Here is a 54,841-nt window from a genome sequence, read left to right on the forward strand (position 1 = left end):
ACGGATTTGGGCCTGCTGCGGTGTTAAAAATCGCTTGCTTAGCCCACTAAGCGGCGCGCTTTTCGCCTTGCATCAGGCCCAAATCCGACGAAACGCGATCCGGAAATAAAATGTCAACAGAGCCTAAAGGATGTCAGGCAAATAAAATATTTCAATCCAGATAAAAACTTAAAACTGTAAAACAATAAATACTTTTATGTTCTACATCGCAGGACGTTGTCCTGTTATTCAATCAACGCCAAGGTGGGGTGGTCTTGAAAGGCTTCTGTAATAAGCATTAACGATGATTCGTAAAGGTAAATGATGGGCCTTGTATTCATGACAATAGAATTTTAAGATCGACCGGTTGATTGCGGTAAAACCCCTTCGCCACGCATTGACGGCGCCCAGATAAAGACTCAATCGAATAAAGAGAATCGACGATGAATCAACCAGATATCAACCTCAAGGCGTTTCTTAAATTGATCCGGTTTGCCGAGCACAAGCGCGAAGATGGTGGCGTTTATACGGTGATGTATGGCGGCGGAACCTTTACCGACACCTCGAAACACCCGAACAAGCTCGTCACCAAATGGGGCAAGAGCTCAACCGCAGCCGGGGCGTATCAGATTCTGCACAGCAGCTGGAAGGAAGCGAAAGACCTCGGCATCCTCACCGATATGTCACCCGATTCGCAGGACAAGTACGCCGTCTGGAAAATCAAGCAGCGGGGGGCGCTGGATTATGTGCTGGCGGGCGATCTGGATCACGCCATTCCCAAACTGCGCAATGAATGGACCTCTTTGCCCGGCGCCAAGCAGTCGCATATGAAAATGACGGAAGCCAAAGCCAAGTTTAACGAGTACGTTGCGGAATTCAGCAAGCCATGAAATCAGACGCTGCCATCCTTACCCTGGCCCTTGCCCTGAGTGCCACATCCGCTGTTGCAGAGGGCGGGGTGTTCATGTCCAAGCAGGAAAGCCTCTACTGTGCCAAGGCCGAGATGGTGGTCGAGAGTGACTGTCAGCTGACGACGGACACCAGCCGCCAATGCAAACGCCAGACCTTGACGCTGCATCCGGAGGCCAGCCGCGAGGCGCTGCCGTTGCCGCACGATGGCCGTCTGGTCAAAAAGAAGATGCTCGGGAATACCGCTGTGCTGGATGGATTTGTCACCGGCTGGTCCTGCCTCAAGGCCAAAGATGGCAAGCAGTACTTCTTGCTGGCCTATACCTGCAGCTTTGGCGAAGAGCGCGGTGCCTGCGCGGGGGAGTCCAAGGAGTGGACCCGGCTGTTCGCACCGGATGGTCGCCCGCTGAGTGCGGGACTCAAGCGTCAGGACAAGCGCTACGATGCGCTCTACCGCAAACTGGGGCTGACTGCCGTGATGGAAGCGGGCGTAACGCTACAGGGCCTCAACTTCTGATGTCGTTTGCCACCGCTGCTGCTTGCGCTACCGGGTAGGCGAAGTCAGTCGTCCGCCTGGTACTTCTTCAGCAGGGCTGGCAGCTGCTTATCGCGTTGAATACCCAGCTGCGTCCAGAAATTTTCCACCAGTTCGGCCTTGCTACGGGCAAAAGCCAGATTGAACACCACGAAGTAATGCTTGGTGGAAAGTGGCGTGGACAGGCGCTCGGCCTGGGCAAATTTCCCAAGGGCCAGAACCGGGTCGCCGTCAATGTCCTGCGTGGCAAAGGCGCCGATGCGGCCGTGAACCAATTTGTTGAAGTTTGCGACCGGCCCCGGCGCCTCCTCAACGCCATAGCCCTTGGCGGCCAGATCCTTGGCAATCGACCAGCCCAGATTGGCGCCGATATTTCCGCTCAAACCTGTGATCTGTTTGCCGTCCCAGTCCACCGGGCTGTCTTTACGCCGGTAGAGATAGTAAGACAGGGTGGCAATGCGCCGGCTGCTGTCGACCGCACTCTGCTTCATCGGGTAGGCCAGCTCTTTTGCCCGTTCCGGGTCGTAGGAGTACATGAACCCTGCTTCATATTTGCCGGCGGCGGTTTCGGCCAGCACCCGCTTGGTGGGTACCCGGTTGAAGACTGCTTTGCAGCCGATGGCCTGGCTGGCAAGATCGGCCAGCTCCACGGCAATGCCAGGCCGTTCGCTACGAACCTGCGAGCCGTTGCCCGCCAGATAGGGCAGGACTTCCCCATCGCCCAGCGCAAAGCGAAGTTCGCAGGCAGAGGCAGTTGCCTGCAGACCACACAGGGCAAGGGCGAGGAATCGGATGCGCATGAGGAATCCCTTTTGCATCAAGGGTGTTCTTTCATATTAGACGTCAGCCACAACGCTGCCAGCCCCGGCAGCGGCCTGTTGAAGCCTGGCGCGACCGGAAACAAAACGTCAACAGAGCCTAGTCATTTGCCTGATAGCGCTTCAGCAGGTTGCCGAACTGTTTTTCGCGTATCAGGCCAAGCTGGGTCCAGAAGTTTTCCACCAAGTCTGGTTTACTGCGCGCAAAGGGCTGGTTGAACACCACAAAATAGTGCTTGGTGTTAAGGGGCTGTGGGAGTCGTTCGATCTGCGGAAATTTACCGGCGGCCAGCAGATAATCACCGTCGATATCCTGTGTGGCATAGGCGCCGATCCGGCCCATTGCCAGTTTGCTGAAGTTTTGCTGTGACCCCAAGGCCTCTTCAATGCCATGGCCTTTGGCGGCCAGATCCTTGGAAATCGACCAGCCAAGATTGACCCCGATATTGCCGACGACCCCCGAAATCTGTTTGCCATCCCAGTCCACCGGGCTGTCTTTGCGGCGATACAGGTAGTAAGACAATGTGGCAATGCGCCGATTGCCATCTGCGGCGCCTTGTTTCATCGGGTAGGCCAGTTCGCGCGCCCGGTCAGGGTCATAGGAATACATAAAGCTACCGTCGAACCGGCCGGAAATCGTTTCGGCCAAGACGCGCTTGCTTGGCAGGCGGGTAAAAACGGCTTTGCAGTCAATGGCCTGGCTGGCCTGCTCGACCAGCTCCAAGGCGATTCCGGGTTTGTCACCGCGCACCTGCGGCCCCGCACCCGCCCGATAGGGCATCGCTTCATCATCTCCCAGAGCAAAGCGGATTTCACAAGCGAAGGTTTGTCCTGCCAGCATCCCATAGACCAGGACGACTCTGATCGCGCCGTTCATGAACCACTCCCTCAGCCAATGAAATGCCCAGGCTTGATTCACTATAGACGGCTAAATCCGGATTACGGGTGGCGCAGACAGGCATACCGGAAGCGGGCGCTCTTGGGTAGACTGGCCGTTTCCCCTCGCCAAGATCCCCGAAGATGACCCATACCGTATCGACGCTTCCGTTTCATATGGCTGATTTGTATCAGGGGCTGGTCAAGTGTCATGGCTTGTTGCACTGTGACGGCGAAGCGCTGCATATCGAGCTGCAATTGCGGGACGCGCTGACAGGTTGGTTGCGCGGCAAGATTCGTCAATATGAGATTCCGCTGCAGCAGCTTGCGGGTGTCGAATACGATGTCCGGTTTTTTGGTTTGCTGGCCACTTGCAATGTCCAGGTATTCAGCATGTCCCTGCTTATCGGCTTTCCGCACGCGAAAAGTGGCCGCTGCCGGCTGGGTATTGCCAGAAAAGACCGGCAGAAGGCCAAAGCCTTTGTCGAGTACATCAAGACCTTGCGGGCTTGATCGACCCTGCTTTTTGGGGGACGCCAGAAAATGTTCTCGGGACACAAAACCCGTAGCGCCTAGAGCAAGGCATCCAGTGCTTCCGTCAGGGGTTCCAGCACGTCGGTGTCACCCCAGTACTCATTGTGAGCCAGCGGGTTCCAGCTTTTCAGGATCAGGCCGGTAATGCCGTCGCCCGCGTTGATGCGATGATCTGTGACGACGGATTGGTAAGAGTCCGATAGCTCGGCCAGTGGCCAGCCCAGTACGTCGTCCTTGTCGTAAAAGTTGTGCCATTTGAATTGCGGGTTGGGGCGGATGGCCACAATGTCCTGCGGGTCATGCGCGGCAACGAACAGCGGGATATTGCAGCCGGTCGTAAACAGGGTGTTCAGCGATCGGCCCTGCAGGAAGGCCAGTTCGTCGGCACTGAGGGCATCCCCGCCACCAATGGCATGGGCAAACCGCTGGATGTCCTGCCAGATACCCACCTTCACCGCCGTGCCGGCGGCGGCCTTCTGGGCATCCCAGAAATAGCACGACATCACCTGTCCTCCCAGTGACTGCGCCAGTATAACGACCGGACCGTCGCCATCCATGGCGGCCCTGGCCTTCCACAGCGCCTGGGCAATCAGCTGCTGGGTCTGGCTGTAGACGCTATCTGGAGACTCCTTGCCGTTCTCAAGGCCGGCAGCATCGGCAAATCCGAACAGCAGGAATTTGCGCAGATCTTCCCATTTCAGATGACGGTTGGCGGCCTTCCAATACCGGTCTTCATTCGGCTGCATCAGGCCCTGATAGTAGACCTTGCCGATATGCAGGCTGGCAAACTTGTCGCCCAGGCGCTCTTCGAGTTCGATCAGCAGGTGATCATCGAAGTTGCGCAGCGTGCGGCCCATACCGTGGATGCTGATCAAAGCGGCTTTTTTTGGCATTTTCAGAGCCCCTGTTGCGGGAGGTGCGCTATACGGTACGGGTTCGCATGGCTTGCTGCCGGGCTACCGCATCGACGATTTGCCGGGCTTCCAGATCATCCAGCGTGCCGGCGTTTTCAAAGTGGGTAATGAATACATGGCCCAGCGCGTACGTCAGGCCCGAGGCGACCACCGCTGAAGGCACAAAGCTCGTGAAATAGCTGGCCAGCGATACGGCCGTCAAGGCACTGCCGGCGGCCCAGCCGGTCGAGATGCCGGCAATCGAAGCTGCCAGCAGGGCACGGGCACGATGTTCGCTGAAGTCCACCGAATACAGCTCCGATAAACGCTTGACCAGTTTCAGCTGAATCGCAAAGCCAGCCACAGTGTCGAGTAACGGAATTGGAATCGCCATGGTGGCACCGGCGAGCAGGGCATGCTCCCGCACGATGTCTTCCGCGCAGCGGCGCAGTGCGAGCTCACGCTCGCTGGCGATGCGGTAGGCGGCTTCGGCGGCCAGCACCGGGCTGGGGCCGTCTGCACTCAACAACTCCCCTTCCTTGACTTCGGTCTGTCCAGCGCGCTGGCTGTGCTGGCGGGTCGAGGCACTGTCCTCTGCGCTGCTTGCCGGGCTGTCACCATCAAGCAGCACGTCTTCGGTGTCGTCATTCTGATAAAGGCGACGACGCGGGGGTTTTTTCTGGGAATCGCTCATGAGGGGTCTCCGGGGGAATCCTGTGGGGCGGTGAAGCCTTCAGCAGAATCCAGTTGCAATAACTCGCGCACATAGGCATCGACATCGCTTGCCGCCACGCTCTGGCGCGAGTCGGCAAATACCGAGACGCCTGCGGCCAGCGCCTGGGCGTACTGGCTGCTGGTCCGCAATACGCTGGCGAGCAGGCTGATCGACGACATCTGTTGCAGGCTGGCCAGGGCCGACAGATGCAGTCGTTCCCGGCGGTCGAAGCGGTTGAAGACGACACGGGCGGTGGCGGCAGGCATGTTGAAGGCTTCGGCAATCGCCTGCATTTCGCCCAGCGTCAGGCGCATGCCCTTGAGCGAGTACGCGTCGGCCCCGACCGGAATCACCACCTGGCTGGCGGCACAGAAGCTCGAAATCACCGCTGCGCCGAGCGCGGGCGGGCAGTCGATGAAAACCAGCTCATAACCCAGCGCAGCCAGCTGCGTCGTCACCTGGCGTACTGCGGTGCGCTGTTGCTTGGGGTGCGATAACGCGACATCCAGCAAGCTGTTGTCGAGCGAAGAGGGCAATAGTGCCAAGCCATCGTCCAGCGTGATCAGCGCTGTATCGAGCTGCTCGGGCGATTGCCAGATATCGACGAACACGGCCTGCTCGTCGGCAATATCGCCTTGCAAGGCCAGGGTGGATGACGCCTGGGGGTCCAGATCAAGCACGCAGCAACGGTAGCCGAACTGTGCGGCGCGGGTGGCGGCATTGACGGTGAGCGTGGTTTTGCCCACGCCCCCTTTCAGGTTCATGTGGGCGACCACGGCGGGGGCGGCTGGCCAGCCGAGATGGGGCCGTAAGCGGCGCAGGCAGGCCGGGGTGAGGCCGATCCGGCCACCACCCAGGTTTACCCGTTCATCCTCCTGCGTCTGCGCCTTCAGGGCTGCCAGATCCTGCCCGGTGAGGGCGGCCAGATCCCGCAGCAAGAGCGGTGGCACGGCAAACCGCCGCCCGGCCTGGGGCTGTGCTGTCAGATCGGCATCGGCTGCCGCGTTCACAGCTTTTCCTGCCCCAGATCGTCGAGGAAGGCATCCAGCGCGGCAATGTCCATCCCCTCGAAATCCACATCACTGGGACTCAGTTGCGGACTGTCGCAGTCCCGGCAGTGGGCGATCAGCGCGTGCAGATTGCGTTCCAGCTGCTGACGCAAACGCACGAACAGACCATCTGGATAGCGGCCGCTGTCGCCGACCAGCCGGAGTTGCAGCTGCCCCGCCTTGACTTCGGCGGTCAGGTCGAGCGCATGCGGCAGCCGGGTATCCGGGCTGATCTCATCGCCGGTTGATTCAGGCGCCAGAGGCATCGGCGAGCGGTCATCAAACCGGCCCAGATAATTGAAGCTGGTCTGCGCCAGTGCGCCCTGATCGAGCACGGCATCGTGGCGCAGATAGCGCAGTACGCCGTAGCCAAGGCCACGATCCGGCACAGCCCGCAAGGCTTCCTTGGTCTCGCGGATGCGCATCGACCAGCCTTCGCCGTTGAAGTGGACGGTCAGCGGATACATTGCCGTAAACCAGCCGACGCTACGGGAGAGGTCGATGTCGTCGTACAGCGCCTCCCGGCCGTGGCCCTCCAGGGTGATCCGGCAGATCGGCGAGCCCTGCACCTCGGCTAGCGTATGCAGCCAGGCGGCCAGCAGCAGCTCGTCACCCTGGGTCTGATAGGCATGGTGACAGTCACCGAGCAGAGCCTCGGTCGCGGCGACATCCAGCGAGAAGGCCAGCTGCAGCCGTGCTGACACCGGCGCTGGCTTGGCTGGCTCGCGCAGGTCGGGCAGACGACCTGCCTGCCAGGACTGGCGCTGCTGCCAGTAAGCCTGCTGGGCCAGGAAGCGGCTGTCGCCACTCAGGCGGCGGGCCCAGGCGGCCGGAGAATGGCTGCGTGCCGGCAGGGGCTGGCCTTGCAGCAGGGCCGCCAGATCGCTGAGCAGGATGCGCCAGGACACGCCATCAATCGCCCAGTGATGCGCGGTCAGGAACAGCCGGCAGCTGGCATCGTCCAGCCGGTACAGCACGGCCTGGAACAGCGGTGCCGTGGCCGGTTGCAGGCTGCGCTGACGCCGCTGGATATCGTCTGCCATCGTGGCAAGGTTGCCATCGACAACGGCGAGCGCAGCGGGCTGTCCGGGGGGCTCGAAGCGCGACCAGAATCCGCTGTCGGCATGGCCAAACCGCAGCCGCAGGGCATCATGGTGATCGACCAGGGTATCGAGCGCCGCCTGCAGGGTGGCGACGGCCTGCCCGGCCGGGCATTGCAGCAGTACCGACTGATTGAAGTGGTTGGCATGGCAAAAGCCCTGCGCCACAAACCAGTGTTGAACCGGCAGCAGCGGCGCATCGCCGGTTTCAGCCGTGAGGGCTTGCGACTCACGCTGGCTGGCCTGCAACAGCGGTGCCAGCGCGGCAATCGTCGGCGTCTGCATCAGCTGGGTAACCTTCAGCTGATAGCCCAGCTCGCGCAGTTTGACGCTGATCTGGATGGCCTGAATCGAATCGCCCCCCAGGGAGTAGTAGTTGTCATCCACCCCGAAATCCTGCCGGCCGAGTACGGCACTCCAGCATTGCCACAGCGCTTGCTCCTGCGGGGTGTTGGCGGCCTGCTGGTGGGCAAGGGCAGTCGGCGCCGGACGCGACGGGGCGGGCAGCGCGGCGCGGTCCACCTTGCCGTTGCGGTTGAGGGGCAGGCGATCGAGCACCACGCAGTGCGCGGGTCGCATATAGGCCGGCAGGCGTTCAGCCAGCCAGCTGTGCAGGCGTTGTTCATCCACCGTCAGCCCGCCTGCAACGGTGTAGTAAGCCAGCAGTTCGGTATTGCCCAGCGCTGTCTGGCGCGGCATGACGTGAACGTGTTCGATGCCGGCAAAGGCCAGCAGGCATTGCTCCACTTCGCCCAGCTCCACCCGATAACCCCTTACCTTGACCTGACCATCGAGCCGGCCCAGGAACAGAATGGCCCCGTCGTTGCGTCGCACGCAGAGGTCACCGGTGCGATACAGCCGTTCTGGCGGCAGTAGCGGATCGAGCTGCAGGCTGACAAAGCGCTCGATGGTGGCATCCGGCAGGCCCAGGTAACCCAGTGCCAGCCCTGGACCACCAAGGTACAGTTCTCCCGGCACGCCAGCTGGCTGGGGCTGGCCGTGCTTATCCAGCACATGCGCGGTGGTGTGGCCAATCGGCAGGCCGATGGGCAGGCGAGGGTGCCGGCCGCTCAAATCAGCCGGGTGGATAAGGTGGAAGGTTGAAAAGGTTGTGGCTTCGGTCGGGCCGTAGACATGGACCAACGCATCGTTGCGCTGCATGGCGGCCAGCGCTTTTTCCACCTGTGGCAGATTGGCTTCCTGCCCACCGAAATACACCTTGCGCAGACGTGCCAGCGACGGCATGTCGGCCTGCACCCACTGGTTGAACAGGGCGGTGGTGATAAAGGTGAGTGTGACGCCATGTCGCTCGACAAAGGCGCCCAGCGCCAGCGGGTCGAGCGCCGTATCGCGGTCGGGCAGGCACAGGGCCAGGCCGTGGCAGAGCGCGGCATACAGATCGAAGGTGGCGCCATCGAAGGCATAGTTCGACAGCTGAAGGATGCGATCGCCACTGCGCGGTGCGAAATAGCGGCAGTCGTTCACCAGGCGCAGCACTCCCTGCTGGCTGGCGACCACGCCTTTGGGCCGGCCGGTCGAGCCCGAGGTGTACATCAGGTAGATCGGATCATCAGCCCGTCGTGGCTGGCTCGCAACACTGCCCACCGCGTGGCGGAATTCGCCAAGCCGCAACTGCGGGATCACCAGGCCGTGCTGGCAGGGGCGGGGCTGGTCATGCAGCAGCAGCACCGCTTCGCTGTCTTCCAGCAGGAAGTGACAGCGTTCGGCCGGCGCGTCGGCTTCGATCGGCAGGTAGACGGCCCCCAGCTTCTGGATGGCCAGCACGGCCACGACCCACTGCGGCCCACGCTCGAACTGCAAGGCGATGGTGCGCCCGATCGGCGAGACCCCGGCAAGCTCCAGCAGGATCTGCTGGGCCCAGCCCTGGGCCGCCAGATCGACCTCCCGATAGCTGAGCTGCAGGCGATCGCTGATCAGTGCCGGGGCCGCAGGCGTGCGGGCCACCCAATGTTCGAACTGCGCCAGCACGGTGCCTTCCGGCAGCGGAGGTGATACGGGGTTCAGCTCGTGCAGCAACCAGTGGCGTTCGCGCTGACCCAGCCAGTCCAGCGTAGCCAGCGGGCGCTCGGGTGTGGCGGCGGCGGCTTCGAGCAGCTGGAACAGACGCTGGCCAAGCTGATGTGCCGTGGCCTCGCTGAACAGGTCGCTGTCGTATTCCAGATCGAGATGGCCGGGGTTGAGCGCGGCATCCTGCCCGATGTTCAACATCCAGCACAGGTCGCAGCGCGAGCCGAGGCGCGGCAACTCTGCCGCCTCGGTCACCAGCCCTGGCAACGGGGTGGCGCCGGCCAGGGGTTCGACGGACAGCATCACATCAAACAGCGGCGAACGTGCCGTGTCGCGCTCAAGTGCCAGCTCGCTGACCAGACGGTCAAACGGATAAGCCTGATGCAGCAGGCCGTCACGCACGGTCTGTTTGGTTTGCAGCAGCCAGTCGGAGAATGGCTGGCTGGGGTCAAGCTGGCCCCGCAAGGGCAGGGTGTTGACGAAACAGCCAACCAGCGATTCGGCGGCCGGATGGATGCGACCGGCAACCGGGGCGCCGATGATCAGATCCTGCTGCCCGGACAGTCGCCACAGTAGCGCCTGCAACACGGCCAGCGCAGCCGTGAATTCGCTGCATTGCGCCTGCTGGGCCAGCTGCTGCAGGGCACGGCGGCTGGCGACCGGCAGCGGCAGGCGCAGGGTCGCGCCACGCAATCCCTGTACAGCGGGTCTGGGATAGTCGGTGTGCAGATTCAGTGTCGGCAGGGGGCCGGCCAGCTGCTGGTGCCAGTAGTCGCGGTCCTGGTCGAAGTCACCGCTGTCGAGTGCCTGCCGCCACCAGTGGGCGACTTCGCGGTAGCGGGCTGTCGGGGCTGGCCAGTCGGGGGCCTGCTGCTGCAGCCGTGCCGTGTAGGCACTGGCCAGATCGCGACTGAGCAGGGGCATCGACCAGCCATCGGCGGCGATATGGTGTACGACGGTCAACAGCAGTCCGCGCTGTGGACCGGTGTGGCACCACATCACCCGCAGCGGCCATTGCTCGGCGAGCCGGAAGGGTCGGTCGCGGAAGGCAATCAACCGCTCACGTCGCTCGGTGTCGTCCAGCAGCTCACCGGAAATGGCGACGAATTCGACATCGGCAACCGGGTCAACCTGCTGTTGTGGCTGGCCATCGACCAGCACGATGCGGCTGCGCAAGACATCATGCCGCTCGACCAGATCCCGCAGGGCGGCGCGCAGGGCCACGAGATCCAGCTCGCCCCAGATCGCGGTCAAACCGCTGATATGGTAGGCGGCGCTGCTCTGGCCAATGCCGTCGAGCACCCAGAGCCGTTGCTGCATCGGCGCCAGGGGCGCCCGATCTTCGTCGCTCAGGCTGGGGAGTGGCGTGGCCGGGAGTTCTGCTTGTCCGGCCAGTCGGGCAGCCAGGGCGGCCGGGGTCGAAGCCGTGTACAGATCGCGCAGGCTGACTGGCCGTTGCAGACTGCGGCTGGCCCGCAGAACCAGCCGGCTGGCGGCCAGGCTGCGCCCGCCCAGATCGAAGAAGTCGGCATGCCGGCTGACCGTGGGCAGGTCGAGAATCTCGGCCCAGAGCTGGGCCAGTGCCGTTTCGACCGGACCTTGCGGCGGACTGTTGTCCTGCGCGGTCATCAGCCGGCGCGGCTCGGGCAGGGCTGTAATGTCGAGTTTGCCGTTGCTGTTGAGGGGGAACTGTGCCAGTCGGCAGAACAGGCGCGGCACCATATAGTCAGGTAGTTGGCGAGCCAGAGCCTGCATCATTTGCCGGCTGGCTGCGTCGTCGTCGGTGGGGGCCTGGTCGTTGGCCAGCCAGTAGCAGGCGAGCGCCAGATCTTCGCCCAGCTTGCGGGTGATGACGCGGGCGTCGGCGACACCGGGCTGACGACGCAAGGCAGTTTCGATCTCGCCGGTTTCGATCCGATAACCCCGCACCTTGACCTGACCATCGACCCGACCCAGGAAATGCAAGGCGCCGTTGGCCTGCCGGATTACCCGGTCGCCGGTGCGATAACGGCGCACGCCGCTGCCACTCTGGCTGAATGCCGCTTCGGTCAGGCCGCTTTGGCCCAGATAACCCAGACCCACGGCGGCGCCTTCGATCATGAGTTCCCCCGGCACGCCCAGTGGCACCGGGCTGAGATCGGGGGCCACCACCATCAGGCGACAGTTGGCGGTGCTACGGCCGAGCGGCAAAGGTGCTGCGGTGTCGAAGTCGCTGACCTCATGGAAAGCGGCGCAGACAGCGGTTTCGCTCGGGCCATAAGCATTGATGTAACGGATGCCGCGCTGGCGGACGGCCACCACGTCCGGCCACTTCGGGGCCTCGCCGCCAGTGATGATCATGCGCAGTGGTGCCAGCGGCAGGTCGATAACGGTATTCAGAAAGCCCGGTGTGACGGCAGCGATGCTGACACCGTGACGTTGCAGCACGGCCGAGAAGCCGGGTGCCGTGGCGGTTTCGTCGCGCTTGGCCAGAACCAGTGTGGCGCCGCTGAGCAAGGCCAGAAACACTTCAAACAGCGATACATCGAAGGCGGGTGAGACAAATTGCAGGATCCGGTCTTGTGGCGTGACGTCCAGCGCGTTGATCTGGTCGTCGATCATGTTGATGAATGCCCGGTGCGGCACCAGCACGCCCTTGGGTTTACCGGTCGAGCCGGAGGTGTAGATCAGATACGCTGCGGCTTCCGGGTCGAGATGCGGGTATGGGGCGGTGTCGCAGCCTCCATCCACGATGCGGGCGTTGACGCCCGTTACGGTTGCCGGCAGGCCAGCCTCGCGCAGGCGGGCAAGCAGTGCCGGGCTGCTCAGCAGCAGGGGCGCTGCCGCATCGGCGATCAGCTCCAGCAGGCGCTGATCCGGCTGGCGTGGGTCTAATGGCAGGTAGATGGCGCCGGCTTTCAGTGTGGCCAGCAAGGCAATCGGCCATTCCAGCGAACGTTCGAGCAGTACGGCAATCACCTGTCCGGGTTGTACGCCGTGCTCGGCAATCAGATCCTGCGCCAGCTGGTTGCTGGCACGATCGAGCGTGGCGTAATTCAGGCAGGCGTCATCGCTGCGCAGGGCGGGCGCATCGGGGGTGCGGGCGGCCTGGGCGCTGAACAGGCCGGGCAGGCTGCCTGCCGGGATGTCGCGCAACGGGCCACGACCCATCCAGGTGAGAGTCTGCTCCTCTTCAACCGTCAGCATCGGCAGGTCGGCAATCGTGCCTTTGTGATACTGCATGAGCCCGACCAGCAGGTTGACCAGATGTCGGCCCAGACCTTCGACAAACTCACGCGGGTACAGGCTCTGCCGGTAGTCAAAGTGCAGTTGCCAGCCGGCTTCGCCCACCGCCAGCCGCAAGGTCAGGTCATAACGGGCTTGGCTACTTGGCAGCGGGTGTGGGTGAACCTTGATGTCATCGAGCACAAAATCATCGGCTGCTGGCTCCATGGCCAGCATGACTTCAAACAGTGGATTGCGCAGCGGGTCGCGCACATTGCCGTATTCTGCGGCGAGTTTTTCAAACGGGTAGTCCTGATGCGCGTGCATCTCGGTCACGGCGCGCCGGCTGCGTTCCAGCAGATCGGTAATGCTCAGATTCGCAGGCAGTTTGAGCGCCAGCGGCAGGGTGTTGACGAAGAAGCCGACCACCTGCGCCAGCTGTGGGTGGCTGCGACCCTCGATCGGCGTGCCGAAAATCACGGTGTCGCTGCCGCCATAGCGCTGCAGCAACACCGCCAGCGCGGCAGCCACCCCCATGAAGGGGCTGATCTCGCGGCTGGCCAGCCACTGTTGCAGCACCTTGGCGCGGCTTGCTGGCAACTCAAGCGTGACGCTGCCAGCGGCCAATGGGGCATCATCGTTGAGTGGACGGGTGGGCAGCATGGCGCGTTGATCAAGATCGACCAGGCGGCTACGCCAGTAATCACGATGCGCAGCGAGCGCACCGGCACCGGCTGTCTGCCGGGACAGCCAGTGGGCGACGTCCCGCATCTGCAGGGCCGTGGGGGGCAGGTCGGGGGTGTGGCCCTGTCGGGCGGCGCGATAGGCAATTGCCAGCTCACGATTAAGCATGGCCATCGACCAGCCATCGCAGATCAGATGGTGCATATTCACCAGCAGGTGGTGGCAGTCGGCGCGCTGGCGCAACAGTGTCACCCGCCAGAGCGGGCCGTGCTCCAGATGGAAAGGCTGGTGGTTCAGACGTTCGATTTCCTGCGCCAGACTGTCTGCCAGCGTCTGGTCGTCATGACTCGGGTCGAAAGCGATTTCCTGCCAGGCCACTGGCATTTGCGGCAAGACACGCTGTCGGGCTTCGCCGTGGTGAATCTCAAAGACGGTGCGCAGCGACTCATGCCGGTCAGCCAATAGCTGGAAGGCGGCGCGTAACGCGGCGATGTCCAGTTCGCCGTGCAATTCCAGCCATTCCGGGTTGTGATAGAGCGCTTCGTTGCCATCCAGCTGCGACAGTACCCATAGTCGGTTCTGGGCGTCGGTGAGCGGGTAATCAGCTTGCTGCGGGGCCGGTTCGATGGGGGGCGCGCTGGTTGCTTCCTGATTTTGCAGGCGCTGGGCGAGTGCCCGAATGGTGCCGTTCTCGAAGAAATCTCGCAGCGTCAGGGCGGCGCCGAACTGGCGGTTGATGCGGCCAAGCAGGCCAATCGCCCGCAAGGAATTGCCGCCAATGTGCAGAAAGGGGCTTTCGACGCTGACGCGATCCAGCGCCAGTGCCTCGGCCCATAGTGTCGCCAGCGCGGTTTCGATGTCACCTTGCGCGGCCACAAAACCCTTGTCGCCCAGTTGCAATGCCTCGGGCCGGGGCAGGGCGCGCCGGTCGATCTTGCCGTTGAGGTTGCGCGGGAAGTCATCAAGGCAGACCACATGGCCCGGCAGCATGCCGGCTGGCAACTGCTGTGCCAGATGAGCACGCATGGCATCGCTGTGCCGGGCTGCGGCCTCGCCGGGTGGCACGTTGCCGGCCAGAGTGAAGTAGACCACCAGACTGTTGCTGCCATCAGCTAGCCGGAAGGCATGCGCGACGGCTTCGCCAATACCGGGCCAGTTGCGCATTACCCCTTCGATTTCGGGCAGATCAATGCGCACGCCGTCGATTTTCACCTGACGATCGGCCCGGCCGACAAATTCGATGCTGCGATCACTCCGATAGCGCCCCAGGTCGCCGGTCTTGTAGATGCGGTCGCTCCCGTTCTCATCAAGCGGGTTGACGATGAAGGCGGCATCGGTGGCGGCCGGGTCGTGGTAGTAGCCATTGCTGGCAAACGGTGTGCGGATATGAATTTCACCGGTCTCGCCGATATCGCACAGACGGCCGTTGGACAGAATCAGAATGGCGGTGTTGTTGATAGGTTGCCCCAGCGGCACGATGGCGCCGGCGGCGTATTCCTCGCCATCCACCCGGTGGAAGATCTTGGCCAGCGTGGTTTCGGACGGGCCGTAGAGGTTGATCAGCCAGCCTTGCGCCCCTGCGGCTTCGCGCCAGTGTGTGACGTCGGCGCCGTAAAGGGGTTCGCCTGCCAGTGCGATGACTTGCAACTGTGAAGGGGGACGCTGCAGATCGCGCACACTGCGGGTGATCAGCCGGAACAGGCTGGGCACGCAATGCAGCAGCGTGACCTGGCGAGCGTCCAGCCACTCCACCAGCGTATGGCTATCGGCCCGGTCGGCGGGCTCGGGCACAACCAAGGTGCCACCTGCCAGCAGGACTGCGAAGGTCTCGCGCAGGCTGACATCAAAGGTGGGCGCGGCCAGCCAGCTGGCACGGGTATGAGCGTTGAGGCCCAGCTCTGCCACTTCCCAATGCACGAAATGCGAGATGCCCTTGTTGCGGCCGGCAATCAGCTTCGGCACGCCGGTACTGCCCGAGGTCTGGATCAGATAACCCGTGTCGTCATCCCCCGCACGCAAGGGCGGGCTTTGGTCGGCGGTTGAGGCGGGCTGTTGCAGCAGGGCGGCGAGATCGACGGCCAGCAGTGTCACGCCGCCGGCACATTGCTCAGCCATCTGGCGCGCGGCCGATTCATCTTGCGGCCGATATAGCAACAGGCTTGGCGAGACCACCCCGAACAATTGGGCCTGTCGCAATGGCGGGGTCGCCAGATCAAGCGGCAGAAATATGGCCGCCGACTTCACACTGGCCAGCATGGCGACTAGGTACTCAATGCTGGCGGGCATGGCCAGACCAACGATCTGCTGGGTCTGCAGGCCTGCGCCTTGCAGTTGTGCGGCCAACCGGTTGGCCATCAGCCCCAGCTGCCGGTAACTGTAGCGCCGCTGACCTTGTTCAACGGCTGGCCTGTCCTCCCCCGCAGCCAGAAAGTGCTCGACAACGGCATGCAGATTTTTCTTGTTCAAAGGCATTGTCACAGAGAGCTCCCGCGTGTGTTGTTTTGATCCGGGGGCCGACAGGCTGTCAGGGGCTGTGGACGTTTCGCTTGCAGAGTGGAAACAAAACGTCAACAGCGCCTGGTGCCGGCGGCTATCCCCGGCTTAGTCATAGCTCATCAATTCATTTGGTCAAACCCGCAAGCCGCTTGAATCGAGCGACTTCAGGCTTTGGTATGAACGACAGGGGTGGCGTGTTGGACAGATTGTGGGAATTTGTCGGGAGGGATGTTGGCGAGCAATGGCTTTGAGTGGTGGATGTTATTGATGGATTTTTCCGATACACCGAGCTTTGAAACAATACTTAGCGCCTGACGTTCCAGCCGATGTTGGTAAAGAGCTGACACCGATTGCATTGAAGATCAAGAACTTGGTGCGGCTGTTGATATGGGGTGAATGGGTCGCCGCAGCCGGGGCAGTGGCGCTTCATTTCAGAGGCATGGCTGCGGCCGCTCGCGCGATAGAGGTAGTAGTAAAACGGTTTGCCCGTGAGTGTCGTCATTGTTTGGCACAGCGCACGGCCTTGCTTTGATAATGCGCTGTCCGGCCGGGAGAGTTCGCGGGTGACAGTGCGTTCCAGAATGCTGCAGTTCATTTGCAGGGCATCACAGGACTGGTAGTCAGACTGCCATGTTACAAGCTCGTAATATTCGCCACTGGGCAGTAGCGGCAGCGTATAGAGCGGGACCGCGCCCCAGCAATCCAGACATCGCACTGGAGGTTCAAGCGATAAATAGGTGGTGAAGAGTACATAGGCTGAAGGCTGAGTACAGGCACATACCGGTAGCCCATCTAGATCCGGCCCAAGAATCTGCCAGGTAGTGGAAATGCCGAATTGAGCCAGCTGCCCAAGCGCCTTGCGCACATATGACCCATTGTGCTGATTAGCAAGCGCTTGGGTGGTCTTGCAGTAAGCGCGTATTTGGCAGCGCTGGGCAGTCTCTACGGTTGAGTCGAACAGAATGGGCCATTCTTTACCGCAAATCTGGCCATTCATGCGTAGCGCGGCCAGATAACCATTTATCAGGTCAGACCATTGGTCCCGTTCGATTGAATTGGCGGTGAGGCATTCAATTTGCACAACCAGCATCGGTCTGACTCTTCAGAAGGAATGGTTTGATCGGCTCAGCCCCCCAACTACCCACCCTGCGTCCGCTGGATTGGTGGTTGGAAGGGCCTATCAGCTGCGCTTACCGTTTGCAGGCCGCGTTGGGTGTCGGGGTGACGACCTGGCTGAAGTGCCAGGTGTAGTCACCGCCAAGGGCGTTGGTCCCGTTCTTGCCAGCATGCTGGCCGATGATGAAGGTGTCCGCCTTGGCAATCCCGCCATTGGCATAGGCGGAGATATCGGTGGTGGCGTTGCCATAGGCACGGATGATCTTCAGGCCGACGGTGTCACGCAGGTAGCGCACGTAATCTGTCTTGAATTGCTCGGTATTCGGTGGAATCGGGCCTCCGCCATACGGATTGCTGTGATAGTGCCATGACAACAAGCCCATTTTTGGGAACCACTCGCGGGCATCGCGGGTGACCCAGTAAGGCCGAGCGGTCAGGTAGATGATCTGATACCCCTTCTGCTGATAGGCACGGACAACCTCGGGCGCATAGTAATAGGGGGTGGCCGTCTTCAGGCCGGCATAGTCGGCGTAGGCTTCGAAGTCGTTGATGGTCAAGGTGCCATCAATGTCAAACAAGACAGCTTCGCGCCCTTTTTCAACCACGCTCAGCCAGCCTTCGGCCACGGTGCCGTCACCTTCCACCACCATCCTGACCCGGTAGTCGCCAACGGGTCGGGTGCCGATGTCCAGATAGATCTTGCCGTCACGATCGGTTAACCGATTGCCTGCATACTCCCAGCCAGCCATGCCGGTACCGTAGACGTAGACATGAATCCGCTCATCTTCCAGATCTTTATGCAAAACCGGGTCGTAATCGAACTTGCCAACGAGAGTGATGGGCTGGCCGCTGGCTACCATCACGTCATGCATCATGTGCGTCGGCTTGTAGAGGCCGGCCAGCAGCCTGCTGCCAAAGTGGCGGAAGCCCTGACGGGGCGCCTGCGGGGCTGCGGGCGGGTTCTCCGGGGTCTGGTAATCCGGGCAGGCGGCCATCGCCGAAGCTGTCATGGTGGTAATAGCCAAACCCATAGCTAGACAAAGTGCACGTTGCATCAGTCAAATCTCCCTTGTTATGAAAGTTAGCTGCCAAGAGGCAGGCAGCATGCAAAAGATAGATGACAATGTCGTTAAAGCAAGCAAATGCTTGCTTTGGGCCTGCGAGACGGACTTGACGCACGGTTGCGGTATTCGGTAAAGGTCACTGATCTGGTCTTGGATAACGCGCAAATGAACGACGATGAATTGTTGTTACATCTTCAGACACTGGAAGTCTTGCTGCATCAGCCTGAAAAGCGAACGGATGCAGCAATGGTTTCCAGACTGATTCACGAGGATTTTTTCGAAATTGGTCGCTCGGGTACGCCCTATAACAAGGCTCAGATCATTCAGTTGCTGGAGTCTGAACGCACGGAAGGGTCAGCCCGGATCTGGTCGCAGGACTATCGACTGCACCTGCGGGAAGGTAACGCTGCGCTGCTTGTATACAAATCGGCCCACCTCGATGCCGACCAGGGATTGATGCGCCACGCACTGAGAAGCTCGCTTTGGCAATGCACTGATGCTGGCTGGCAGATGATATTTCATCAGGGCACACCGACAGCGCCGTTTGCGGCTGCGGCAGTGAACGCGTCGCAGGGCAAGGGATCATGATCTGCCGATTCTGGCTGGTGCTGGCGCTGACCGGGGCTGCGCTCCCTGCCTTGGGTGATGATTGCTTGACACGAATCTGGAAAGGCAAGGTGGGGGATATTCCGGTAATGATCGCGTTCGAGTCGCTCGGCGCAGATAGTCAGATCGGCGGGCGTTACTACTACCGAAACCAAATGGAGGATCTGTTGCTGATACGGGATGCGCCTAGCGTTGCGCAATGGAAGGAGGTGGACCCCAAAGGCCGGGTTACGGCCTATCTCTCCCTCACCTGCCGCGGTGATGAACTGATCGGCGAGTGGCAGGCGGCCGACGGCAAGCGCAGGCTGCAGATTACGGCGTATGCCGCCAACGCAGAAACCTATTCCCGGCAAAGATTCGAGGCGGTCAGGCCCAGGCTGGTGGAAAGATTGCGCTTCGGGGCAAACCGTTATGAGCGCATCGCCGTCGCAGAGCATGCCTCGCATCTTGGCCTGCGTTTGGTCGGGAACGGGGCCGGGCTAGCTCGTATCAATCAGACGCTGATGCAGGATTTCCTTGCCGCGCTGGATAACGATATTCAGTGTCGAGCACAGGGGCGCTGGATGCAGGGAGAGCAGCACTCTTATGAAAACACCAGCGAGTGGAGGGTGATCGCCTGGAACCGGACTTATGTTGTGATCGGCAGTCAATCATCCGGATATTGTGGCGGCGCACATCCATATTCCGGGTCGGGGGCGATGACATATGATTTGGAGACTGGCCAGAAAGTAGACATCTCGACCTGGCTGACAGCGGATTACCAGCAATCCATCTCAAGGGATTCCAAGCTCTGGCGTACGCTAATCAAGCGGTATCGGTCGGGCAGCGAATACGATGAAGCGTGCATCGACTCTCTGGAGTTTTCTGCCAGCATGGTGTGGCCCACATCGTCCGGGATGGTGTTCCAACCCTTTGCGCCGTACGCGCTGCAGTTCTGCATTGAGGAAGTCGAGGTTCCCTATAGCGCCATCGCCGGTTTTCTTAGCCCGCTCGGCAAATCACAGGTGCGGCGTTTTCAGGGCAGATAGTGTTGCTTCAAAACTCTGCTCTGCGTGATCGGAAGCAGAACGATAATCGAGTCCGGATAGGGCGCCGCCAGGCGGCTTGTGTCGGGCATGCTTCGCATCTTCTGGGAATAGTCAGGGATCATGGATAAGACCGTTTTGATCGGAGATTTGAAGTCGCTAGGACCCAAATCTGCGCACATGCTGGCCGAGGTGGGCATTACTACGGTTGCGCAGCTACAGCAGCTTGGGGCTGTGGCGGTGTATGTGCAGGTCAAGCAGGCCAATCCGCGTGCGAGTCTCAATCTGTTGTGGGCACTGGAATCCGCCCTGAGCGGCGTGCCCTGGCAAGAGGTGGCACGGCTGCATCGCACCAGTTTGCTGCTGGCGCTGGATGAATACTTGAAAGGACGTATCACCGAATGATTCTGGTTGTTCCGCACGATCCGGCCTGGGCGCTGCAATTTGCAGAGGAGGCACAGCAGATCCACCGAGCCCTGGGGGCGGTGGTATTGGACCTTCACCACATTGGCAGCACGGCTATCCAGGGTATTCATGCCAAGCCCGTGATCGACATGCTGCTGGCGGTTGGCGATCTGCAGGTGCTGGACCAGCAGGCTGGCGTCCTCATGGCGTTGGGTTACGAGGCGAAGGGAGAGTTCGGAATTCCCGGACGTCGCTACTTCAGTAAAGATTCGCCGTCCGGGGCGCGCTCCCATCAGCTCCACGCTTTTCAAGCGGGTAGTCACGGCTTTATCCGGCACCTGGCATTTCGTGATTACATGAATGCGCACCCAGAGGTGGCGCAGGCTTATGGCCGGTTGAAACAGCAATTGGCAAGCCAGTATCCGCTGAATCGGACGGCCTATATGGATGGCAAAGACCCGTTCATCCGGCAACACGAAGCGTTGGCGATGGACTGGTTTTTGCAACAACGCGCTGCCTGATGAATTTTGGGCAGAGGTCATGTTGTCGAAAGGTAGGCATATGCAGTTGCGATGGTGTCTTGCTCTGCTCGGGATGCTGGGTGGGGCGTGTATGGCGGGTGAAGTCGAATATCGGACGGGTGGACCGCGTTTTGCCAAGGTGTGGCAAGTGTTTTACGTCGAGGCGGATCATGAATCGGAGATTGATGATCCTTTGATTGCGGCGGGTGCAGCCATGACGCCTGCCATTGTCGAAGCGGTTGCCCATCGCGACATGAAGCGCCGGCGCTATGCGCTTGGTGCGCTGGGCTTCATTCAAGACAGACGGGCATTGCCCGTGCTGGAGAGAATTCTCAAGAACCAGGGCGAAAGCGTTTACTGTCGTGGTGATGCCCTGCATGCCATTTACCAGATCGACCGTGCCCTGGGTACCCGTTATGCCCGTCAATTTGCTCGCGACGACCCTTATTTGACGCGTCTGGCAACCGACATCAACAAACGCGCTGCCTGGTTGTTAGCGCCAACGGACGATTAGGCCTTATTGTTTGCCAGTCATCGGTCGGCCCAAATGCTTTTTATCTCTATTGGAACCCTTTGTTTAACTTCAGCTGGAGGATGTGTGTATGTTGAGAAAGCCCTTGGCTCTGGTGTTGACGATAGTTGCCGCAGGCGCGGCCGCGATGGCGCAGGCTGCCACGGCGCCGCAGTGCCCCTTTGCCCCGGACTACCTGAAAACCCAGCTGGGCCAGTCCTTTGCTGCAGGCGTGCCGGAAAACGGCATTCTGGGCAAGGCTTGTACTTACAAGGCCAACGGTATCAAACTCTGGATCGACGCAGGCCCGATGGCCGCGCCGTCGTCCGAGATGTGGCGCAAGATGTCGTCGCCCCCCGGCACCAAGTGGCAAGCGGTAGCCGGCGATCCTGACAAGGCCGTCCATGAAACCCCACCCGCCGGCGTCAGCCCCTACCCAGCACTGAGCTATGAGCGGTCGGGTTGGCTTGTCAACATCACCGTAACCGGGGTGGACGGCAAGGCCGCTATCGATGGTTGGAATAGCAAGCTGGTCAAACTCCGCCGCATCCCCTGACCAGGACCCCACTGTCGTGAGCCGATTGATGCGTTTTCCGCTGGCTGCGCGGCAGATGCCTGCTGTTGAGGCCTGGCTGCAAGCGCAATCGGGCTCGTTAGGTGATATCGCCCGGCATTGGTTTTTCTGCATGCAGTCATGTGGCGACGATGTCAGGGTGTTGCTGCACGATGGTCAGCCAACCGCCTGTGTGGAGGACGCTGCATTTGCCTATGTCGCGATTTATACCGCGCACATCAATGTCGGCTTCTTTCTTGGGGCCGAGTTGAGCGATCCGGCCGGTTTGCTGCAGGGCACCGGCAAATTCATGCGCCATGTGAAAATCCGGCCGGAGCAGCGTGTAGATGACGAGGCGCTGCAGCAGTTGATCTGCCAGGCATACCAAGATATGCGGCGACGTTTGCATGGCAGCGGATAGCTAGGTTCGGTTGAGGTAAGGTTTGCAGATCGCGTTTCGCCGGAAAACAGTCAGGAGCAAGGCGCAGAGTGTGCAGCCTAGTCATGCTATGCAAGCATTCTGCAACGCAGGGCCTGGCTGTTTTCCGGCGAAATCCTGCGTCTCGGCCAGGAAGATGCCGTGGCTGTAAGCCGCTTTGCAGCGACAGCCACGCAAGGCCGGGGTCGAATTTTGAGGCGGAGCGTCGTTAGGTTCGCTTATTTATTTAGCTCGCTAAACCGCGCTTACCCTGCCATGCGGGGTGGTTGGGGCTTTAGCCCCTTACCCGTCACCGGCCTCGCATCGACAAACCGTGGTCACCCGTGCATGAGGCTGCGGCCAAGCAAGCTGAATCAGCGGGTGCCCACGCCCATCAAGGCGGCAATACCAAGGCCGGCGAACAGCAAGGCGGCTGTTGCGTGTACCCAGCGTACCGGCAAGGCATTCGCCGCTTTTTCCCCAAGCCAGACGGCTGGCACATTGGCCAGCAGCATACCGATGGTGGTGCCCGCCACAACCGGACCCAATGCCTGATAACGCGCCGCCAGCGCGACGGTCGCGATTTGGGTTTTGTCACCCATTTCAGCCAGAAAGAAGGCGATCAGCGTGGCGCCAAACACGCCAAATCGTTCCTGCAGGCGCGTATCGCCGTCGTCCAGTTTGTCAGGGATCAGCATCCAGATGGCCATTGCCAGAAAAGACAGGCCCAGGCCCCAACGCAAGCCGGTTGGCCCGATCAGGGTCAGTACCCAGGCGCCGACTGCCCCTGCCGCTGCATGGTTGAGCAGGGTGGCGACCAGAATGCCGGCCACAATTGGCACAGGTTTGCGAAAGCGTGCAGCCAGCAACAAGGCAAGTAGTTGGGTCTTGTCGCCGATTTCGGCCAGGGCGACGATGCCGGTTGAAACGAGGAAGGCTTCCACGAGAGGACTTTCAGGGGCCGGACATACCAAGGACGCAAGCTGCCGCGGCCCCGTGCCGGTCAGATGCGTCATCGGTCTTGTCTGGCGGCAAGGTGGACCTTGCTGCTGCCATCGCCATGCCAGGATTGGCAAGTATGTTGACGATGGCCCCCGCTGAGGATGCGGGTTGACTACTCCCCAAAGACAATGTGAATTGTACCGTAATGTTGGCAAGCTGCCCAGACGGCCGCTATGGGCTCGACAGGGCATGAGCCTGAGCTGCCCGGATGGCATGATGCATCTTGCCATCCGGGCTTGGTGAGCCTAGCGCTTATTCGACACCCATGCCCGGCCAGGTGTTGTGATTGACGGCCTTGGGATAGCCCGCCTCAGCCCGATCGTTGGCAATGTCGTAACGGATATATCGGCGATCTGTCAGGAAAAAGTAGGCGCGACTGTCGTTCCATTTGACGGCGGCTACAATATCGCGGCCGTAAGCGCCTAGACCTTTCCAGTTGGCATCGTTGACGGCTGCGGGATAACCCGGGTCGATGCGGTCGTTTTTCAGGTCGTAGCGGATATATCGCCCATCCCGCAGGAAGAAATACACCTTGTCACCTTTCCAGCGCAGTGTGGCGCGGATTTGTGTGCCATAGGCGCCAAGCCCCGGCCAGTTGGCGTCGTTCACGGGCTGTGGATACCCGGCATCGGCGCGGTCGGCCGACTTGTTGTAGCGGATATAGCGACCGTCAGACAGGAAGAGGTAGGCGATATTGGCATCTTTGCTGAAGCCGGCAACGATCTGGTCTGTATATGGGGCGAGTCCGGGCCAGTTGGATTGATCCACTGCACGTGGGTAGCCCGTATCGGCCCGATCCAGAATCTGGTTGTAGCGCACATATTCGCCACCATTCAGGAAGACATAAGACCGGCCAATATCCCAATCCAGTGTGGCGCTGACCTCACGTCGGTTCAGCCGCAATGCAATCGGTGTGCCATCCATTTCAAGGCTGTAGTCAGCCAACCCACTCAGACCGGCAGGGTCGCGCCAGGACATCTGGCTGGCCGGCACTGAGGCAAGCAGTGTGCCGTTGCGTCGGATCAGGACAGGGCTTCCCGTATTGGCGAACCAAGTGAAGTCGGCATTGGCGTTGCGTGCCGGCATCAGCTTGCGCACGCCGGTGGTGCCCAGTAGCGGCGTGCCATCGAGCAACCAGTCTGGCTGTAAGGTAATGCCTAGGTGGCGCAGGATGGTTGGGGCAATCGACGTCTGGGCAGGACGACCATAGATACCATCAAAATCACGGTTTTCCAGCGTATCGACATACTGGTTGAACTCGGCATTCAACGGCTTGTTACTGGCAATGAAGCTGGTCTTTTCATTCGGGGTCTGCGCGCCATGACCACAACCTGCCGCATCGCGGCCATGATCGGTGGTGACAAGTACCAGCCAGTCATCACCTTGTGCCTGCCGGGCGGTGACGACATCCAGCATCTGGCCTAGCCGTCGGTCGCTGTCGCGCAACGCACGGTCATAGGCGCTGCCGAAGCAGCTGCTGTGGCCTGCGTGATCGGGGTCGTCGAGGTGAACGAACACAAAATCGGCAGGCGTGGTTTTCAGAGTTTCGACGACTTTCTGCGTAACGGCTTCGTCGTTGAGTCCACTGAGATTAAGGTTGTTGCTGCCAACCTCGTTACGGAAATAACGCTGATTGATGCTGGCCCAGTTGGTGATGCTGGCGATATAGGCATCTGGCCGGGCATCGCGAATCCGCTTGAACAAGCTGGGAAAGCGAGGATCGGCCAGATCGGAGTCATTGCTGTAGACGCGATGCTTATTGGCCCAGACGCCGGTAAGGATGGTTGACCAGCCAGGCCCGCTGACGGTCGCCTGTTCCAGACCTGTGCCTTTGACGCCGCCTGTAAACGTGGCCGTGTGGTGCAAACGAGCCAACTGGCTGGGTGAGGTGGCCAGCAACTTCTGGTATTGCACCCCATCTATGCCAACCAGCAAGACTTTGGGGGCTGCCATGGCCAATGAGCTGGTACATAGCAGTCCGCCAACAACCAGCGCGGCTGCTTTTCTTCTGTACAACATCGTGCATCTCCCTGTGTGGTGTAGGAGTGCACAGCTTGCCGCCACATCATGGCATTGGCGTGAACCTATGTGGACGTATAGATGACATTGTTGTGACGTCTCGGCTACCAGACGTCAACAGTGCCAGGGCGAGATCTGAGATGAAACCGGAGGGGAGCAAACGGGAGGTAGAACGCCTCCCGGCATGAATTACCAGTCTGACGAGTATTGCGCCATCCGACCTTTGGCGATCAAACAGAAAGCAACAAAGCCCGTAAATAGAAGGCCCGCAAAGGGCATGCGAATTACCAGGAAAAAGGCCAGGCCAACGATGAATACGATCCAGAACGTAGCAATGGTTGAGTTTTCTATTTCGCTGGAATACATCAAGGTACCCACAATCATGACAGCAAGCGGCATTAGTTGATAAACGAGCATGGGATCCGTTCTGTTTGAAAGATGAAATGAACAAAGAAAACCTAAGCAGTTTTCCGGTAGATGCCGCGGCAGTATCTTCCAGTGATGGGCCATTGGCAATTCATAATATTTGTTGATAATCAAAAGCTTGTAATGAAATTGCTTTACGGAGGCTGCAATTGGCTGTTGCAGGTCAGGATCAAGTGCTAACCGGCGGCATGGGCAGGCGCCTTTGAGTGGTTGTGTACCTTGGCCCTGCAGCGAGTGCGGTATTCAAATTACCTGACTAACCGTCAGTTGCGAATATTGAGGGATGGTGCTGATCTTTGGTCCAAAGTTTGAAGCCCGAGGTGAGCCACCAGTTGTTTGCATTGTCAAGATCATGATTTCTGTTGTTTTTGTCCCAACTAGGGCAAGCGCCAATAGAAAAACATGACAAATCGATGTCTTGGTACTACCTCATTCGACCGATATCTGCTTCAATCTAGCCCGCCGTCATTCTGATGCGACAAGTCGTTCAATTAATTCAGAATATCGAGATTGCACAGCGTTAATTGTTGAAAGAGAGAAATGCCAAAAATCCGACCACACCTGCTGCTGGCTGCTGTATGTACCGCCTTGTCTGCCACTGCTTTTGCCGCCGATTCGACTTTTGCCATTCAGGGCGCCATTCGTCTACAAGACGACACGCCTCTGAACCGTTTGCAGTATCTGGGGGCTCACAATGCCTGGAATGACTCCAGTGCCACCTGGGCTAATCAGCGTTTGCCTATGGACAAACTTCTGGAAGGCGGCGTACGTAATATCGACCTAGATCTGCATTGGGACGGCGACACCGTCAAGTTGTGTCACAACAAGTGCGGCCAGATATATAGCGCTGACGACAGCTACCCAGGTGAGCTTCGCAAGATTCAGGAATGGTTGTTGCGCAACCCCAAAGACATTGTGTTTATTGACCTGGAAGATCGGGTAGCCAATCAGGCTGCAGTAGAAGGGCCGCTCAAGGCCATTTTTGGCAACCTGTTGTATCTGCCTTCGGACAAACCAGCGGGCCGTTGGGAAACCCCACGCGAGATGGTTGCCAAGGGCAAGCGTGTGATCGTCAAGTCTGCCAATGAGATTTACGACAACAAACTGATCTGGAACGAGGCCGATTTTGCATTTGGTGCGCAGCCGGGCTGGAATTCCCGTCAAGCCAAGTTCGTAGATGTTGCCAATTGCACCATGGATGGTTTGCCGATCGACCCGCGCAAGCACGTTTACACCATTTCCGATAACAAGCTTGGCAAAGACCTGCTGCCGGATTCATGGGTGGACTCAACGGGTACTATTGATGCCAGCAATATTCCGGGCATGCAGGCGTGTGGTATCCAGATCATTGATGCGGATCGCTGGGACGATGCGCAATTTGCCGCAGCGGTCTGGAACTGGGCTCCCGGCGAGCCGAACAACTACCAGGCTGCAGAACATTGCGCCCAGGTTGGTGGAAATGGTCGCTGGAACGATGCAGTGTGTGCCAGTGTCTTGCCTTATGCCTGCCAGAATCTACAAGACGCCGATGACTGGAAAGTGACCGTGGCGCAGGGAACCTGGACAGGTGGCGTCAATGCCTGCGCCCGGGAGTACCCTGGTTATCGCTTTGCTGTACCCGCAACGCCTTACCAGAACCGGATGCTGAAAGACAAGCTGGCAGGTCAGACTGCTTGGTTGGCTTACTCCGATATGGCCAAGGAAGGCGACTGGCAGTCATTCAATAGCATCGCGACCGAATGGCGGGCTGGTGTTAATGCCAACAATGCTTCGCTCTACATCCCCGGTGCCGCAGCGCTATCGCTACGGGTACAAGGGAATGTTGCGGCCGCCACAAACGTACTGAATGTTTACGACAGCAAGCGGAACTTGGTGGCAACGGTTGCTGGCAATGGTCAGCGTGATCTGTTTGTGGCAGATGGCGGTGCAATTCTCGAATACCTTGGCCCAGCAGTGACCGCGCCAGGCTATCTCACCGTAACGGCCAGCGCCACGACTAGCCAAGCAGCAACGCCGGTTTATCGCAGACTGGTCAATGGCAAGGGCAAATGTCTGGACCTGGAAGGCCGGAACACCAACAACGGTACTTCGGTTCACCATTGGTCATGCAATGGCGCCAGCAGCCAGAGCTGGTGGCAGGATGATCTGGGCCGTCTGCGTCCGCAAGCAGCGCCTGCAAAATGCGCCGAGGCAGCAGGCGGTACGGGCGATGGCACTGCAATCGTTCTGGCCGACTGCAGCTTGGCAGCAGGCCAGCGCTGGATGCGTGGCGCCAACAATTCCTTCCGCTTGGCGGGTGCACCGAATCAGGCGCTGGACATCAAGGACAGCTGGTGGGGTGCGTTCGATGGTCAGGATGCCCACCTTTGGGGTGCCCACGGGGGTTGGTCGCAACAGTGGACGTGGCAATGATCCGCTGATCGACTCTTGAAAGGATGGCTATTGGCGGTTGACTGCTACCCATAGCAACCTTGCAAATAGCACGGCCCTGAACTTCGGTTCAGGGCCGTTTGTTTTGATGGCTGCAGACCTCGCTTGCGGGTGCCGGCCTAGCCGAACAAAGCGGCCAGCGCTTTGCCGGGGCTAGGTTGACGCATGAAGGCTTCACCAACCAGAAAGGTGTTGACGTCATGATTGCGCATCAGATCGACATCTGGTCTGGCCAGGATGCCACTCTCTGTAACAGCGATCCGGTCTTTGCCGATCTGCGGCAGCAAGCCCAGTGTTGTGTCGAGCGAAACCTCGAAAGTGCGCAGATTACGATTGTTGACCCCAATCAACGGCGTTTTCAGCTGCAGGGCCTGCTCAAGCTCTGCGGCATCGTGTACTTCCACCAGCACCGCCATTCCCAGTGCCAGCGCTTGCGCTTCCATGTCCCGTAGCTGGCTCAGATCGAGTGCCGCCACGATCAGCAAGATGCAATCAGCGCCCATCGCGGCAGCTTCGTAAACGTGGTATTCGCCAATCAGAAAGTCTTTGCGCAGCACAGGCAGCGGACAGGCGGTACGGGCAGCACGCAGGTACTCGGGTGCTCCCTGGAAGTACTCGACGTCAGTTAAAACAGAAAGGCAGGCGGCACCATGATCAGCGTAGTCTGCAGCGATATCTGCAGGATGAAACGGGTCGCGGATAACGCCTTTTGAGGGCGAGGCTTTCTTTATCTCGGCGATAACGCCGGGCTGGGCGGATGCATGCTTGGCACGAATGGCTGCGACGAAATCGCGCTGGTCACGACGACTTTCCGCTTCGTCACGCAGGGCAGTTTGCGGGATCTTCTTGCGGGCCCGTTCGACCTCGTACTCTTTGGTCGCCAGAATCTTTTTCAGAATATCGCTCATGCGACCTCCGCAAAACGACGGGTGGCGGCGATCAGCGCCGTCAACTTGGCGCGCGCAGCGCCTGAACTGATGGCATCAGCCGCGATCAGGACGCCATCGGCCAGCGAAGCGGCCTTGCCTGCGGCATAGATGGCCGCTGCGGCATTCAGGACCACGATGTCACGGCAGGGGCCGGCTTCGTTATCCAGCACCGACTCGATCTTGGCGCGCGATTCTGCGACATCCCGGGCCTTTAGCGCTGACAGATCACAGAGTTTGATGCCGAATTGTTGTGGGTCGATGGTGTATTCGGTGATGGCGCCATCCTTGAGTTCAGCCACCTGGGTGGGGCCGGACAAGGTAATTTCATCCAGACCATCATGGCCATGTACGATCAGAACGTGGCGGCTTCCCAGCTGCTGCAGGACGCGTACCTGAATGCCGACCAGGTCCGGGTGGAATACGCCCATGACCTGATTTTCAGCTTCTGCAGGGTTGGTCAGAGGGCCCAGGATATTGAAAATTGTCCGGACGCCCAGTTCGCGTCGTACCGGAGCGACATGGCGCATGGCGCTATGGTGATTCGGGGCGAACATGAAGCCAACGCCGACTTCGTCAATGCAGCTGGCGACCTGGGCCGGGGTCAAGGTCAGTTGCACACCCAGAGCTTCGAGCACGTCGGCGCTGCCGGATGAGGATGACACACTGCGATTGCCGTGTTTGGCCACTTTGGCACCTGCAGCAGCGGCGACAAAGGCAACGGTTGTCGAAATATTAAACGTACTGGCACCGTCGCCACCCGTGCCACAGGTGTCTACCAGATGGCGGCGATCGTTGACTTCGACTTTGGCGGATAGCTCGCGCATGACCGCTGCTGCGGCAGCGATTTCGCCGACAGTTTCGCCTTTTACGCGCAATCCCATCAGGATGGCGGCGCTTTGTACGGGGCTGATTTCGCCCTGCATGATCTGACGCATCAGCGACAGCATCTCGTCGTAAAACAGTTCGTTCTGGTCTATGAGGCGGTTTAGGGCCGCTTTGGCAGTAATCATGGAAGCTGGCTCGAAAAAGCGGGTAGAAATGCAAGGGCCCATTCAAAGTGCCTGGCTGTCAGTTGAAGTTCTCGTGCTCCGCCTGGCTCGGGCGAGCTGGCGTGGCGGGAACGGCTTTGAATGGGTTGTTGATAAAGCAGAGCCGGAACCAGGGTGCCGGCTTTCTTTGGATTGTCGCTGATTGGAACGATCTGTGCAAAAGTACCCGGAAATAAGGCGGAAAGCAGCGATTGGCAGGTTTTCCGCGATGTTGTCCAGTCGGCTACTTGAACAGCCGGGTCTTGAAGTGGGTGTTGTAACCGAAGGTGGTCGGTCGTTCCGGTTCGAACACGAAAATGCGCTCGGTGCGATACCAGATCTGCCAGGCGCCGATTGCATACGCGGCGCCAATCATGAACCAGACCAGCGAGGCCACAACGTCGAACACCGGCAGTTTGTCGAATAGCTCCGGCCGGTAAAGCAGGAAGGGCAACAGGATCATACCCCTCAGCAGACAGACCGCAGCAATGGAAACCAGGCCCGCTCGTAGAAAAGGCAGGCGACCAATGACCCCCGCACCAGAGAAAGCATATAAACCGCAACCGGTCATCAAGCCGGCAATAAACAGGCAACCAACTGGCGCGAGCCAGGTGCCTTGTCGCGCTGATTCGACGACTGCAGCGGGGGCACGTAAGAATGCGATCCACTCCGGTCCGCCAATCAGGGCAACAACGTGCAGGGCCGCACCCAATATGGCGCCGACGCCGGCAAACATCAGGCTATGACTCTCGATTTCGCGCATGCTTGCCTCCTTGAGGATTGAACTGCTGCGTATTTCGAGTGCTAGCAACCCCACATCAACCAGATTGGTAAATGGGGTCAGGAGCGCCCACCATCCTTATTGTTATTGCGCGGCTTTTTGGGAAATGTCCACCACACAATGAATATCAGCAAAGAAACCGCAACACCTGCTTCAAGTAGTAACCACAGCATGACAATAGGTTCCCCAGAGTGAGTAGGAGTTGTAAAGAGTGCTTGATTCTAGGCGAATCGCCTTCATCATGGCGAGATACCTTCTTCGAGCGCGCTCATGACCCCGCCCTTACCTAAAGCCACCCCCACCTCCGAATTCCCCCGAAATGACTGGAAAACCCTGCGCACCTTGCTGCCCTATGTCTGGCAGTATCGGATGCGGGTAATTCTGGCCTTGTCATTGCTGGTGCTGGCCAAATTTGCCAACGTCGCTGTACCGGTTGTTCTTAAAGGCATCGTTGATGGCCTGGACCCAAAGTCCTCGCCGCTGGTTGTGCCGCTGGCACTGATCTTCAGCTATGGCGCGTTGCGGCTTGCCGCGACAGCGCTTGGCGAGCTGCGCGATGCCATCTTTGCCAAAGTCGCTCAGGGAGCGATCCGGCGGGTGGCACTCAAAGTATTCGAGCACCTGCACCGGTTGTCGCTTCGCTTTCACATCAACCGCCAGACTGGCGGCGTGACTCGGGATATCGAACGCGGCTCGCGCGGCATTTCGACCCTGCTCAACTTCATGCTGTTCAACATCCTGCCGACCCTGGTCGAGATTGCCTTGGTAACGGCAATTCTGGTGGCTCAATATGACTGGCGTTTTGCAGGCGTCACCTTACTGACCATTGCGGTTTACATTGCATTTACTTTGGGTGTGACCGAATGGCGAACCAAGACGCGGCGCGCCATGAACGAGCTGGACACCAAGGCCAATGTCAAAGCGGTCGATTCGCTCATCAACTTCGAGACGGTCAAATACTTCGGCAACGAGCGCTATGAGTCCAATCGCTATGACGAGAGTCTGGGCAAGTGGGAACAGGCAGCCATCAAGAATGAAGTCAGTCTTGCGATTCTGAATACCGGGCAGGCAGCCGTTATTGCCAGCGGCGTGACCGCACTGGTGTGGCTGGCCGCTGACGGCGTGGCCAAAGGCACGATGACGCTGGGGGACTTGGTGCTGGTCAACGGCTTTTTGCTGCAGTTGTATTCGCCACTGAACTTTTTGGGCATGGTGTATCGCGAAATCAAGCAGGCGCTGACGGACATGGAAAAAATGTTCAGCTTGCTGGCGCAAAATACCGAGATTCAAGATGCCGCTGATGCACAGACCCTGAAAACCCAAGCGGCGACCATTCGCTTTGACGCAGTGGACTTCGGTTACGAGACTAACAGGCAGATTCTGCGCGGGGTGGACTTTGAAGTGCCGGCAGGGAAAACAGTGGCTGTGGTAGGTGCCAGCGGGGCAGGAAAATCGACTTTGTCACGCCTGCTGTTTCGCTTCTATGACGTAAGTAGTGGCCGGATCACTATCAACGGCGTGGATTTGCGGGCGCTGACGCAAGCCAGTTTGCGCGCGCACATTGGTATTGTTCCACAAGATACGGTGCTGTTTAACGATTCCATTTATTACAACATTGCTTACGGCAACACGGGTGCCAGTCGTGACGAAGTGATCGAAGCTGCCCGTTCGGCGCATATCTACGATTTTATTCAAAGCTTGCCGGATGGGTTTGATACGGTGGTTGGTGAGCGCGGCCTCAAGTTGTCCGGCGGAGAGAAGCAGCGGGTGGCCATTGCCCGCACCATCCTTAAAAACCCACCGATCCTGATCTTCGACGAGGCGACCTCCGCCCTGGACTCCAAGACAGAGAAGGCCATTCAGGCCGAGCTGGTTACCATTTCTGCCAATCGCACGACGCTGGTGATTGCCCATCGCCTGTCCACCATTGTTGAGGCCGATCTGATTCTGGTCATGGAGGGGGGGCGGGTGATAGAGCGCGGCACCCATCGCGAGCTGCTTGATCTGAATGGACAATACGCCAGGATGTGGGCGCTGCAGCAACAAACCAGCGCAGAAGAACCGGTTGTCTGATGATCTTGAATAGCCCGAACGATCGTGCTATTTTTGTGAGGCAAGTTAAGGTAAGGTCACAAGCCGGTTCAACTTTTGAGGGCCTTCCCAATGATCCGTCAAACATTATCCAAAGGTGAAGCAACCCAGCGCGTGATTCTGGATGCCGGGATTCAGCTGGCACGCGAAATCGGTGTGACTGGACTGACCATTGGTGCGCTGGCGGATCGGGTGCAGATGTCCAAAAGCGGTTTGTTTGCCCACTTTGGTTCGAAGGAAGAGCTGCAGCTGGCAGTCATCAAGGCGGCGCAGGAGCGATTTGTTGAGCAGGTGGTTCGACCAGCATTTGCCGAGCCACGTGGGCTGGCTCGTATCCGGGCGTTACTGAAAGGCTGGGTAGGTTGGGGGGCGGATGTCGAAGCCTCCGGCGGCTGCCTGATTCTCGCGGCCGCTGCCGAGTTTGATGACCGACCAGGGATCGTGCACGACCATCTGGTGCGTGAGCAGAAAAGCTGGTTTGCGAGCTTGGCACGTGCAACCGAGATCGCCATCGAAACCGGCGAGTTGTCACCGGAGGTGGATACCAGCCAGTTTGCTTTCGAGCTGTTTGGACTGGTGTTGTCGGCACATCATCATGCCCGCCTGTTGGGCGATGCATCGGCTTGTAATCGTGCACTGGCAGGATTGGAACGGCTGATTGATGCCTGCTCGGTCAAGTCACACCCTGACCGACCTTAGGCGCTGTTGACGTTTTGTTTCCGGTTACGCCGGCCCGGAGCGTCTCACCGGATTGGGGCCTGTTGCTTACGTTAATGGCAGCGTGGCTTACTAACCAGGCGACGCGCTTTTCGCCGTGCATCAGACACAAATTCGACGCAATGCGATCCGAAAGCAGAGCGTCAACAGAGCTAAAGCCTTGGTGCCGTCCGCAAGGCCCTGACTTGCAATACCTGAGCTGATCTGCGGATCAGACTGTTTACTCCTCTCATACACTTCACTGGAGGTTGGCCATGACAGCCGTGATTTCACCAAAAATAAGCACGAACGTTCGTAACTCTGTGCGACTGTTTGCCGCCAGAACGCCGCTGGTGCTACTGGATGAGCTATCGGAGTCCCTTGCCGCCAGACTGGCGATTCGCATGTTCCTGAGACCCCCTCGTCATGCATTTCCGGCTATGGAGCAACAATGGTTGCAGCAGGCGCAACATGGCCAATTACACACCGCTGGGCTACCAATCGCGGAATGGAATGGGCAGGCCATGCGCACCTATCGCTGGGGACGTGCCGATAAGGGGCGGGTGGTGCTGATGCATGGCTGGGGTGGGAGAGCGACGCAGATGGGTTACTTCATCGCGCCATTGCTCGCAGCGGGATATGAAGTCCACGCCATTGATGCGCCCGGCCACGGCTTGTCCACCGGACAGCAATCATCGGTATTGCACTTCTGGCATGCGCTGGAAAGGCTGGTGGCCAGCATTGGACCAACCGATGCCGTGATTGCACATTCGCTGGGCGGCGGTGCGACGACCTTGGCGGTCAGCGCCGGATTATCGGTGGGCAAAGTGGTACTGATATCGCCAAGTGCCGATTTGCATGCTTACGCCAAAGAATTCACGAGCCTCCTGCGCTTGCCGGATCGGCTGCGGCTCGCCATGCAGCGACAGCTGGAAACGCGCCTGGGGCTGCTTTGGGATGACGTTAATGCCATTCAGGCTGCGACACGGGCGAAATTGCCCGCGCTGGTGATTCATGACGAAGACGACAAGGAAGTCGGTGTCGCAATCGGTCGAGCCATTGCCAATGGTTGGCGAGGGGCGGAGTGGTTGGCCACCCAAGGCTTGGGTCACCGGCGCATTTTAAAGTCGGAACAGACGATTCTGGCTGCATTGCGCTTCATCGCGGGGGACGGAAGTTGAGGGGAAGCCCCGCAGTTCAGCGATCGTTGGGGCGGGAGGCGGCGTGGCTTGACTGGTAGGTGCGTCAACCATTTCTGACAAGTTCTGTTCAATCAGGGTGACAGACTTGAAGCCAACTGGCTGAACTTTTCAGAATTTTTAGCGCTTTGGTAAAAATTTACATCATATTATTTGAACTGATCCATTCTGGCGGTCACTTAACGGGCATGTTTTGTCATAACGCCAGTGCATTCTGGCCTGGAATAAGCCAGAAAATGAATGCGCCGATGATTGCCATGAAAGGATCTGCAGTGAAAAATATAATGCTCGGAATGGTCGGAATTGTTGCTGTTGCTTCAGCACAAGCAGCCACTATTTCAAATATGCAGTTGAATGTTGATGGCCAGCCATTCTTTGTTCGTGGCATGGTTTATTCTCCGGAGTCCCGTGCCTTTCCGGGTAACTCAATCAAATCGTCCAGTCAGTATGGATGGCAATATGGCAAAGGTGGCTGGCTCTGTATGGCAGCGAATCAGTATGCTGTTGGCGACTGGCAATCACCGTGCAATGACGACGATGCGTTTGGGTTATTGACCATCAATACCGATGCCAATAATCAATACAATGCAGCGCTGAAAAGTCAGTGGCAATTTGATCTGGATGATATGCAGAAAATGGGTGTTAACACCTTGCGCTTGTATAACGTTAATCCAACAGGAAAACGACATACGGATTTTCTGGATGCTGCCAATAGTCGTGGCATGAAAGTTATTTACCCTGTTTTAACGGATTATCTTTCTAAATCTTACGATGATTCGCAGGTGCGTTCCTTGATTCGTGAAACCTGCCAGCATCCTGCAATCCTGGCCTATACCGTCGGCAATGAATTTGATGTCGATTTATTGAATGACCCAAATGGAATTCGAGCACAGGCGGTACGTAAGGCGGCAGATGCGGTGCGCCAGGAGTGTCCAGCCGCATTGGTGACCTACGCGGCGGTAGATGATCCAAGCAAATGGGCGTTAGGTTCGGATGGAAAAAGTCGGCTGATGGAGTTTCTCGGCAATCGCGTGGACTTTCTTACCGTCAATGCAGGCTATCGTGGGGATCCTTCAACCCCTGCAAATAGCTACGACGCGCTGTACAGCCAGGTTACTGCCCTGACCCAGGCTTATCAGAAGCCCTTTCTGATTGGCGAGGTAGGTGTACATGATCAGGACGATCACCTCTACAACCGCCGTTGGTTTAACTGGTTCTGGAAGAAGGCGCTTGAGCGTTCGACAGCCGCCAACAATCTTGGCGCGGTGTTCTTCGAATATGGTGACGAGCCGATCAAGAAGTCGGTTGCCGGGGTTTCGAACGATATGTTCATGGGGCTGACGACGGCCGCCTGGCCAACGGTTAGCCCGGATAGGGCCACTGCTATTGCCAACTTGCCTAAAACAGCCAGTTACGCCGGCATCCCGACCTATGTTGACAGTGGAACAAACATCACATGGCCGAACTCCGCGGTTGGTGCCGGTCGGTACGAGATGTTTGTGCAGTCAATACCGCAAGGCATTGAATGGTGTAGTTATGCCCACTCGCCTGGGCCGGGCCGGGTTGCCGCAGGCTGCAGTGCAAATTGACGCCCTCAAGACTTTTTGCTTACGTTGACAACACCCTGCCTGGTGCAGGGTGTTGTCACGTGCCCACTTATCAAAATGTCCAGATGATTTCTTACTTTCGATCGTACCGGGCAGAGGCTGTGTGAGCGCGGTTGACTGAATGGCGTTAAATGGCATACAGGGGGCCTGCCGAACTTTCTCGCTTGGTCGATTACCAAGCTCTGACGCTTTGGCAACAGTTGCCTGCACGTCCGGTATTATCCTGGCCTTCGACAAAGAGGATCGTCTGCATGATTTCAAGATTGACCAATCTGGCCCGCCATTGGCGTATTGGCCAGCTTGTTTTGGTGCTGCTATGCGTTGGCATGATGGGCTATGCCCTGTATGAGCAGATCTATCACTACCTTATGCCTTGCCTGATGTGTATCTATCAACGTATCGCGGTGATTGGCTTTGGTTTGGCATCTTTGCTGGGCCTGTTATGGAAACCTGCGTCAAAGCCTGGGGTTGCTGTAGTGGTGAGCCTGCAAACATTGGCGGCAGTTGAAGGGTTCTATGCGGCCGGCAAGCATGTATGGCTGCAATACGGACCGAAAGAGGCTGAGGCAATTTGCACGCCAAACCTGCCTTTCCCCATTGATTTGCGTGCACCAGGGATGCCGGAGTGGGCGCCGACGGTGTTCCAGCCCATCAGTGAGTGCGGCAATATCGATTTCACGTTGCTCGGGGTTTCCATGCCGGTATGGGTGCTCGTGGGATTTATTGGTATGCTCGCGGCCGCGTGGCTATTGAGCCTGGCGCGCTGGAAGGCGCTTGCGAAAGCCGGTTGAAACTTTCTGCATTTGCCATAATCTATTTCATCAACGTGTTTTCAATTCAGGAGTAATACCTTATGCAACCCCAATCTGTCGTTTTCTCGCCCACAAGTGGCGCGGTGCTGGAACGCAACAGGGTCTTGCGCAATACCTATCTGATGCTTGCCCTGACCATGCTGCCCACGGCGCTGGGTGCGTGGCTTGGTATGTCGATGCATTTTGCAATGAAGCCGATGTGGGGCGTTCTGCTGTTCCTCGGTGTGAGTTTCGGCTTTTTCTTTGCCATTGAAAAAACCAAGAACAGCAGCCTCGGGGTGGTACTGTTGCTGGCTTTCACTGGCTTCATGGGCCTGTGGTTGTCGCAAATCCTGCAAGTGGCCATGCGTTTCTCGAACGGGGCTCAGCTGATTGGCATGGCGGGTGTCGGCACGGCTGCCATTTTCTTTACGCTGGCAGGTATCGCGACGGTAACCAAGAAGGATTTCTCTTTCATCGGCAAATTCCTGTTCATTGGTCTGGTGTTACTGTTCTTGGCGTCGTTGGCAAACATCTTCTTCCAGATCCCGGCGATGTCTCTAGCATTGTCAGCCATTGCGGTGCTGATTTTCTCGGGTTACATCCTGTATGACGTCAGTGACATCGTAAATGGCGGTGAAACCAACTACGTCAGTGCCACTTTGCGGATTTACTTAGACATCTACAACCTGTTCGTGAATCTGCTCAACCTGCTGATGGCTTTCAGCGGCGAGCGCAAGTAAGCAGTCGTCGCCAGCCGTCGGGGGTCGGATTTCCCCAATACGGCAAGTTGGCATCTCTCAAAAAAAGCCATGCATCCTAACCAGATGCATGGCTTTTTTGCTTTCGGATCAAGTATTTCCTGATGCACGAATCATTCATTTGGCTAGATATATTTCAAAAAGAAATAAAAAATTTATTTTATATTCCTTAATCTCTGTAAATGGTGTGCCTAGACTGCTGCCCATCAACAGGCTTCTGTAAATTGCCAGTGGGCCAATGGCCCGCTGGATAGACATCATGATCGAAGTTCAATCCCTCAGGAAAACATTCAGTCACGGCGGGCGACAGCAGGTTGCGCTGGACGACGTCAGTTTGTGTATTGAAGAAGGCGGCATATTCGGCATTATCGGGCGATCTGGTGCCGGCAAAAGTACGCTCATTCGATGCCTCAATCTGCTGGAGCGTCCCGATAGCGGCAGCATCTGTCTGGGCGGGCAGGAGCTCATGACCTTGTCGGAGAGTGCATTGCAGGCCCGACGCCAGCGCATTGGCATGGTATTCCAGCACTTCAATCTGCTCCGCTCGCGAACGGTGGCGGCCAATGTGCGCTTTCCTCTGGAGTTGGCAGGCACGCTTTCCGCGCAGCAGATGGACGCACGCGTTGCTGAATTGCTGGCGCTGGTAGGTCTGACGGCACACTCGGGCAAATACCCGGCACAACTTTCCGGGGGGCAGAAGCAGCGAGTCGGGATTGCGCGAGCGCTCGCCAATCAACCGGATCTGCTGTTATGTGATGAGGCCACTTCGGCACTTGATCCCGAAACGACTGATTCGATTTTGGCCCTGCTGGCAGACATCAATCGGCAGCTCCGGCTGACGATCGTCCTGATTACCCACGATATGCGGGTGATCCGGCAACTTTGTGACCAAGTGGCCGTAATTGACCATGGCAAGGTCGTCGAAGCCGGCCCGGTGCTGGATGTATTCCTGCAACCACAACACTCCGTTACCCGGAGCCTGCTGGCGGAGACGGGCTTGGGGCATGGCGTATTGCCCGCATCCTGGCGCGAGCGGATTGCCGGGCCTTTGCTAAGGCTGACCTTTGTGGGGGAGCCGACGCTGGAACCCGTACTCGACAAGGTCGGGCGAGAAGCGGGGCTGCGCGTCAATCTGTTGAGCGGCACCCTATCTGAAATCAAAGGCACACCATTCGGCCAGTTGCTGGTGGCTGTGATGGCATCAACGGTGGAGGTAGCCCGTTTGCCAGAAATCTTTGCACGCGAGGGCGTGCGGTGCGAGGTGTTGTGATGACAGATTTTAGTTGGAGCCAGCTACTGGCGATGGATTGGGTCGAAATCGGCGAAGCGGGGCTGGATACCCTGATCATGCTCAGCGTGTCGCTAGTGTTCACGGTCTTGCTGGGTTTGCCGCTCGGCATCCTGCTGTATCTCAGTGCCCCCGGCCAATTGCGGGCGCGGCCACGTCTTTACGCCTCCCTGTCCTTGCTGGTGAACGTTCTGCGTTCACTGCCATTTGTGATCCTGCTGATTGTCCTGATCCCCTTTACCTTGCTACTGGTTGGTACATCCATTGGTGTCGCTGGGGCGATTGTGCCGCTGGTGGTTGGCGCGGTGCCATTTTATGCACGCCTGGTTGAAAACGTCCTGCGGGAGGTGGATCGCGGGGTGATCGAAGCAAGCCAGGCCATGGGTGCCTGTTTGTCGCAGATTATCTTCAAAGTCCTCCTGCCTGAATCGCTGCCGGGCCTGATCGGCGCTGCGACGGTGACGGCCGTTGCTCTGGTGTCGTACACCGCCATGTCAGGGGTGATTGGCGGTGGCGGATTGGGCGATCTTGCCGTGCGCTATGGCTATCAACGTTTCCAGACGGAAGTCATGGTGGTGACGGTGGCTTTGCTGTTGATGCTGGTGCAGTTGCTGCAGTCTGCTGGCGATGCGTTGGTCCGCCGCTTCCGCTTCGACTGAGCCATCCCTGTTTTCGTCCACTGTTTCCTGCCTCGCCAAATACCGCTTCGGTTCGGCAGGGCCTTGTTATCGCTGCAAACCGAAATCTGAAAGGAAGTACCCATGAAGCGTCTTGCAAACATTGCATTCACTCTTGGCCTGATTGGCTTCTCCGCCTCTTCTCTGGCCGAAAACATCAAGTTGACGGTTGCTGCATCGCCGGTACCCCATGCGGAAATCCTGCAGGCGTTGAAGCCGACGCTAGCCAAACAAGGCGTGGATCTGGAGGTGAAGATTTTCAACGACTATGTACTGCCGAATACTCAGGTGCAGGAAAAGCGTCTGGATGCCAACTTCTTCCAGCACACCCCTTATCTCGACAAGTTCAACAAGGATCGTGGTACTACGCTGGTGGCTGCCAGCAAGCCGGTGCATATCGAGCCTTTTGCGGCTTATTCCGTCAAAGTGAAGAAAGTGGCCGATCTGAAGGAGGGGGCACTGGTGGTGATTCCGAACGATCCGACCAACGCCGGCCGGGCCTTGTTGTTGCTGGCGCAAAACGGGTTGATCGAGCTGAAGGACCGCAACAACATCCAGACCACTGTGCGTGACATCACGTCAAATCCCAAGCGCCTGAAAATCAAGGAGCTGGAAGCAGCGACGCTGCCGCGCATCCTGAATCAGGTGGATCTGGCACTGATCAATGCCAACTATGCGCTGGAAGCCAAGCTCAACCCGAAACGTGACAGCCTGTTTGCCGAGTCGAATTCGCCATACGCCAATCTGCTGGTTGCCCGTCCAGACAATAAGGATAGTGCCGCGATCAAACAACTGGCTGCTGCATTGAACGGCCCGGAAGCCAAGCGCTTCATCGAGTCGAAATATCAGGGCGCGGTGGTTGCGGCGTTCTGAGTGAACTGATCTTGAGTATCCAGAAATCTGCAACCGGTTTGAGCGCACCCTGTATAAATGGATAATGGAAGATCGTCCATTTATCGAATTTTCTAGCGGTGATCATGCGCAAAACAGTTGTTATCGGATTTCTGGGTACCACACTCGACAATATCGGTAAGTCGCAACAGCGTTGGGAGCGATGGCGGCCGACCGTTGGGCTTTGCCAGCAGGATGATCTGATCGTGCATCGGCTGGAGCTGCTGCACGATTCGCGCATGCGGGGGCTGGCTGAGCGGGTGAAGCACGATATTGCCGCGATTTCGCCAGAAACCGAGGTGTGCCGGACAGAAGTGGATCTGCGTAACCCCTGGGACTTCGAAGAGGTCTACGCGGCCTTGCATGATTACGCGCGCACTTATTCTTTCAATACCGATGAAGAGGACTATCTCGTCCATATCACCACAGGCACCCACGTTGCCCAGATCTGCTGGTTCCTGCTGACGGAAGCGCACTACCTGCCAGCAAGGCTGCTTCAGACGTCCCCGCCTCGAAAAGAGAAGGAGGATCAGCGCGGTACCTATGCCGTGATTGACCTGGATCTCTCGCGCTACGACAAGATTGCTACCCGCTTTGCCCGAGAACACGCCGAGACGATGTCGTTTCTCAAGTCGGGTATTGCCACCCGCAGCCCACGCTTCAACCGGATGATTGAGCAGATTGAACGGGTGGCGGGGCGCTCCAAGGCTCCCATGCTACTGATCGGGCCAACTGGCGCTGGTAAGTCGTTTCTGGCGCGACGACTCTACGAGCTGAAGAAGTCACGGCGGCAGCTGGCAGGGCGCTTTGTCGAAGTCAATTGTGCAACCTTACGTGGCGATAGTGCCATGTCCACCCTGTTTGGCCATGTCAAAGGCGCATTTACCGGCGCACTGACCGAGCGAGCCGGCCTGTTGCGCGCTGCCGACGGCGGCTTGCTGTTTCTCGATGAAATTGGCGAACTGGGTCTCGATGAGCAGGCCATGTTACTGAAAGCGATTGAAGAGAAACGTTTCTTTCCATTTGGCAGTGATCGGGAAGTGGAAAGCGAATTCCAGCTGATAGCCGGCACACACCGGGACCTGAAGCAATGGGTTGCGGAAGGCAAGTTTCGTGAAGACTTGTATGCCCGGATCAATATGTGGACATTTGAACTGCCAGGGCTGGCAGACCGTGCGGAAGACATTGAACCCAACCTCGATTTTGAGCTGGCCCGTTTTGCGCAGGAACATGGCGAGCAGGTGCGCTTCAATACCGAAGCGAAACGCAAATATCTAAGCTTTGCGACTTCATCGGATGCCCGCTGGACGGGCAACTTCCGTGAGCTCTCTGCCTCCATCACCCGTCTGGCGACGCTGGCTGAAGCCGGGCGTATCAGCGAGGCCGGTGTGGATGAAGAGATTGATCGGTTGCGACGCACCTGGGCCGGTGGCGACGAAGCCGGAGAAGTTGAGGCGTTGCTGGGGGAGGCAGCGGCCGAACTCGATCTGTTCGACCGCATGCAGCTGGAGAGTGTGATTCGCGTTTGCCAGCAATGTCATTCGCTGTCCGAAGCTGGGCGCAAGCTGTTTGCCATGTCTCGTCAGGAAAAGGCCAAAGCCAACGATGCGGATCGCTTACGTAAATATCTGGCGCGCTTCGAGCTGGATTTTGCCCGGATTCGCCGTCAGCCTGCAGAGGACTGAGGCAAGTTTGCTGGCGATGCTTACTGAATGATGTAGGCCATGGCATGTGTCTTGGCAGTCAGCATCTGCCCAAACCAGGCAGCATCGTCGGCAGCGGGGGTGGCGAGGGCGTAGCCAATATAAATCTGCGTGCCCTGCAGCCCAGAGACATCCAGACTACCATCCAGCACGTCCCACCGTAGCACGCCAGCAGGTGCCGTCACGGATTGGACGCTGACCGGGTTGTGGCCGTCAAACTGCTTCCAGGCGCCCTGTGCGTTCTTCATGAAAAGCCGGCCATCAGGTAACTGCGCTGCCAGAAACAGGGCAAGTGGCTGGTCGCTGCCCAGATCGCCTGGCCGCATGGCGAGCTGCAGGCTACGCCGTTCGAGCGGGCCTTGCGCCTTGATTTGTAACGAGCTGCAAGCTTTTTCTATTATCGAGGCAACTTCCAGAGTCGTTGCCGGCAGTTGCGCGCCAAGATTTTCTCCTAGTTCCGGCGTATCCCCTCCGCCAATCACTGCGGTGTAAGGCCCGGTCAGCGTGGCGTCGGCAGGCAGCGTGGCCTTGAACTGCGACAAGGTGATGGTGACGGGGCCAGATAACTCAGTAGACGTTTGCCTTAACTCGACCCAGGCCAGGCCGGGCGTGTCATAGTTGATGCGGGGATTGGCGTTACCAAACAGTCGGCTGGTGATATCCGCACCGCTGGTACGCGTTACCTTGATCCGGCCGCCTTGCAGGCGGGTATGCGCAGCTTGTGGCAAATACAGGCCAAATCGACCGTTTTTTATCTCGCCCGGTTCCGCTTCCTTGATCTGAATATCCGGCAAAGTGGCCTCAAGTTCCGGATCGCCAGGAAACGGACAGTTCTGGCTGGCAATGTTCGGCAGTTTGCTGGCTACAGCAATTTCAACCGCCTGCGCCACGGGGGCTGCCCACAATATGGCGGAGAGTGTCAGGATGGGTAATGCAGGGCTGATGATTTTCATTGTTTTGGTCGGTCTGGATGAGAAAACGAAGGGGCAGGCCACCACTACCTGCCCCGGTAGATTACTTCAGGCGGTCTACAAGGTAATACAGGGACTGATTGAGCATCTGCTCGAACGGCACCTTGTTGCCAAACAGGGCGCTGCCCAGGCCATAGCCGACAAAAATCTGTGTACCAGCGAGTCCTTGGGTGTCGATGCTGCCATCCAGAATGCCAATGTCGATGCGACTTGGTGCCTGGGCAATCTGGCGATAATGGGCGGGCTGTTCGGGATCGAATGGCAGCCATTGGTCTTGTGAATTTTTCAGGAACAGCCGTCCATCCGGCAGTTGTGCCCCAACAAAAACGGTGAGGTCACGGCCCTTGTGCTGGTTGCGGCCAACATCCCAGGTGATGCTCAGACCAGGTTTGGTGTCACGGCCACTACGGTTGACGCGATAGGGCACAAAGCAGGTACGCGGATCAATGTCTGCAACGGCCAGTCGGTGCGCCGCAATGCCGGCACCCTGCCAGCTGCCAAGGTTGGCGTTGTTGCCGCCACCGAGAATGGCATAGATCTGACCACTGCTGACATCGGCATTTGGCTGCACCCGGAAGCCGCTCAAGGTGATTTTTACTGGCCCGGTCGCTGCGTTGGAGCGCGCCAGTACCGTCAACCAGACCAGGCCATTGGTGCTGGTATTCGCCTTGGGATGAGGTTGACCAAAGATAACTTCAGTGACGTCTTTGCCGCTGGCTGTAGTGGCTTTGACGGTGCCGGCAATCAATTTGCCCTGATTGGCTTCGCTGATATACAGGCCGAAATCGCCGGGGTTCAACTCACTGGTCCGGGTTTCACTGATCCGGATGTCTGGCAGGACAAAGGTATTGGTTTCATCGGAAAACAGGCAGTTTGGAGCATGCCGGGTGGCTGCATCCGCACTGATACTGATGGCCGCCTGTGCGGTAGAGAGACTCAGACAGCTGGCGAAAATAATCGGTAGAAGCTTGGATTTCATATCGGGTCGGTCAACGAGAGTGAGCAGCAGGGTATTGCCCGCTTGCGGGGGCGGATGGCGGTCGCATTTCGGCCAGCGCAAAGGCTGGCAACACCCTAAGCACTTGAACCAGCTATTAAATAATCGGGGGGCTGCATTATGCCCGAGTCGTGGCCGATGGTCAGGCGCTCAGCACGGCGACACCATGAAGTGTTGTTTTGGGTGAACAGCGATGGAAGCGCCTGGTAATGCAGGCCGATCGCGTTGAAGGGAGAAAACGGAGATGGTGGGGACTCCGGCACGAGGCCCCGCGAGCAGAGCCCGGATCAACGCACCCAGGCGGGGTATTGATCGTATTCGGTATAAAAACGGTGTTGCGCTTCGTAGGCCGCATCCAGATGTGAGCGGAATGGTTTGCCAAAGCCGTGAGGGTTCTTGTACTTGCGCAAAAGGGCCTGCCATTGACCGGTGCGCTTCATCCGGGCGACCTCTTCGTCAATGGCCCGAAGCAGGCCGGTTTGTAGCCAGGGAGATTTGCGCGACAACATGGCAACAAAGTGAATGCGCGTGTTGGGCCAGTCGGTTTCAATTTCCACGATCTGGTTTTGCAGGTTTTTCTTGTTGATCCACCAATTCATCCAGCTGGACGAAGATACCACCAGATCGTGCCTGCCAGCAGCCAGCATGGACGGCAGCTGTTCCAGCTTGGGCACCTTATGAATGGTGTAACCCCAGCTCATGAATGCTTCGGTCCAGCCATTGCCGACAAAGTCGAGCAACTCGTAATGGCGAAGGTCTTCAAGCCCATCCAGGCGTGACACTTCATTAATGATGCGATCGTTACCCTTGCGCACAAAAACGTTGCAATACTCGGGGATAACCATTTCCCGCCCGAAAACGGCATATTGAAATCGCGTCGGGGTCGGGGTGGTGATCATGCCATCAGCCTGACCGCTGGCAACCATCATCTGCGCTCTGGCCCAAGGGTAGAACAGATGTTCGACACGAATACCCAATGACTTGGCTACCTGCTCGACGATTTCGACTTCCAGGCCTTTGGCAATGCCGTTTTCTTCCCAATTGATAGGCTCGGCGTCGGCCATGTATACCCAACGCAAGACAGGGGGATAGCGATTGCTCATGGCTTGTGCCGTGGGCAGCAAGCTCAGTAGAACAAGCAGGAGAGCTGCGAATAACCTGAAACCAGTGACGATCATGTCGGGAAAATTAAGAAGAATATGGTTTTCTGACCAGCGGACAGATAGTCAGGATTTGACTGTCTGACGAACGTCTAATTGTGGTCGAAAGCCACCGACAAGGAGAGTTAGGGCTTATCCGAACTATTCGAGCTTCAATAATCCTGACTCAGACATTGATCCAAATGACTGGTAGACAGGATGAACTGATCCATCATCATCCTTCTGCCTGAGGGTGGAGGGATGAAGCAGGGGACCCTGCAAGAGAAGCGCCAACAACTCTACTGAAACGGATGTGGCTTGATCCGGTTGCTACCGGGGTGGGCGGAATGGAGTACGCGCTTGAAGAAGTGAGTGTCGATAGTCAGGCCCTGTAGCCGATGGCGACGCAGCCAGATAGCAGGTGTTTGATCATGAATCATTCGACTGCATTGATAGAGGCAAAAGGGTGCCTATCCTTGGGCAGTCCAGTCATTGGTGAGGGGGTAGGGATTTATACAATAAAACAAATGTTTGCCTTGCCCATAAGGGGTGTGCCCGGCGTTGGGCCGATGGGGGCTGTATCAGGGCTTGCTGGCAAGACCATAGCGCGCCGCCAGGGCGGCATAACGGCCGTCTACCAGCATTTGCGCCAGGCTGGAATCGATTCTCTGCCGCCACATATCTGCCTGGGCGAATTGGCGCGATAGCATGGCATGGTAATTCACCCGAGGTAACCAGTTTGGATAGAGCAAACCCAGTTCTGAATGGCGTGGCCTGTCTTGTTCGTCTTTAAACACCGTTGCGCGGAAAGCCTCGGCAACCACGGGCGAGACGTCGCAGCGGTCGCGCAGCACTTTACCGATGATGGACTCGATGGTGTAAGAGGTGGTGTCTACCGCCGCTTCGGACAAACCCAGCGCCCGCACATTGCTGCCATTGACGGCGCAAACACGATAGCGCTGGAGCACTTGTGTTGTCTTCAGCAGGCTAAGGTTATGTCGGGTACGGTGATAGAGCAGGGCGGGGGTCAATGAAAAGATGGGATGGGTCAGATGATAGTCCTGCAGCCGGACCGGATTGGAGGAAGCATGCAGCAACATATCAAACTGGCCGGCTTTGACTGCGGCCATACACCGGGCAAACGGTTGCCGGACGATGCGCAAATGCACACCGTGCTCCGCCAGGATGGCAGACAGCAACTCGACGGAAAAGCCGCGTAGCTGAGTATTGCCTTTGCCCGGCTCCGTTTCATACAGCAAAGGTGGCCAATCTTCATCGTTATCACAGGCCGTCAGCTCGGTTGCGAACACGACGTTGACAGCAAAACACAGAAGCAGGGCAGGAAAAAATAAACGGGTTGTCATGGCTAGGCTCTGTTGACGTTTTGTTTCCGCTCGCGCCGGGCCGAGTTTTGGGGCGGGGCGATCTCTATCAAGCGTGGCGGAAGGAGCATGTGGCCTATCAGGTACGGGGAGCGATTTTCGACAGATGAGGCGGAAAAACCAAAAGGCACATCCAGCGGATGTGCCTTTTGGTTTCAGGCTGTGTTACCGGAAGGTGCGCTCAGCGTAATACGGCGGCAATTGCTGTGGCGACACGGTCAATGTTGCGGCTGTTGAGTGCCGCGACACAGATGCGACCGGTGGATACCGCGTAGATGCCATGCTCGGTTTTCAGACGCTCGACCTGTTCGGCACTCAGACCGGAGTAAGAGAACATGCCGCGTTGTTGCAGAACGAAAGAAAAGTCGCGTCCGGCGCCGTGCTCGGCCAGTTTCTGCACCAGTGCCTGGCGCATGGCCTTGATACGGTCACGCATTTCGGCCAGCTCACTTTCCCATAAGGCGCGCAGCTCCGGGCTGTTCAATACGGTGGCGACCAGCGAGGCGCCGTGTGTGGGTGGGTTGGAATAGTTGGTACGGATAACGCGCTTGATCTGGGATAGCACGCGGGCCGATTCTTCGCGGCTTTGGGTGACGATACTGAGGGCGCCAACGCGCTCGCCATACAGCGAGAAAGATTTGGAAAACGAGCTGGAAACGAAGAAATCCAGGCCGGAATCGGCAAACAGGCGCACGGCCAGACCATCAGCGTCGATGCCATCGGCGAAGCCCTGATAAGCCATATCAAGGAAAGGCGTCAGTCCGTTGTCACGGCAGGCGGCGACAACTTGCTGCCATTGTTCGGTGCTGAGATCGACACCTGTCGGGTTGTGGCAGCAGGCATGCAAGACCACGATCGACCGTGCTGGGAGCGCCTTGAGAGAGGCCAGCATGCCAGCGAAATCGACGCTCTGGCTGGCAGCATCGTAGTAGCGGTAGTTCTCGACCTTGAACCCGGCGGATTCGAACAGGGCGCGGTGGTTTTCCCAGCTGGGGTCGCTGATCGCTACAACGGCTTCGGGGCTCAGGCGTTTCAGAAAATCGGCGCCCAGCTTGAGTGCACCGGTGCCGCCTAACGCCTGGGTGGTGACTACCCGGCCAGCCTGGATCAGGGCCGAATCGGCGCCGAACAGCAGGTTCTGTACGGCATTGTCGTAGGCTGCGATGCCTTCGATCGGCAGATAGCCGCGCGCGGGTTGCGCTTCCAGCCGGGCTTTTTCCGCAGCCATGACTGCGCGCAGCAAGGGCAATTTGCCATCGTCGGTAAAGTACACGCCAACGCCAAGGTTGACCTTATCGGTGCGGGTGTCGGCGTTGAAGGCTTCGTTGAGTCCAAGAATCGGGTCGCGCGGAGCGAGTTCTACCGTTGCAAACAGCGTCATAGCAAGTCTCGACTGGGAGTGAATGAAGAAGGGCACCCGGAGCGCCGATGCACCAAGGCTTACCCTTTGCGCAAGCTTTGGGCCAACTGGGCCAAATGGGTGGGTTGGCCTTATTCTAGCCCGGATATTGTCAAAATTGCCGCTGTTTATGCTGCGGTTTGCCGAAACCTGAGGATCTTTTGCAAAGCCAGTCACAGGGCCTTCGTCGGGCATTCCCTGATTTTTCGATATAAATCATCAACCAAGCGATTGCTTGATTGATTCGCTGTGCTTGAGCGGATTTCAGACGGTTTCTTTGCGCACAAAGGTCTGCAAGCCGGCAGGTTCGACACGTAGCACCTCGATATCATCCACTCTGGCTGCGGGAGGGCCTTTGGCGGCCCAGTCGATGATGCTGGCAACCGAGTTGGTTTCACCTTCGACCCAGGCTTCAACGGTGCCATCCAAGCGATTGCGCACCCAGCCGGCAAGGCCGTAGCGGCGGGCGGTCATCTCAAATGCATTGCGGTAGCCAACACCTTGTACCCGGCCAATCACGATCAGTCGGCGCGCTTCGGTCATCGCAGAGCCTCCGCAGCGCTCAGGGCGTCGGCGATCAGAGTGTGGGCGTCTGCCAGACAGGCGACGATATGGTGGCCGAAGGCACGTACTTCGGCAGAAGGGGCTTTGAGGTCAGGGATCATAATGGGTGTCATGCCGGCCGCAAGCGCTGCTCGCACGCCGGGTTCAGAGTCTTCCAGTACGACACACAGCGCGGGTGCGACACCCAGTGCGGCGGCGGCCTGCAGATAGACATCAGGTGCCGGCTTTGGGTGGCAGATGTCATCCCCGGCAATGATATGGGCAAAGCGGTTGAGCAAACCTGCCCGCTCAAGATTGCCCAAGGCAAACCGGCGCAAGGTGGAGGTGGCGACTGCTCTGGGCAGACTGGCGGTTTCGAGGTAGTCGAGCAAGGCGATCAGTCCCGGCTTGATGGGTGGCCCTTCGGCCAGCGCCTTGGCATAAAGTTCGCGTGTACGGTCGTGAATGGCTTCAACGGGCGTCTGTTCGCCCAGCTGTTCACGCAGATATTGCCGGCATAGCCGGTCGTGCAGCCCTACCATCCCCAAGAGCAGCTGCTCGTCAAGCACGGCGCCATGTTCCTGCGCGGCTTGCTGCCAGGCAGCCAGTACCAGCCGCTCGGTGTCGAGCATCAGCCCGTCCATATCGAAAATCACGGCAGCAATGGGGCAGGGGAGTTGCATGATCGTCCGTCCCGATTGGTTGCGAGAAAACAGGCAGTTCGAACCCCAGCACATGGGCTGACCAGTGCGCTGGCATTATCGGCACGCCTTTAAATGCGGTAATGAGCTGTTCGGCAATCTGGCATTTGTTGCTGCCGGCATTGTCGATGGCTTTTTCTCCAGGCTCGCGTTACCAGCGGCTATCTCCACCCAGCCATCCACTTGAAAGCGGCCTGCCGGTGCGGGCATTGGTCATCAGCCCACCAGAAAGTCGGCTGCAGGGTCCAGAATTGTCACAATTCACGCAGCCCAAGCGTTCCTTTATAGCAGCCATCAGGGTTTACAGCGAGTGCCAATCGCCAGAAGGGTCGGTCAGCCGGCAGGCGTGCCCTGGCCGGACTTGCGAGTCTGCTATAGCAAAGAGGTAAGTACGGCATGTCGCCCGCTTGGCTGCCTTGCTGGCAGTGGGCCGGTGTGTGCGGAGAAGTCATTCATTCTGGAGGAGAATTTCGGATGTTCAGATTCCATGGTGCCTTGCTCGCGGCATGCCTGGCCGTGCCGGTGATGGCGGATGTGCAGTCCAGTGCCGGTATTGCCTCAACGGTTTGTACGAATTTTGTCGAGACCGGTTTGACGGGTGTTGCCCCGCAGATTTTCCGTCATAGCGATGGTAGTTACCGTATCTACTACATGGGGAAAGGGCTGGCTTCGGCCAAGTCGAGCGATCTGCAGACCTTTACGGCGGAGTCGGGGGTGCGATTGGCGAGTTCCGTGACGATAGATGGTAAAACCTACAGTCAGACAAGAAATCCTTGGGTTATCAGCCGGCAGGCGGGGGGCTTTCGCATGCTATTTGATGCGGCGCTGTCGAATGGGGATTCCGCTTTGCTGTCTGCAACTTCGAGCGATGGTTTGACCTTTAGTGCCGAGGGGGTGGTCATCGCCGGTAGTAGTGCTGATATCGAAACCGCCAGCGGCAAGATCTTCCTGTCGGTGCCAACCGGTATCCGACTGCCTGATGGCCGTTGGCGCATGTATTTCGTGGCGCGTGGCACTGATATTGAGTCGGCCCTATCGTCAGATGAGGGCAAGACCTGGACCCGGGAATCGGGTGTTCGAATCAGCAATGGCGTCGATCCCACCATTCTGCAGAAGCCGGCAGGCGGGTATCGGCTGGTTTACACCGATTGGGCCAGTTCGACGCGGCTGAAACGTCTGCTGGTGGCTGATTCGTCTGATGGCCTCACTTTTACCCCCGCGTCCACGGCGTTTCTCAGCATGGCGGGCAGTGGCAGTGTGGTGGATCCTGATGTCTATCAGATGCCGGATGGTCGTTACCGGATGCTGCTGGCGACGGCAGCCAGCGGCAGTGCCAGCACCTTGCTCTATAGCTGTGATCTGCCGGCGATGTTTCAGATACAGACCAGCGCCAGTGGCGGTAATTCGGCGCTTTCCCTGACCAGCATCCTGACCCCGGATGCCATGGATAGTGGCAAGACAGCCAATCTCTATCTGGCCGCTCGCGTTGGCACGCAGTACTACTTTCATAATGGCGCCAGCTGGCAAGCCTGGACGAGCGGTAGCCTGCCGGTTTATGCCCAGACCTTTGTGCGGGATACGCTGACACTGACACCGCTATCTGCGGCCAATGTCAGTGCATATCCTGAAGCCGCCCTCTATCTGGGGTATGGGCTGAGCGAAGCGGATATGCTCAGTGGCAATAAGTATCAACTCATCCATACCGTGCATTAGGTTTTATTGGAGGTGGTTTTTAAATAACTGATTTGAAAATAAAAAATAAAAAGGTTTTCGTCTTTCCCCCAAAAGTCAAATATTGGCACCATGAATACCATGGGCGCGGGGCTGTGCAGGCTGCTTTGGGGAGGGTATCCCGTCTTGTAAACTGACCGGGAACACCGTCCGGGCCCGTCAAAACACATGTCAACAGAACCTACCTTTGATGAATTTCTTTACCAGATCACGCAGGTGCTGCTACCGGCATGGCAATTACGCAGCATTGATGCGCATGAGCCTGTGCAAAGTGCCAGCTTGCCGGCACCCTGGCAGTTGCTGGGCTGTGGAAACTATGCGGGGGTGGTCTGCCACCCGGATTTCCCCGACTGGATTGTCAAGCGCTATGCGCCGGGGCGGCCGGGGCTGGCGGAAGAAGCCGAGGTCTATCGCAAGCTGGGGCAGCACTCGGCTTTTTCGAGCTGTCTGCACATCGGGCCGGACTATTTGATACTGCGGCGTATCTGGGGCCGCACCTTCTGGCGTTGCTGCATCGAAGGGGAGCTGATCACCCCTCGTGCCGTGGAAGATATTGATCTGGCGATCGACTGGGCACGTCAGCGTGGGTTGTATCCACACGATGTACATGCCAAGAACGTCATGCAATATGCCGGGCGTGGCTTCATCGTCGATATTTCGGATTTCTACAAAGCCGAGCCCTGTGATCATTGGCAGGACTTCAAGCGGGCCTACCGCTGGTTCTATCGCCCGGTGCTGGGGCGCTGGCCGCGACCGATTCCAGAGTGGGCCATGAACGCCATCCGCCGCAGTTACCGGCGGTTGCGACGTTTGCTGGGCAGGCGGAAGTAATTGACAAGTGACGTCAGCCTCGCCACGCTCGCGGCCTTTGCACCGCTGACCCGATTCTGATCATGAAGCTCAAAATCCTTGCCCTGTCCTTGTGTCTTTGTCTGGCCCTGCCAGCAGGCGCAAATACCCCACCGGCCGAGAACGGCTATAAAACCCCCCACCCCGCCTTGCAGGCCATTGCCGAAGCACCGCTGACTCCCCATTCCAGACTGGGGCCACTCGGTGGAACCCTGCTGATGATCAAGCGGCCCGGATTACCGGCGATTGCCGATGTTGCCCAGCCAACCCTGCGCTTGGCTGGCTTGCGTCTGAATGCAGCCATGCGGGCCGAGGCCCGCTTCAGTTTCGGCAATTCGCTGATGTTGATCAGTGTGGCCAACGGTAGCGAACGACCTGTGCTGGGTCTGCCTGCCGATGCCCGTATTGCCGAGGCACATTTTTCTCCGGACGAGCGCTGGGTTGCGGTGACCCTGTGGGAGAGTGGCGGAGTCAAACTCTGGCTGGTGGATGTAAAGCAGGCAACGGCACGGCGTTTGATCACGCCTTCCCTCAATGCCACCCAGCCGGGGCCGGTGCAGTGGCTGGCGGGGTCGAACCGTCTGCTGGTGCGGCTGGTGCCGTCAACGCAGGGTCCGCAGCCGCAGGCGCCTACGGTACCTACCGGACCCAAGACTGAAGAAAGTCTTGGGGGCAAGGTCGCACAGACGCGCACCTATCCTGATTTGCTGAAGACGCCTTACGACTCGGATTTGCTTGATTGGGCACTCGATAGTCAGCTGGCCGCAGTCAGTCTGGATGGCAAGATCGAATTGCTTGGCCAGCATGATCGCCTGCTGGCGGCGGTACCGTCGCCGGATGGCCGCTATCTGCTGGTGAAGCGCCTGCGCCGCCCGTATTCAACCTTGGTGCCGCTGGAGCGCTTTCCTGAAACGACCGAGCTCTGGGACATGAAAGGTCAGTTGGTCAAGGTGGTGCATGAGCGACCGTTGATTGATCGCCTGCCCAGCGGATATGACGCAGTGCCAACCGGGCCTCGCGACATCGGCTGGCGTGCCGATGCGCCGGCAACCTTGTTCTGGGCCGAAGCGCAGGATGGTGGGGATCCCTCGGTCAGTACGACGGTGCGGGATGCAGTGTTCCTGCAGTCTGCACCCTTCAAGTCTGGCCCCCAGCGCTGGCTGTCGCTGGCGAACCGGCTGTCCGAGATTCAATGGGGTTCGGATGATCTGGCGCTGGTCAGCGAGTACTGGTGGAAGAGCCGCGACGTTAAAACCTGGCAGGTCAGGCCCGGCAAGCCAGCAGATACGCCGCAACTGCTGTTTGCTCGCAAGAGTGAAGATCGCTACGCCGATCCGGGTTCCCCCATGACGAAGACCCTGTCAAATGGGGTAACGGTGCTGAACACTGGCGCGGACGGCAAGTCGTTGTTTCTGGCAGGGGAGGGGGCAAGCAATGAAGGGGATCGACCATTTCTGGATCATTTCGATCTGAGCACTCGCAAGACCACGCGGTTGTGGCGTTCTGAAGCACCGTTCTATGAAGAAGCGCTGGCTTTGCTGGACGATAGTGGCCGGCGCTTCATCTCGCGTCGCGAAGCGAGGGAGGAGTTTCCCAACTTCTATGTGCGGGATTTACCGGCGGGCCAGCTGCGGGCCTTGACCCGGCTGCCCAACCCCCTGCCGCAGCTCAAGGGGATTCAGGTGCAGACACTACGTTACAAGCGGGCGGATGGCCTTGAGTTGTCCGGCAAGCTGTATCTGCCGCCGGGTTACGATCAGAAACGGGATGGCGCCTTGCCCTTGTTGATGTGGGCTTACCCGCAAAGCTTTAAAACCAAGGAAGCCGCAGCGCAGGTTACGGATTCGCCCTATCGCTATAACCGCATCAGCCCGCTGAGCCCGTTGACTGCGCTGGCCCGTGGTTACGCAGTGCTGGACGACCCGGCGATGCCGATTATCGGCGAAGGTAAAAAGGAGCCAAACGATACCTATCTGGAACAGCTGACGGCTTCAGCCAAAGCGGCAGTGGACGAGGTGGTACGCCTGGGCGTCGCCGACCGTAACCGTATTGCCGTGGGCGGCCACAGCTATGGGGCGTTCATGACGGCCAATCTGCTTGCGCATACGAGACTGTTCAGAGCGGGCATTGCGCGGTCGGGGGCCTACAATCGCACGCTGACCCCGTTCAGTTTTCAGGCGGAAGACCGCAATTTCTGGGATGCAAAGTCAACTTACCAGACAATGGCCCCGTTCAACTACGCTGAGCAGATCAAGGATGCGCTGCTGCTGATTCACGGCCAGGATGATTCCAACTCCGGTACTTTCCCGATCCAGAGTGAGCGGATGTATCAGGCCGTGCAGGGTTTGGGTGGTATCTCTCGGCTAGTGATGTTGCCAGCTGAAGATCATGGCTATCGGGCGCGGGAATCGGTCTTGCACATGCTGTGGGAGCAGGATCAGTGGCTGGAGCGCTACGTCAGGAATGCCAAGCCGCGTACCGATGAGGTAAAGCGGTGAAATGCGGCACTTGGTCTGAGACGATCAGCAGAGTTTGATCTATCTGCTATTGAAAAAGCGCCCGCTGGTTACGGGCGCTTTTTCTTGGTGGGGAGTTAGGCTCTGTTGACGTTTTATTTTCGGATCGCGTTTCGTCGGATTTGGGCCTGATGCAAGGCGAAAAGCGCGCCGCTTAGTGGGCTAAACAAGCGATTTTCAACACCGCAGCAGGCCCAAATCCGGCGAAACCCTCCGGGCCGGGTCGATTTTTGGGGCATGGCGTCGTTAGGGTTA

The 54,841-nt window shown here is 58.4% G+C and carries 46 protein-coding genes, 1 pseudogene and 1 riboswitch; of the genes and pseudogenes, 25 read left to right on the plus strand and 22 right to left on the minus strand.

The annotated features are described in order from the left end of the window. The first annotated feature begins 422 nt into the window (after positions 1 to 422). Positions 423 to 869: a glycoside hydrolase family 24 protein gene (locus tag PZA18_RS18985; protein WP_284102449.1), complete on the plus strand. Its 447-nt coding sequence runs from the start codon at positions 423 to 425 to the stop codon at positions 867 to 869. Continuing rightward, the gene (locus PZA18_RS18990) at positions 866 to 1,405 is read left to right on the plus strand and encodes a hypothetical protein (protein ID WP_284102450.1); all 540 of its coding nucleotides are present in this window, start codon (positions 866 to 868) and stop codon (positions 1,403 to 1,405) included. The genes PZA18_RS18985 and PZA18_RS18990 overlap by 4 nt, the downstream gene beginning before the upstream one ends. A gap of 44 nt (positions 1,406 to 1,449) precedes the next feature. On the opposite strand, the gene PZA18_RS18995 is transcribed toward PZA18_RS18990, so the two are convergent. After that, complete coding sequence (locus PZA18_RS18995; protein WP_284102451.1) at positions 1,450 to 2,223, minus strand: substrate-binding periplasmic protein; 774 nt, start codon at positions 2,221 to 2,223, stop codon at positions 1,450 to 1,452. A 118-nt stretch (positions 2,224 to 2,341) separates the two neighbouring features. Next, a complete protein-coding gene (locus PZA18_RS19000; RefSeq protein ID WP_284102452.1) occupies positions 2,342 to 3,118 on the minus strand; it encodes a substrate-binding periplasmic protein in 777 nt (258 codons plus the stop codon). Between the two features lie 143 nt (positions 3,119 to 3,261). Here PZA18_RS19000 and PZA18_RS19005 point away from each other — a divergent pair, with 143 nt between their 5' ends. Beyond that, the gene (locus tag PZA18_RS19005) at positions 3,262 to 3,630 is read left to right on the plus strand and encodes a hypothetical protein (RefSeq protein ID WP_284102453.1); all 369 of its coding nucleotides are present in this window, start codon (positions 3,262 to 3,264) and stop codon (positions 3,628 to 3,630) included. A 59-nt stretch (positions 3,631 to 3,689) separates the two neighbouring features. On the opposite strand, the gene PZA18_RS19010 is transcribed toward PZA18_RS19005, so the two are convergent. The 6 genes from PZA18_RS19010 to PZA18_RS19035 form a co-directional block, all read right to left on the minus strand. Beyond that, entirely contained in the window at positions 3,690 to 4,544 is an 855-nt protein-coding gene (locus PZA18_RS19010; RefSeq protein ID WP_284102454.1) for a hypothetical protein, read from the minus strand. A gap of 28 nt (positions 4,545 to 4,572) precedes the next feature. Beyond that, the gene (locus tag PZA18_RS19015; RefSeq protein ID WP_284102455.1) at positions 4,573 to 5,238 is read right to left on the minus strand and encodes a YcjF family protein; all 666 of its coding nucleotides are present in this window, start codon (positions 5,236 to 5,238) and stop codon (positions 4,573 to 4,575) included. Beyond that, positions 5,235 to 6,269 (minus strand): ParA family protein, encoded by a 1,035-nt coding sequence (locus tag PZA18_RS19020; protein WP_284102456.1) that lies wholly within the window; start codon positions 6,267 to 6,269, stop codon positions 5,235 to 5,237. Before PZA18_RS19020 ends, PZA18_RS19015 begins: the two co-directional genes overlap by 4 nt. Next, on the minus strand, positions 6,266 to 15,796 hold the full coding sequence (locus PZA18_RS19025) for a non-ribosomal peptide synthetase (RefSeq protein WP_284102496.1): 9,531 nt from the start codon (positions 15,794 to 15,796) through the stop codon (positions 6,266 to 6,268). Before PZA18_RS19025 ends, PZA18_RS19020 begins: the two co-directional genes overlap by 4 nt. A gap of 328 nt (positions 15,797 to 16,124) precedes the next feature. Then, positions 16,125 to 16,910, minus strand: coding sequence for a DUF2310 family Zn-ribbon-containing protein (locus tag PZA18_RS19030; protein ID WP_284102457.1), 786 nt, complete (start codon positions 16,908 to 16,910; stop codon positions 16,125 to 16,127). Between the two features lie 100 nt (positions 16,911 to 17,010). Further along, positions 17,011 to 17,991, minus strand: a complete 981-nt coding sequence (locus PZA18_RS19035; protein ID WP_284102458.1) for a lipin/Ned1/Smp2 family protein — start codon at positions 17,989 to 17,991, stop codon at positions 17,011 to 17,013. Positions 17,992 to 18,165: 174 nt separating this feature from the next. Here PZA18_RS19035 and PZA18_RS19040 point away from each other — a divergent pair, with 174 nt between their 5' ends. The 7 genes from PZA18_RS19040 (at position 18,166) to PZA18_RS19070 (ending at position 22,042) form a co-directional block, all read left to right on the plus strand. Then, a complete protein-coding gene (locus tag PZA18_RS19040; protein ID WP_284102459.1) occupies positions 18,166 to 18,588 on the plus strand; it encodes a nuclear transport factor 2 family protein in 423 nt (140 codons plus the stop codon). Further along, a complete protein-coding gene (locus PZA18_RS19045; RefSeq protein ID WP_284102460.1) occupies positions 18,585 to 19,634 on the plus strand; it encodes a hypothetical protein in 1,050 nt (349 codons plus the stop codon). The genes PZA18_RS19040 and PZA18_RS19045 overlap by 4 nt, the downstream gene beginning before the upstream one ends. 120 nt (positions 19,635 to 19,754) lie before the next feature. Then, positions 19,755 to 20,036 carry a TfoX/Sxy family protein gene (locus PZA18_RS19050; RefSeq protein WP_284102461.1) on the plus strand — a complete coding sequence of 94 codons (282 nt, stop codon included), beginning with the start codon at positions 19,755 to 19,757 and terminating at the stop codon, positions 20,034 to 20,036. After that, positions 20,033 to 20,557 carry a GrpB family protein gene (locus PZA18_RS19055; RefSeq protein WP_284102462.1) on the plus strand — a complete coding sequence of 175 codons (525 nt, stop codon included), beginning with the start codon at positions 20,033 to 20,035 and terminating at the stop codon, positions 20,555 to 20,557. The genes PZA18_RS19050 and PZA18_RS19055 overlap by 4 nt, the downstream gene beginning before the upstream one ends. Before the next feature lie 40 nt (positions 20,558 to 20,597). Continuing rightward, positions 20,598 to 21,071 carry a HEAT repeat domain-containing protein gene (locus PZA18_RS19060; RefSeq protein WP_284102463.1) on the plus strand — a complete coding sequence of 158 codons (474 nt, stop codon included), beginning with the start codon at positions 20,598 to 20,600 and terminating at the stop codon, positions 21,069 to 21,071. Between the two features lie 88 nt (positions 21,072 to 21,159). Further along, positions 21,160 to 21,624 carry a hypothetical protein gene (locus PZA18_RS19065; protein WP_284102464.1) on the plus strand — a complete coding sequence of 155 codons (465 nt, stop codon included), beginning with the start codon at positions 21,160 to 21,162 and terminating at the stop codon, positions 21,622 to 21,624. A 16-nt stretch (positions 21,625 to 21,640) separates the two neighbouring features. Continuing rightward, positions 21,641 to 22,042, plus strand: coding sequence for a DUF1801 domain-containing protein (locus PZA18_RS19070; protein ID WP_284102465.1), 402 nt, complete (start codon positions 21,641 to 21,643; stop codon positions 22,040 to 22,042). Positions 22,043 to 22,413: 371 nt separating this feature from the next. Here PZA18_RS19070 and PZA18_RS19075 read toward each other — a convergent pair whose 3' ends face one another. The 3 genes from PZA18_RS19075 to PZA18_RS19085 form a co-directional block, all read right to left on the minus strand. Continuing rightward, positions 22,414 to 22,983, minus strand: coding sequence for a TMEM165/GDT1 family protein (locus tag PZA18_RS19075; protein ID WP_284102466.1), 570 nt, complete (start codon positions 22,981 to 22,983; stop codon positions 22,414 to 22,416). A gap of 14 nt (positions 22,984 to 22,997) precedes the next feature. After that, a riboswitch (yybP-ykoY riboswitch) is annotated at positions 22,998 to 23,174 on the minus strand. 119 nt (positions 23,175 to 23,293) lie between these two features. Further along, positions 23,294 to 25,060, minus strand: coding sequence for an alkaline phosphatase family protein (locus PZA18_RS19080; RefSeq protein WP_284102467.1), 1,767 nt, complete (start codon positions 25,058 to 25,060; stop codon positions 23,294 to 23,296). A 189-nt stretch (positions 25,061 to 25,249) separates the two neighbouring features. Further along, complete coding sequence (locus tag PZA18_RS19085; RefSeq protein ID WP_284102468.1) at positions 25,250 to 25,570, minus strand: hypothetical protein; 321 nt, start codon at positions 25,568 to 25,570, stop codon at positions 25,250 to 25,252. 456 nt (positions 25,571 to 26,026) lie between these two features. On the opposite strand from PZA18_RS19085, the gene PZA18_RS19090 reads away from it, so the two are divergent. Then, positions 26,027 to 27,898: a ricin-type beta-trefoil lectin domain protein gene (locus tag PZA18_RS19090; protein WP_284102469.1), complete on the plus strand. Its 1,872-nt coding sequence runs from the start codon at positions 26,027 to 26,029 to the stop codon at positions 27,896 to 27,898. A 137-nt stretch (positions 27,899 to 28,035) separates the two neighbouring features. Here the strand turns inward: PZA18_RS19090 and trpC are convergent, their stop codons facing one another. From trpC to PZA18_RS19105, 3 genes are all read right to left on the minus strand, one after another. Further along, positions 28,036 to 28,824: an indole-3-glycerol phosphate synthase TrpC gene (trpC, locus tag PZA18_RS19095; RefSeq protein ID WP_284102470.1), complete on the minus strand. Its 789-nt coding sequence runs from the start codon at positions 28,822 to 28,824 to the stop codon at positions 28,036 to 28,038. Beyond that, positions 28,821 to 29,855 carry an anthranilate phosphoribosyltransferase gene (gene trpD / locus PZA18_RS19100; protein ID WP_284102471.1) on the minus strand — a complete coding sequence of 345 codons (1,035 nt, stop codon included), beginning with the start codon at positions 29,853 to 29,855 and terminating at the stop codon, positions 28,821 to 28,823. Before trpD ends, trpC begins: the two co-directional genes overlap by 4 nt. 262 nt (positions 29,856 to 30,117) lie before the next feature. After that, positions 30,118 to 30,636, minus strand: coding sequence for a hypothetical protein (locus PZA18_RS19105; RefSeq protein WP_284102472.1), 519 nt, complete (start codon positions 30,634 to 30,636; stop codon positions 30,118 to 30,120). Positions 30,637 to 30,924: 288 nt separating this feature from the next. Here PZA18_RS19105 and PZA18_RS19110 point away from each other — a divergent pair, with 288 nt between their 5' ends. The 11 genes and pseudogenes from PZA18_RS19110 to rtcR all read left to right on the plus strand — a co-directional run bounded on the left by PZA18_RS19110 (position 30,925) and on the right by rtcR (position 42,340). Beyond that, positions 30,925 to 32,727 (plus strand): ABCB family ABC transporter ATP-binding protein/permease, encoded by a 1,803-nt coding sequence (locus PZA18_RS19110; RefSeq protein WP_284102473.1) that lies wholly within the window; start codon positions 30,925 to 30,927, stop codon positions 32,725 to 32,727. Between the two features lie 90 nt (positions 32,728 to 32,817). Beyond that, the gene (locus PZA18_RS19115) at positions 32,818 to 33,444 is read left to right on the plus strand and encodes a TetR/AcrR family transcriptional regulator (RefSeq protein ID WP_284102474.1); all 627 of its coding nucleotides are present in this window, start codon (positions 32,818 to 32,820) and stop codon (positions 33,442 to 33,444) included. 272 nt (positions 33,445 to 33,716) lie between these two features. Further along, positions 33,717 to 34,622 (plus strand): alpha/beta hydrolase, encoded by a 906-nt coding sequence (locus tag PZA18_RS19120; protein WP_284102475.1) that lies wholly within the window; start codon positions 33,717 to 33,719, stop codon positions 34,620 to 34,622. Between the two features lie 146 nt (positions 34,623 to 34,768). Continuing rightward, positions 34,769 to 36,229: a glycoside hydrolase 5 family protein gene (locus PZA18_RS19125; protein WP_284102476.1), complete on the plus strand. Its 1,461-nt coding sequence runs from the start codon at positions 34,769 to 34,771 to the stop codon at positions 36,227 to 36,229. A 281-nt stretch (positions 36,230 to 36,510) separates the two neighbouring features. Continuing rightward, entirely contained in the window at positions 36,511 to 37,038 is a 528-nt protein-coding gene (locus PZA18_RS19130) for a disulfide bond formation protein B (RefSeq protein ID WP_284102477.1), read from the plus strand. A gap of 62 nt (positions 37,039 to 37,100) precedes the next feature. Then, complete coding sequence (locus PZA18_RS19135) at positions 37,101 to 37,781, plus strand: Bax inhibitor-1/YccA family protein (protein ID WP_284102478.1); 681 nt, start codon at positions 37,101 to 37,103, stop codon at positions 37,779 to 37,781. A 277-nt stretch (positions 37,782 to 38,058) separates the two neighbouring features. Further along, positions 38,059 to 38,790: pseudogene (locus tag PZA18_RS19140) on the plus strand (methionine ABC transporter ATP-binding protein); the annotation flags it as partial. A 57-nt stretch (positions 38,791 to 38,847) separates the two neighbouring features. Then, positions 38,848 to 39,069, plus strand: coding sequence for an NIL domain-containing protein (locus tag PZA18_RS25760; RefSeq protein WP_456238576.1), 222 nt, complete (start codon positions 38,848 to 38,850; stop codon positions 39,067 to 39,069). Beyond that, positions 39,069 to 39,746: a methionine ABC transporter permease gene (locus PZA18_RS19145; RefSeq protein WP_284102480.1), complete on the plus strand. Its 678-nt coding sequence runs from the start codon at positions 39,069 to 39,071 to the stop codon at positions 39,744 to 39,746. Before PZA18_RS25760 ends, PZA18_RS19145 begins: the two co-directional genes overlap by 1 nt. Positions 39,747 to 39,848: 102 nt before the next feature. Beyond that, positions 39,849 to 40,637, plus strand: a complete 789-nt coding sequence (locus tag PZA18_RS19150) for a MetQ/NlpA family ABC transporter substrate-binding protein (protein WP_284102481.1) — start codon at positions 39,849 to 39,851, stop codon at positions 40,635 to 40,637. A gap of 104 nt (positions 40,638 to 40,741) precedes the next feature. Continuing rightward, positions 40,742 to 42,340, plus strand: a complete 1,599-nt coding sequence (gene rtcR, locus PZA18_RS19155; protein WP_284102482.1) for an RNA repair transcriptional activator RtcR — start codon at positions 40,742 to 40,744, stop codon at positions 42,338 to 42,340. A gap of 20 nt (positions 42,341 to 42,360) precedes the next feature. Here rtcR and PZA18_RS19160 read toward each other — a convergent pair whose 3' ends face one another. From PZA18_RS19160 to PZA18_RS19195, 8 genes are all read right to left on the minus strand, one after another. After that, positions 42,361 to 43,311, minus strand: coding sequence for a hypothetical protein (locus PZA18_RS19160; RefSeq protein ID WP_284102483.1), 951 nt, complete (start codon positions 43,309 to 43,311; stop codon positions 42,361 to 42,363). 61 nt (positions 43,312 to 43,372) lie between these two features. Then, entirely contained in the window at positions 43,373 to 44,308 is a 936-nt protein-coding gene (locus PZA18_RS19165; protein ID WP_284102485.1) for a hypothetical protein, read from the minus strand. Positions 44,309 to 44,613: 305 nt separating this feature from the next. Continuing rightward, positions 44,614 to 45,429, minus strand: coding sequence for a substrate-binding periplasmic protein (locus PZA18_RS19170; protein ID WP_284102486.1), 816 nt, complete (start codon positions 45,427 to 45,429; stop codon positions 44,614 to 44,616). A 335-nt stretch (positions 45,430 to 45,764) separates the two neighbouring features. Further along, complete coding sequence (locus PZA18_RS19175; protein WP_284102487.1) at positions 45,765 to 45,905, minus strand: hypothetical protein; 141 nt, start codon at positions 45,903 to 45,905, stop codon at positions 45,765 to 45,767. 141 nt (positions 45,906 to 46,046) lie between these two features. After that, positions 46,047 to 46,829: a substrate-binding periplasmic protein gene (locus tag PZA18_RS19180; protein WP_284102488.1), complete on the minus strand. Its 783-nt coding sequence runs from the start codon at positions 46,827 to 46,829 to the stop codon at positions 46,047 to 46,049. Between the two features lie 199 nt (positions 46,830 to 47,028). Then, positions 47,029 to 48,228: an amino acid aminotransferase gene (locus tag PZA18_RS19185; protein ID WP_284102489.1), complete on the minus strand. Its 1,200-nt coding sequence runs from the start codon at positions 48,226 to 48,228 to the stop codon at positions 47,029 to 47,031. Positions 48,229 to 48,510: 282 nt separating this feature from the next. Beyond that, positions 48,511 to 48,789, minus strand: coding sequence for an acylphosphatase (locus tag PZA18_RS19190; protein ID WP_284102490.1), 279 nt, complete (start codon positions 48,787 to 48,789; stop codon positions 48,511 to 48,513). After that, positions 48,786 to 49,472, minus strand: coding sequence for an HAD family hydrolase (locus tag PZA18_RS19195; protein WP_284102491.1), 687 nt, complete (start codon positions 49,470 to 49,472; stop codon positions 48,786 to 48,788). The genes PZA18_RS19190 and PZA18_RS19195 overlap by 4 nt, the downstream gene beginning before the upstream one ends. Before the next feature lie 492 nt (positions 49,473 to 49,964). Between PZA18_RS19195 and PZA18_RS19200 the strand changes: the two genes are divergently transcribed. The 3 genes from PZA18_RS19200 (at position 49,965) to PZA18_RS19210 (ending at position 54,568) form a co-directional block, all read left to right on the plus strand. Further along, positions 49,965 to 51,203 carry a glycoside hydrolase family protein gene (locus tag PZA18_RS19200; RefSeq protein WP_284102492.1) on the plus strand — a complete coding sequence of 413 codons (1,239 nt, stop codon included), beginning with the start codon at positions 49,965 to 49,967 and terminating at the stop codon, positions 51,201 to 51,203. 186 nt (positions 51,204 to 51,389) lie between these two features. Continuing rightward, complete coding sequence (locus PZA18_RS19205) at positions 51,390 to 52,052, plus strand: hypothetical protein (protein ID WP_284102493.1); 663 nt, start codon at positions 51,390 to 51,392, stop codon at positions 52,050 to 52,052. 62 nt (positions 52,053 to 52,114) lie between these two features. Continuing rightward, positions 52,115 to 54,568 (plus strand): alpha/beta hydrolase family protein, encoded by a 2,454-nt coding sequence (locus PZA18_RS19210; RefSeq protein ID WP_284102494.1) that lies wholly within the window; start codon positions 52,115 to 52,117, stop codon positions 54,566 to 54,568. The last annotated feature ends 273 nt before the right edge of the window (positions 54,569 to 54,841 follow it).

The organism is Parachitinimonas caeni, assembly GCF_030129945.1.
Lineage (GTDB): Bacteria > Pseudomonadota > Gammaproteobacteria > Burkholderiales > Chitinimonadaceae > Parachitinimonas > Parachitinimonas caeni.

Coding starts and splice junctions, on each gene's coding strand:
- PZA18_RS18985 (WP_284102449.1), top strand. CDS start 423: ATGAATCAACCAGATATCAACCTCAAGGCGTTTCTTAAATTGATCCGG.
- PZA18_RS18990 (WP_284102450.1), top strand. CDS start 866: ATGAAATCAGACGCTGCCATCCTTACCCTGGCCCTTGCCCTGAGTGCC.
- PZA18_RS18995 (WP_284102451.1), bottom strand. CDS start 2,223: ATGCGCATCCGATTCCTCGCCCTTGCCCTGTGTGGTCTGCAGGCAACT.
- PZA18_RS19000 (WP_284102452.1), bottom strand. CDS start 3,118: ATGAACGGCGCGATCAGAGTCGTCCTGGTCTATGGGATGCTGGCAGGA.
- PZA18_RS19005 (WP_284102453.1), top strand. CDS start 3,262: ATGACCCATACCGTATCGACGCTTCCGTTTCATATGGCTGATTTGTAT.
- PZA18_RS19010 (WP_284102454.1), bottom strand. CDS start 4,544: ATGCCAAAAAAAGCCGCTTTGATCAGCATCCACGGTATGGGCCGCACG.
- PZA18_RS19015 (WP_284102455.1), bottom strand. CDS start 5,238: ATGAGCGATTCCCAGAAAAAACCCCCGCGTCGTCGCCTTTATCAGAAT.
- PZA18_RS19025 (WP_284102496.1), bottom strand. CDS start 15,796: ATGCCTTTGAACAAGAAAAATCTGCATGCCGTTGTCGAGCACTTTCTG.
- PZA18_RS19030 (WP_284102457.1), bottom strand. CDS start 16,910: ATGCTGGTTGTGCAAATTGAATGCCTCACCGCCAATTCAATCGAACGG.
- PZA18_RS19035 (WP_284102458.1), bottom strand. CDS start 17,991: ATGCAACGTGCACTTTGTCTAGCTATGGGTTTGGCTATTACCACCATG.
- PZA18_RS19040 (WP_284102459.1), top strand. CDS start 18,166: ATGAACGACGATGAATTGTTGTTACATCTTCAGACACTGGAAGTCTTG.
- PZA18_RS19045 (WP_284102460.1), top strand. CDS start 18,585: ATGATCTGCCGATTCTGGCTGGTGCTGGCGCTGACCGGGGCTGCGCTC.
- PZA18_RS19050 (WP_284102461.1), top strand. CDS start 19,755: ATGGATAAGACCGTTTTGATCGGAGATTTGAAGTCGCTAGGACCCAAA.
- PZA18_RS19055 (WP_284102462.1), top strand. CDS start 20,033: ATGATTCTGGTTGTTCCGCACGATCCGGCCTGGGCGCTGCAATTTGCA.
- PZA18_RS19060 (WP_284102463.1), top strand. CDS start 20,598: ATGCAGTTGCGATGGTGTCTTGCTCTGCTCGGGATGCTGGGTGGGGCG.
- PZA18_RS19065 (WP_284102464.1), top strand. CDS start 21,160: ATGTTGAGAAAGCCCTTGGCTCTGGTGTTGACGATAGTTGCCGCAGGC.
- PZA18_RS19080 (WP_284102467.1), bottom strand. CDS start 25,060: ATGTTGTACAGAAGAAAAGCAGCCGCGCTGGTTGTTGGCGGACTGCTA.
- PZA18_RS19085 (WP_284102468.1), bottom strand. CDS start 25,570: ATGGCCCATCACTGGAAGATACTGCCGCGGCATCTACCGGAAAACTGC.
- PZA18_RS19090 (WP_284102469.1), top strand. CDS start 26,027: ATGCCAAAAATCCGACCACACCTGCTGCTGGCTGCTGTATGTACCGCC.
- trpC (WP_284102470.1), bottom strand. CDS start 28,824: ATGAGCGATATTCTGAAAAAGATTCTGGCGACCAAAGAGTACGAGGTC.
- trpD (WP_284102471.1), bottom strand. CDS start 29,855: ATGATTACTGCCAAAGCGGCCCTAAACCGCCTCATAGACCAGAACGAA.
- PZA18_RS19105 (WP_284102472.1), bottom strand. CDS start 30,636: ATGCGCGAAATCGAGAGTCATAGCCTGATGTTTGCCGGCGTCGGCGCC.
- PZA18_RS19110 (WP_284102473.1), top strand. CDS start 30,925: ATGACCCCGCCCTTACCTAAAGCCACCCCCACCTCCGAATTCCCCCGA.
- PZA18_RS19115 (WP_284102474.1), top strand. CDS start 32,818: ATGATCCGTCAAACATTATCCAAAGGTGAAGCAACCCAGCGCGTGATT.
- PZA18_RS19120 (WP_284102475.1), top strand. CDS start 33,717: ATGACAGCCGTGATTTCACCAAAAATAAGCACGAACGTTCGTAACTCT.
- PZA18_RS19135 (WP_284102478.1), top strand. CDS start 37,101: ATGCAACCCCAATCTGTCGTTTTCTCGCCCACAAGTGGCGCGGTGCTG.
- PZA18_RS19145 (WP_284102480.1), top strand. CDS start 39,069: ATGACAGATTTTAGTTGGAGCCAGCTACTGGCGATGGATTGGGTCGAA.
- PZA18_RS19150 (WP_284102481.1), top strand. CDS start 39,849: ATGAAGCGTCTTGCAAACATTGCATTCACTCTTGGCCTGATTGGCTTC.
- rtcR (WP_284102482.1), top strand. CDS start 40,742: ATGCGCAAAACAGTTGTTATCGGATTTCTGGGTACCACACTCGACAAT.
- PZA18_RS19160 (WP_284102483.1), bottom strand. CDS start 43,311: ATGAAAATCATCAGCCCTGCATTACCCATCCTGACACTCTCCGCCATA.
- PZA18_RS19165 (WP_284102485.1), bottom strand. CDS start 44,308: ATGAAATCCAAGCTTCTACCGATTATTTTCGCCAGCTGTCTGAGTCTC.
- PZA18_RS19170 (WP_284102486.1), bottom strand. CDS start 45,429: ATGAGCAATCGCTATCCCCCTGTCTTGCGTTGGGTATACATGGCCGAC.
- PZA18_RS19175 (WP_284102487.1), bottom strand. CDS start 45,905: ATGATTCATGATCAAACACCTGCTATCTGGCTGCGTCGCCATCGGCTA.
- PZA18_RS19180 (WP_284102488.1), bottom strand. CDS start 46,829: ATGACAACCCGTTTATTTTTTCCTGCCCTGCTTCTGTGTTTTGCTGTC.
- PZA18_RS19185 (WP_284102489.1), bottom strand. CDS start 48,228: ATGACGCTGTTTGCAACGGTAGAACTCGCTCCGCGCGACCCGATTCTT.
- PZA18_RS19190 (WP_284102490.1), bottom strand. CDS start 48,789: ATGACCGAAGCGCGCCGACTGATCGTGATTGGCCGGGTACAAGGTGTT.
- PZA18_RS19195 (WP_284102491.1), bottom strand. CDS start 49,472: ATGCAACTCCCCTGCCCCATTGCTGCCGTGATTTTCGATATGGACGGG.
- PZA18_RS19200 (WP_284102492.1), top strand. CDS start 49,965: ATGTTCAGATTCCATGGTGCCTTGCTCGCGGCATGCCTGGCCGTGCCG.
- PZA18_RS19205 (WP_284102493.1), top strand. CDS start 51,390: ATGTCAACAGAACCTACCTTTGATGAATTTCTTTACCAGATCACGCAG.
- PZA18_RS19210 (WP_284102494.1), top strand. CDS start 52,115: ATGAAGCTCAAAATCCTTGCCCTGTCCTTGTGTCTTTGTCTGGCCCTG.